The organism is Novosphingobium sp. LASN5T (assembly GCF_003856955.1).
In the GTDB taxonomy this organism is placed as follows: domain Bacteria; phylum Pseudomonadota; class Alphaproteobacteria; order Sphingomonadales; family Sphingomonadaceae; genus Novosphingobium.
Genome location: NZ_RQSI01000022.1, coordinates 1 through 56509, shown reverse-complemented (window position 1 = coordinate 56509; position 56509 = coordinate 1). Strand labels below are relative to the sequence as shown.

Sequence of the window (56509 nt, the reverse complement as noted above, 5' to 3'; positions counted from 1 at the left end):
TTCCACGTCGAGCCGCGCGGTCGATGCGCCCGGCCCCAGCGCCGCGGCGGCATCGCGCAGCCGCTCGGCCACGGTCATGCGTCCATCGCCGCCAGCCGCTTGGCCTGGTCCTCGGCGGTCAGCGCGTCGATCAGCTCGCCCAGCCCCGGCCCTTCGAGAATCTCGGGCAGGCGGTGCAGCGTCAGATTGATGCGGTGGTCGGTCACGCGCCCTTGCGGGAAGTTGTAGGTGCGGATGCGTTCGGAGCGGTCGCCCGATCCCACCATGGCCTTGCGCGCTTCGGCCTCCTCGCCCTGCGCGGCTTCGCGCTGCGCCTCGAACAGGCGGGCGCGCAGGACCTGCATCGCCTTGTCCTTGTTCTTGTGCTGGCTGCGCCCGTCCTGACAGGTGACGACCGTGCCGGTGGGCAGGTGGGTGATGCGCACCGCCGAATCGGTGGTGTTCACATGCTGCCCGCCCGCACCGCTGGCGCGATAGACATCGATCTTGAGATCCTTGTCCTCGATGCGGATGTCTACCTCGTCAGGTTCGGGCAAGACGGCAACGGTTGCGGCGGAAGTATGGATGCGCCCGCCCGATTCGGTAACCGGCACGCGCTGCACGCGGTGGACGCCGCTTTCGAACTTCAGCTTGGCGAAGACGCCGCTGCCGGTAACGTTGGCAACGACTTCCTTGTAGCCGCCCAGATCGTTGGCGTTGACCGAGACGACTTCCACCCGCCAGCCCTGCTCGGCGGCGTACTTTTCGTACATGCGGAACAGGTCTGCGGCGAAAAGCGCGGCCTCGTCCCCGCCGGTGCCGGCGCGGATTTCCAGCATGGCAGGGCGGCTGTCGGCGGCGTCGCGCGGCAGCATGGCGATGGCCAGGCGATGCTCGGCCTCGGGCAGGTCGGCGCGCAGCCGGGCCAGCTCTTCCTCCGCCAGCTCACGCATGTCGGGGTCCGGCTCGTCCAGTGCCGACAGGCTGGCCAGCTCGCCGCGCATCGCGCCGACGGCAGCGGCGGCCCGCGCCACCGGCTCCAGCTCGGCATAGTCACGGCTGGCGGCGATGAACTCCGCGCCTTCCAGCGTCCCCGAAGCCAGCCGCGCCTCCAGCTCCGCGAACCGCGCGCCGATCTGGGCAAGGCGGGTGTCGGAGATGGTCATGCGGGGCGCCTCGCAATCACGGTAGCCACCAGCGTCATCCCGGGCTTGACCCGGGATGACGCTACCCAGCCACAAACCACGCGAATGCAATCGAGACCCCGGGTCAAGCCCGGGGTGACGAAGATATGATTTTCCAACAACTTCATCATTTTGCAGTTGTTGGGAAATCAAAGGCATCGAGCAGCGCTTGAACCCTACCCAGCCCGATGACCCCAGAATTGAGTACCCGATGGCTTCGTCCAGCGACACCATCACGAATATCAAGCGAAACGATTTCGGCCGGATTTAACTTCTTCGCACGGTCAAAGCGTTTGCGAGGGCTTCCTGTCACGAGCAGCTCAGTAGCAAGTCCAGCGCGACGAAAGTGCGCAGCCAGGCTGGCGGCTTCAATGTCCCGATCTCCATTTTCCGATACAACCGCGACCGCGGGCAAATCGGCAGCCATCCCGCCCGCATCCCCCACCAGCATCGCCAGCCGCTCGACGCCCGCCGCCCAGCCGACCGCCGGGGTGTGCGGCCCGCCCAGCGTCTCGATCAGCCCGTCATAGCGGCCGCCGCCCAGCACGGTGCCTTGCGCGCCCAGCCGGTCGGTGACGAATTCGAACGCGGTGTGGCGGTAATAGTCCAGCCCGCGCACCAGCGCCGGCGCGCGCGTCCAGGCGACGCCCGCCGCGTCCAGCCCGGCGGTCACCTTGCCGAAGAAGTCCTGCGCTTCGGCCCCGAGGAACGCGTCGATCTTCGGCGCGTCCGCGACGAAGACCTTGTCGCGCGGGTCCTTGCTGTCGAGGATGCGCAGCGGGTTCCTTTCCAGCCGCTCCTGCGAATCCTCGCTCAGCTCGCCCTTCACGGCGCGGAAGTATTCGATCAGCGCGGCGCGCCACGCCTCGCGGCTTTCCGCATCGCCCAGCGTGTTGAGCTGCAGCGTCACGCCGTCGGCGATGCCCAGTTCCTTCAGCAGCTGGTCCGCCATCACCAGCAGTTCCACGTCGGCCTGCGGTTCGGCCGCGCCGATCACTTCGGCGTCGAGCTGGTGGAACTGGCGGTAGCGGCCCTTCTGCGGCCGTTCGTAGCGGAACAGCGGCCCGTGCGTCGCCACCTTGACCGGGGCATATTGCTGCCAGCCGTTGGTCAGGTAGGCGCGGGCGAGGCCGGCGGTGAATTCCGGGCGCAGCGTCAGCGATTCCCCACCGCGATCCTCGAAGCTGTACATTTCCTTGGACACGACATCGGTCGTCTCGCCCAGCGAGCGGCTGAACACGGCGGTCTTTTCGAACACCGGCATTTCCGCGCGGCGGAAGCGGTACAGCTTGCGCACGCGTTCGAAGGACTCGACCACGAAGGCGAAGGCCTCGGCGTCGGCACCGAAAATGTCCTGCGTGCCGCGAATGGCCTGGGGCGTCTGAATCTGGCTCATGGCCCGCGCGATTAGCCGCATTGTGGTCCCACGAAAAGGGCACTCGGCAATGGTTGCGGACGGAACCGGTTCGCGCCATGAAGGCGCCATGGCAAATTCCTTCAAGGCCCCGGCCCTTCTCGCCGCGCTTCTCGTCACCGCTTCCGCCCTTCCGGCCCATGCCCAGGTCCAGCCGGCCACCAACACGAAGCCGATGGCGGTGCCCATCGTGCGCCAGGTGCCCGATCCCGAGGACAAGCCGTTTCCCGGCACGATCCGGCTCGACATCGACGCCACCGACGTGACGCGCGGAGCCTACCGCGTGACCGAGACGATCCCGGTTCCCCCCGGCGCGACGCGGCTGACGCTGCTCTATCCGCAATGGTTGCCCGGCAACCACGGCCCGCGCGGGCCGCTGTCCGAACTCGCCGACGTGCGCTTCACCGCCGGCGGCAAGGTGCTGACGTGGACGCGCGATCCGGTCGAGGTCTATGCCTTCCATGTCGACGTGCCGGCCGGCACGCCCGCGATCGAGGCGCGGATGGTCCACACCTCGCCCTTGCGCGATTCCGAGGGCCGCGTGACCATGACGCGCGAAATGCTGAACCTGCAGTGGGAGAAGATGTCGCTCTATCCCGCCGGGCACTATGTCCGCCAGATCCGGGTGCAGCCGACCGTGGCTGTGCCCGACGGCTGGACGGTGTTCACCGCGCTTGATGGCAAGAAGCAGACCGGCAACCGCGTGAGCTGGGACGTCACCGATTACGAGACGCTGGTCGATTCCCCGATCTTCGCCGGCCTTCACGCCCAGCGCTTCTTCCTCGGCAATTCGGTCTGGCTCGATGCCATTGCCGACAAGCCCGAGCTGCTGGCGATAAAGCCCGAAAACCTCGCCACCTACCGAGCGCTGGTGGACGAGGGGCTGGCGCTCTACGGCGCGAAGCATTTCGACCACTACGACCTGCTGCTGGCGCTGACCGACCGCATGGGCGGGATCGGGCTGGAGCACCACCGGTCCAGCGAAAACCAGTACGAGCCGCGCACCTGGATCGACTGGGCGGCGAACGACTGGGACCGCAACGTGATCCCGCACGAATTCTCGCACAGCTGGGACGGCAAGTTCCGCCGCCCGGCCAAGCTGTGGACGCCCGATTACCGGCAGCCGATGCAGGACAACCTGCTGTGGGTCTATGAAGGGCAGGACCAGTTCTGGGGCTATGTGCTGGCCGCGCGGTCGGGCGTGCAGACCAAGGATACCGTGCTGGGCATGCTGGCCAACAACGCCGGCCTGTTCACCCAGTATCCGGGCCGCGAATGGCGTTCGGTGGAGGACACCACGCACGATCCCGTCTTCGCCGCGCGCAAGCCCAAGCCGTTCAGTTCGCTGGCCCGCAACGAGGAGTACTACACCGAAGGCGCGCTGGTCTGGCTGGAAGCGGACCAGATCATCCGGCAGGGCACCGCCGGCAAGAAGGGGCTCGACGATTTCGCCAGGGCCTTCTTCGGCATCCGCGATGGCGATTGGGGCGTGGTGCCCTACGAGTTCGAGGACGTGGTTTCCACGCTCAACGGCGTGTTCCCCTATGACTGGGCCAGCTTCCTCAAGACCCGCATCCAGACGCCCGGCCAGCCCGCGCCGCTCGGCGGGATCGAGCGCGGCGGCTACAAGCTGGTGTGGAAGGCCGAACCGAACCCGTTCGACAAGGCCCGCGCGGCGGACAGCAAGGCGCTTTCGCTCTACCATTCGATCGGCGTGACGATCGACAAGGACGGCAAGGTCACCTCCTGCCGCTGGGACAGCGCCGCGTTCAAGGCCGGCGTGGTCAGCGGCGTGCAGATCGTCGCGGTCAACGGCCTGACCTACGATCAGGATACGCTGAAGCAGGCGATCACCGCCGCCAAGACCGACGCCGCCGGCGGCGCCAAGCCGCTGGACCTGACGATCCGGCGCGACGACCGCGTCACCACGGTGTCGATCGATTACCATGACGGGCTGCGCTGGCCCTGGCTGGAACGCGCCGCGCCGGGCACCGCGCCCACCGGGCTGGACATCCTGCTCTCGCCCAAGCGGACGACGCGCTAGCACCATGGTTTCGGGAACGGGAACACGGTGGGCGCTCGGCCAGCGGTTCGCTCCGGCGCGCTTCGTCCTGTTCCTGATCCTGAGCGTGGCGGGCTTCGCCGGCTGGCGCAATCTGTTCGGCGGGCACGGCATGGCCGATTCGCTGGCGATGGGCTTCGATTTCGGCGCCACCGCCTTCCTCGTCTCGCTGTGGCCGCTGCTGCGCGAATGCGATGCCGCCGCAATGCGCCGCCATTCGGAGGAAAACGACGCCAACAGGGTGGTGGTGCTGGCCATCACCACGGTGCTGACGCTGGTGGTGATGGCGGCGATCGCCGCCGAACTGCCCAGCGCCAGCGCGGGCAACCACATAGGGCTGGTCAAGCTGGTCGGCACGCTCGTGCTCACCTGGCTCTTCGCCAACATGGTCTACGCGCTGCACTACGCGCACCTCTACTACGTGCGCGGCGGCGATGACGGGAAGGACACCGGAGGCCTTGATTTTCCAGGCACGGACACGCCGGACTACTTCGATTTCGCCTATTTCGCCTTTACCCTGGGCATGACGTTCCAGACATCGGACACCGCGATCACCAGCCAGGCGATCCGGCGCATCGTCACGCTGCATTCGTTCGCCGCGTTCGTGTTCAACATCGGGGTGATCGCTTTCACCATCAACGCGCTGGGCGGCGGCCATTGAGCCGGCCGATCCGATCGAATTCCTGGCGATAAGTATTGTTGCGGCGCACAACGCGCGACGCTAGAGGCGGCTCCATCGTGTTCGAACCGGCCGCCGTTTCGGGGCCAAACCATAGGCAAACCATGCGCATCGACCTGATTCCGACTGGCGACAACCCGCCCGAGACTCTCAACGTCATCATCGAAGTGCCCACCGGCGGCGAACCCGTGAAGTACGAATTCGACAAGGCTTCCGGCGCGCTGTTCGTCGATCGCATCCTGCACACGCCGATGCGCTATCCGGCGAACTACGGCTTCGTGCCGCACACGCTTTCGCCCGATGGCGATCCGCTGGACGCGCTGGTGATCTCGCGTTCGCCCTTCATCCCCGGCTGCGTCGTGCGCGCCCGTCCCATCGCGGTGCTGAACCTGGAAGACGAAGCCGGCGGCGACGAGAAGCTGGTCTGCGTGCCGGACGACAAGACCTTCCCCTACTACTCCGACGTCGCCGAGAAGGACGACCTGCCCGGCATCGTCATGGAGCAGATCGAGCACTTCTTCACCCACTACAAGGATCTGGAAAAGAAGAAGTGGGTGCGCATCGGCACCTGGGGCGGCGCCGACGACGCCAAGCGCATCACGATCGAGGCGATCGAACGCGCCAAGGCTGCCAAGACCGCCAAGGTCGACTGACCCTTTGCGGACCGACCGGCCGCCTCACTCGGTGGGGCGGCTGGCGTCAAGCAGATCGCGGCCCTGCGCATTGCCCGCGCGCTCGCGATCGACCATCGTTGCGATATGATGCTCGGGCGCCACGCTCTCGGCGCCGGCGGCCTGGACCGGCGGCGCCTCGGCCTTTGGCGCCGCTTCGCCGGCATCCTGCTCCATGCGCACGTGATAGACCGTGTCCGGCAGCGCGAAGCCCTGCTCGCGCAGCGCGCGCCGCACCGCCTCGATCACCAGCGTCCGCGCCTTGCCGAAACCGGTCTGCGTCTGGTCCACCCAGCCGGTGAAGCGCAGGACCTGCGTCGCGCCGTCGATGCTGACCACTTCGGTTGACGGCTCCGGCGCCGGCAGCACGAAATCCTGCCCGCGCATCGCCTCCAGCGCCACCGCGCGCGCCGTCGCCGGATCGGCGGCCGGATCGATCCCCACCTCGAACGCAAAGCGCCGCGTCGGGTTCGTGGTGAAATTGACGATCACCGCCTTGAACACGGTGCTGTTGGGAATGCGCAGGTGGTTGCCATCCAGCGTCATCAGCACGGTGGCGCGGCTGGTCAGGCGCACTACGCGGCCTTCCCAGGAATCGATCTTCACATGATCGTTGGCGCGGAACGGCTGGCGGATCGAGAGCATCAGCGACGAAATGTAGTTATCGATGGTGTCCTTGACGGCAAAGCCCACCGCGATGCCGAACACCCCCGCGCCGCCCAGCACCGCGCCAAGCAGCGCCGTGGCTCCCACGATGTCGAGCGCCAGCACGATCCCCGCCACCACGAACGTGAAACGGATCGCGCTGGCGAGCAGTTCGGCCAGGAACGGATTGGGCGCGACGCGGTGCCACAGGTTCTTGCGGGCAGCGATCGCGTAACCGAGCATCCCGATCAGCACCGCCACCGCGATCGACACGCCGATCAGCGGCAGCGCTGCGACCAGCCCGGCGAACTTGCCGCGCGCGCCGCTCAGCGCCGGGTCGAGATTGCTGTCCACGGCCAGATTGCGGGTCACGCGGTTCTGCACGGTCACCACGCCGGCCACGCGCCCGGCGATCGCCTGCGCCTGGGCGATCGCGTTTTCGTCGGCCACCTGCCCGCTGAGCGTGACGACGCCGGAGGCCACGCGCACGTCGATCCCGTTGAGACTGCCGATCTCGGCGAAGATGCCGCGGATGCGCGCGGCGATCTGCGCGTCGGCATCGGCCGAAACGGTGGAGGCGATCGCGCCGCCGGATGCGGAGGACGACGTGCTGGCGGAGGGCGACGCGCTCTGCGCGGCAACCGGCCCGGCCGGCATCATCGACGCGGCCAGCAGCGACAGGATCAGGAAAGGCAGGCGAAGGTGTGAAACACTAGAAACGGCCATATGCACCCGACAGCGCGCCGCTCGGGCAAAAGTTCCCCGCCGGCCCCGCCCCATGGCCCCGGTGGCCTCAATGCTGGCCTCAATCCCCGGCAATGCTGAGGCCGTCGATGCGCAGCGTCGGCACATCGATGCCGCGATGAATATCGAGATCGTCCGCCGCCACCAGCGCCGCGAACATGTCGATCAGGTTGCCGGCCACGGTGAATTCGGCCACCGCCCCGGCGATCTCGCCATTGACGATGCGGAAGCCCGAAGCGCCCCGGCTGTAGTCGCCGGTCACGCCATTCACCCCCTGCCCGATCAGCTCGGTTACATAGACGCCGTCGGCGATGTCCGCCATCAGCGCCTGCGGCGTGACCGTGCCGGGCTGGAGCACCACATTGCTGGCCGTGACGTGCGGCGGCCCCGAAGCCCCGCGCGACGCATGGCCGGTCGGCTCCGCGCCAAGCTGACGGGCCGAGGCCGAATCCATCAGCCATCCGGTCAGCCGCCCGGCCTCCACCAGCGCGCGCGGCGCGGTCGGCAGGCCTTCGCCGTCGAACGGGCGCGAACGCAACCCGCGCGGCCGCAGCGGATCGTCGAGAATGGTGATGGCGGAGTCGAACAGCTGCGCGCCATCGCGATCCAGCAGAAAACTGGCGCGCCGCGCGATCGCCGCGCCCGATATCGCCCCCAGCAGGTGCCCGACGAGTGATCCCCCGACGCGAGGATCGAACACCACCGGCATCGTTCCGCTCTTGAGCTTGCCGGGGTTGAGCCGCGCCACGGCGCGGTCTCCGGCGCGGCGGCCGATTTCGGCGGGGGGCAGCAGGTCGGCGGCATGGCGGCCGCTGCGCCAGCTGTAATCGCGCTGCATCGCGCCGCCTTCGCCGGCCACGACGGACGCCGACAACCCGTGGCTGGTCGCGGCATAGGCCCCGGAAAAGCCATGGCTGGTAGCGAGCGCGACCACGCCGCGCCCGGCGCTGGCGCCCGCGCCTTCGCTGTTGGTCACGCCCGCAACCGCGCGGGCAGCGTCTTCCGCTTCCTCGGCCGCGGCGCGCAGGTCCTGCGGCGAACGCTCGGCGGCGTCTTCCAGATCGAGGTCCGCGAACGGGCCTTTCGCCAGCCGGTCCCCCGGCGCGAGGCCCGCATACTTGTCCGCGGGCGCCGCCCGCGCCATCGCCACCGCGCGTGTCGCCAGTTCGTCGAGCGCGGCATCGCCGAGGTCGGTCGACCCGATCGAGGCGGAAGCGCCACCGACGAACACGCGCAGGCCGATATGTTCGGACTCCGACCGCTCCACATCCTCCAGCGCGCCGAGCCGGACCTGCACCGATTCGCTGGCGTTGGCGAGATAGATCGCATCGCCCGCCTCCGCGCCGGCGCGCACGGCGCGTTCGATCAGCGCGTGGCAGCGCTCCTGGGCTACGGCGGGGGACAACATGGTTCGGCCTCTCGGATGGGGCGCGGAGGGGGCCGCGCAAGCGATCAGGCCACGGCGTCTAGCCCGCCCGATTCACGACCGCAATCACGGGCTTGCCGGCCGGGCAAGGACGCTCTCTTCAGAACAGCGCGGCGATCAGCTTGAACAGGCCGGTCAACAGGAACGGCAGCCCGATAGCCAGCAACCAGATCGAAACCTGATCCTTGCGGAACGCCACGCGCCGGTCCGGATCGGCGGCCGCGGCATCGCCGATATGCTCCCAGCGCCGTTCGAAGCGGCGGAACATAGGAATGATCGCCCCTACCAGCACCACCAGCGCCAGCATCGGCAATGCGGAAGCGCTGTCCCCCTCGATCGCCTGCATGGTCACGAAAATCTGCAGGCCGGTATAGACCAGCAACGCATAGGCGACCGTGTCGCTCATCCGCTTGCGCCAATCCAGTTGGCCCCGACTGCGCCCGACGGAGAAGGCCTTGCCCATACATCCTTCCTTCTAGGTCCGTTTCCGGGAATAGATCACGCAATCCTGCGTGTTTCAAGGCCAAACGGGCATTTATCGCGCAGGGCATACCGCCGGAAGCGGCGACCATGCACAAATCCTGCCAGTTATGCCGGAAGCTCCCCCAAGTTGCGCGCGAGGGGTTTGATCGCGCGCCAGACCCGGCTATGGCGGGTCAGCGACCGGAAACGGCAGAACCGTAAACAGTTCAGGCGGAACCGCATACAGATGACAGCCCTTGCCGACACCACGCCCGCGGACAGCGGGCATACGCCGGGATCGGCCCCAGGATCGAACGACACCTCGCCTCCCTTGCCGCAGGGCGGACTGGAAGTGGTGTCGATCGCCAAGAGCTACGACAAGCGCGCGGTCCTGACCGATATATCACTGTCCGTTGGCAAGGGCGAAGTGCTGGGCCTGCTCGGGCCGAACGGCGCGGGCAAGACCACGTGCTTCTATTCGATCATGGGGCTGGTCCGCCCGGATTCGGGCCGCATCCTGCTGGATGGCGTGGATATCACCCGCCTGCCGATGTACCGCCGCGCGATCCTGGGCCTGGGCTATCTGCCGCAGGAAACCTCGATCTTCCGGGGCATGACGGTGGAACAGAACATCGCCACCGTGCTGGAACTGATCGAACCGGACAAGGCCACACGCATGGCCGAACTCGATCGCCTGCTGGACGAATTCGGCCTCACGCGGCTGCGCACCAGCCCGGCCATGGCGCTTTCGGGCGGTGAACGGCGCCGGTGCGAAATCGCCCGCGCGCTGGCCGCCAAGCCCTCGATCATCCTGCTCGACGAACCCTTCGCCGGGATCGATCCGCTATCGATCAGCGACATCCGCCATCTGGTCAAGGACCTCAAGCGGCGCGGCATCGGCGTGCTCATCACCGACCACAATGTCCGCGAAACGCTCGACATCGTGGACCGCGCCTGCATCATCTATGGCGGGCAGGTGCTGTTCGCGGGCAGCCCCGAAGCGCTGGTGGCCGATCCCAACGTGCGCCGCCTCTATCTGGGCGAGGGCTTTACGCTCTGATGCGCGGGGCGGGGGAACACTGAACGATGGCGCTGGGTCCGCGCCTCGACATACGGCAAACCCAGTCGCTGGTGATGACGCCGCAGCTCCAGCAGGCGATCAAGCTGCTGGCGCTGTCCAATCTCGAAGTGGAAACCTTCATCGGCGAGGCGCTGGACGCCAACCCCCTGCTCGAGATCGGCGAAGCGGCCGCGCCGCCCGATCCCTTGGACGGTCTGCCCGAGGAAGCCCGGCGTACCCAGCTTGAAACCTCCCCGGTCGACCAGCTCGTCAGCGAGGGCCGGGTGGAAGAGGATCGCCCGCTGGACATCGACGTTACCGCGCTCGATCGGGACCGCGATACCGGCGATCTCCCGGATTACGGCTCGGGAAGCGGGGCGGCCGGCGCGGCGGCGGGCGGCGAAGGCCCCGGCATCGACGAACGCGGCGATTTCGACGAGACGCTGGCGCAGCACCTCCATGCCCAGATCGGCGCGGCGACGTCCGACGCGCAGCTCCTGTTCGTCGCGCGCTGGCTGATCGACCAGATCGACGAGGCCGGCTACCTCACCATCACCCTGGCCGAAGCCGCCGCCGACCTCGGCGTGCCCCCCGCCACGGCGGAAGCGGCGCTGGCGCTGGTGCAATCGCTCGATCCCACGGGCGTCGGCGCGCGGTCGCTGGCCGAATGCCTGGCGCTGCAGGCGCGCGAGGCCGATCGCTACGATCCCTGCATGGCGCGGCTGATCGACAACCTCGACCTTGTCGCGCGCGGGGAGTTTTCCCGGATCAAGCGCATGTGCGGCGTGGACGACGAGGACTTCGCCGACATGCTGGCCGAGCTGCGCGGCTATGATCCCAAGCCCGGCCTGCGCTTCGGCGGCGGCGGTGCGGAAGCCGTGGTGCCGGACATCCTGATCCGCGCGGTGCCACGCAAGGACGGCTCGGTCGATTGGGACATCGCGCTCAACCAGGCCACGCTGCCGCGGCTGATCGTCAACCGCAGCTATTACGTGGAAATGCGCGGCGCCTGCGTCAGCAAGGAAGCGCGCGGCTGGCTGGGGGAAAAGCTGGCCGACGCCAACTGGCTGCTGAAAGCGCTGGACCAGCGGCAGAAGACGATCCTGAAAGTGGCGGCCGAGATCGTGAAGCAGCAGGACGGGTTCTTCCGCCACGGCGTCTCGCACCTGCGCCCGCTGACGCTGCGCGCGGTGGCGGAAGCCATCGCGATGCACGAATCGACCGTCAGCCGCGTGACCTCGAACAAGTACCTGCACTGCGATCGCGGCACGTTCGAGCTGAAGTACTTCTTCACCTCGGGCGTCGCTTCGGCCGACGGCGAAGGCGCGGTATCGGCCGAGGCGGTGAAGGCGGCGATCCGGCAACTGATCGACGCCGAGGATCCCAAGGCGATCCTGTCCGACGATGCGCTGGTAGATCTGCTGAAGCAGCGCGGCTTCGATCTCGCCCGCCGCACGGTCGCCAAGTATCGCGAGGCGATCGGGCTGGGCAGTTCGGTGCAGCGCCGCCGCCAGAAGGCGCTCGCCGGGGTGCGCTGAGCGGCTATTCCGCCGCTGCCATCCCCGCTCCCGCCAATCCGGCGTCCGGGCGCTCGGCCAGCATGTGCTGGATCATCTGCTGGAGATCGGCGTCATAGCGCGCCAGCACCAGCCGGTCCTCGGCCGTATCCCAGTGCGTCACCAGTTCGCGCCCGTTCCACCAGTGCAGCGCATAGGCCGGCGGATCGGCGACGATCAGGTTGCGCTGGTCGGGCACGTCGGGATCGATCGGCCGCAAGTCGAGCGCGACCTGCGGCGCGGTGGACGGGCAGGTGGCCACGATCACATGCTCCCACCGCGTCGCGCTGGCGCGATGGATGTGGCCACAGACCAGCCCTGTCACGTTGTCGCGCCCGCGCAGGCAGGTCGCCAGCCGCTCCACCCAGGGTTCGGCGGCGTCGGTGTTCATCCACGGAATTCCGGCCTCGATCGGGGGATGGTGCTGGACGATCAACGTGGGCTTGACCGTGTCCTCGTCCAGCCGCGCGGCAAGCCATGCCGCGCGCTCTTCGCAGAACGCGCCGCCGTGCCGCCCTTCTTCCAGCGTATCGAGCACGATCAGCCGCAGCGCCGGGCTGTCGATCACGTATTGCAGGTAATCCCCGGCAAACGGCGCTTGGGGAAAGACCTCGCGAAACGTCGCGCGCTCGTCATGGTTGCCCAGCGCGAAGTGGACTGGAAACGGCAGCCCAGACAAAGCCTCGCGCAGCCGTTCGTAGCTTTCCCGGTCGCCACGATCGACCAGATCCCCGGTGGCCAGCAGCAGATCGGGCCGCGGGTCCATTTCCAGCAAGGCCTGGACCGTGCGGTCCAGCCGCAGCCGGTTGAATTCGTCCGGCGTGTCCGGCTCGAACCCCAGGTGAATGTCCGTGATCTGTGCGATCAGCATCGCCCCGCGCCCCCCCAAGCCCGCTTACTTCAGGGATGCCGGCCCCCACTGCCGGGGCCGGTCGGCCACGGCGGTGTGAATCGGATCCTGCTGACGCTTCCTGTCCCGTTGGCCCTTCGGCTGCCACGGAGCCCCGCTATCCATGTGATAGGAATGGCACATCGCGCAGCCGGAATCGACCGGGTCCTTGACCTTGACCGAGGCCAGGTGCGTTCCCCCCTCGCCCACATGGCAGCTGCGGCAGCCGCCCGGGCCGTCCATGCCGGGAACGAGCAGGTCCGAAGCGTCGTTCGATTGCGGTGCGCGGGTGTGGCACGCGACGCAATCGGTCTTGCGGTGATCCTTGTGATCGAACCAGCCGGTGTTGTAGTAGCGCCCGTTCTGCGCCACCGGCTGGATCGCGAAGCCGTCGGTGGCCGCCGTGCCACCGCGCGTCACGGTATGACAGTCAAAGCACATGCCGCCCTTCGAGAAGACCTGCGCGATCGCCTGGTCGGCGCGGGTGGGATAGAACCGCACCGCGCGGGCATAGTCCGCCGCGCTGGCGCGCAGCGCCGCATCGCCGGGCACCCGCCGGGCAAGGCCCGAAAGGTTCGCCGGCCGCGCGGGCGCGGTGCCGCGATAGAACGCGCGCAGGTCCGCCACCACCATCGCCGGTTCGCCATGGCGCAGCGACCGGAACGTGCCGCCCACTTCGTCGAAGTTCAGCGAATGGCAGCTCTGGCAGGCTTCTTCCATCACCACCGGCTTGAACCGCGCGCCGCCCGAATCGGTCTTGTGGCAATCCTGGCAGCCAAGGCCCTCGTTGCCGGCGAAGCGGCCGGGGCGGCGGCGCACCATCTGCGCCACGCCGTTGACCTTCGACAGATGCTGGGCGTGCGTGAACTTGAGACCGTTCGGCTCGCGCAGGGCCGGGCTCCACACCGCGCGCTGCAGCAGCGGCTTCGCACCGTTCATGCCGACGATCACCGTCGGCCTGAACTGCGGGTGCGCCGTCCCGAAATCGGCGGCATCGGCGATCTTCGTGTCGGTCAAGCGCGTCTTCAGCCCATCATGGCAGTCGGTACAGAACTGCTGCCGGGTGGCCGGCATAGCACCGGCCCCCTCGTGTTCGGTGTGACAATCCACACAACGGCCGGCGGGACGGTTGAAAGCGGTCGCCACCGCGCGCTGGAAGGCGGCGAAGCCGTGCGGTTCGCCGCGCGCGCGCACCAGCCGCGCCGCGTCGGGGATATGCTGGTGCGCATCCTGCGTGTGGCAGGTGAGGCAGGCATTGTCGCGCACCGCCACGAACGCCTTGACGTGGCAGGCCTGGCAATCGTTCTCGAGATTCTTGTGCGCCAGGCTGAGATGGCCGGAAGACCATGCCTTGTCGGCGTGGAAGCCCGCGGGGCGGCGATCGTCCTTGTGCAGCGCCAGCGGCTTGTACGTGGCATAGCTCCAGATCGGAAAGGCCAGGAACGCCACCAGGATCAGGATGGCAAAGCTCCAGGCCGACATCCGCTTGCCCGGCAGCAGACCTTTCAGCGTGTAGGCACTGCCGAGATCGACATCCTCGGCCGATTCCGAAACCGCTTCCACCCGCCGCACCGAAAAGACCGGTAATCCGGTGTCCGCGTCGCGCGAAAGCTGGATGCGATGGCCGCCGAAGCCCAGTTCGGCGCCGGTGGCGATGTCCAGTTCCCGCCGGTTGACGCTGCGGCCGTTGACGTCGAACGGCTGGTCGCCGATCGATTCGATCAGCAGCCGCTGGTCATCGATCCGCGTGACTCGCGCATGGCGCGGATCGACGGCGAGGTCCGGCAAGTGGATGCCGCAGGCCGCGTCGCGGCCGATGGTCAGTTCATCGCCGTCCACGCGGGAGCCGCGAACGATCTCCTCGCCGCTGGACTTGAGCGCGATCTGGCGGATCAGGAAGCTCATGGAGGCGCTCACCAGTAGAAGAAGACGCTGACGATATGCGCGGAAAGCGCGGCGAGCAGCGCGAAGGTGACGGGGACGTGGACGTAGAGCCAGGCCTGCAGCCAGGTCTTGAGGCGCAAGTGCTTGCGCAGCCGCCCCAGCATGGCCTCCTTGCGCGTAAGCAGCGCGTCCACCTTGTCCAGCGGATCATCGGCGGTGCGCGCGCGGTAGGCCCGCATCCGGCGCAGTTCCGCCGCCGCCGCGCGCGTGGCATCGCGCGCGTAGCGCCCAGTCACGCGGTTCCAGAAGGAGCCCGCGAAGGGGTTCTCCTCCAGGCTGCTGTTGACCAGCGCCGCCGCCTGCGGATCGAGCGCCTGCGCCGCATCGTGAATCTGCCGGTCGAGCGACCGCAGCGCTTCCACCATCTGCTTCTCGGTGATCGCGCCTTCCTCGTCATAGCGGTTGTCCGACAGCGCGCTGGGCAGCGTGGCATAGACCCAGATGCCGAACAGGCCGGACAGGATCACCAGCATCATCAGCGCCCACGCCAGCGTGTGCACGTTCCAGCCGAAGTGGAAGCCCGAATGCAGCGTGCCCACCACGATCAGGCACAGCCCGAGATAGACATGCGCCGAGGTCCATGCGCGCAGCGACCAGCGGCCCGGCGTGATCGCGCGCTTGCGCACGCCCAGCAGCGTCAGCCACAGGATCAGCAGCGCGCCCAGCGTGCCGAGCGTGTAGCCCAGCCAGCTCGATCCGAAATGCTGCCCCGGCAGCGGCACGAACACGTACAGCGCGATCAGCACCACCGCGAGCAGCGCGGATATCTTGAGCCACCGTCCGTTGCGATAACGCAGGAAGCCTTCGTGCGTGCTGGTCCGGTCGCGGCTGGTGCGCGGACGGCGAACCTTGCCGGCCTTTTCCGGCCCTTGGGCAACGCTTGCCATGGTCAGGCCTCCTCGTTCTCGAGCCGGGCGACGGTCAGGAACTCGTCAGGCGAGACGCGGATCGCCGCGCCGGTGGGGCAGGCCCGCACGCAGCTGGGGCCGCCGTCGATCCCGGCGCACATGTCGCACTTGATCGCCTTCTTGCGGTCGAGCAGTTCGTCCACCGCCGGATCGCCTGTGTACTTGGTGTGCTTCTTCGACCACTTGTACGATGGCTCGCCCGGCCCGGGGCCGCTGCCGAAGAACAGCCACGACCATAGCGAAGGCTTCTTCGGCGGCACCTTCTCCATGCGGATCACCCCATAGGGGCAATTGCGCTGGCAGTTGCCGCAACCGATGCAGGTATCGTTGATCGAGACCTCGCCATCCGGCCCGCGCTGGATCGCGTTGGGCGGGCAATCGGCCATGCAGTGCGGGTGCTCGCAGTGGCGGCAGCTGGTCGGCACGTGCAGGTGGGCAAAGCTGCGCCCCGCCTCGCGGTCCAGCCGCGACAGGCCGTCGTGGCTGTCGGCGCAGGCCTTCTCGCAGTTGTCGCAGCCCACGCACAGCGTCTCGTCGATCAACAGCACGTCAGTCGCCTCGCCCAGCCCCTGGCTGACGAGGAACTTGGCCTGCTCCGAATAGAGATCGACCACGCCCGAGAAGCTGTCCTTGCGCGATTCGATGAAGGCGTTGGTCTTGCGGCGGCCTTCCATGTCCTTGCGCGCGCGCTCCAGCAGCGTCGGCTTCGCCGCCAGCACGCGGGCGAAGGCATCGCCATCGATGCGGATCACTTCGGACTTGATCGCCGCGCGTACCGTAGCGGTGCGCTGGCCGCCATCGATCAGCGCCATCTCGCCGACGTAGGAGCCGGCCGGAAGGTAGGACAGGAACACCGGCTTGCCGCCGACTTCCTTCTCCACGATCATCGATCCCACGCGGATGACGAAGACATCGCGATCCTCGTCGCCCTCGCTGATGATGGGCTTGCCCGCCGGCACCTGTTCGATCCGCGCGGTCTCCACCACTTCGCGGATATCGTCGGGCGTCAGCCCCGATCCGAACATCTGCAGGATCTGCCGCTCGGTGGAAATACGCTCGATCGCCCGCCGCGCGGTCGGCACCTGGCTTTGCAGCTTGAGCGCGGCGTTGCGGCTGATCTCGACGCAGATCGTATCCTCCGCCGCCACGATCGTCGCGCCGCGCCGACGGCCGGAAATGAGGCCGACCTCACCGAAGATCGTGCCTGCGGGAATGGGCACGACCCGCGAAGAATCGTTCGGATCGATGCGGACGTGGACCGATCCCGAAGCGATCGCGAACAGCGAGGACCCCGGATCGTTCTTCTCGAAGATAACCTCGCCCTTGCGATAGGCGCGGGCATCGGAATCGAGCATGAATTCGCGCAGCTGCAGCGTGGTCATGCCTTCGAGGATGGTGATCCGCGTGCGCAGGAACTCCAGCCATTCGGTGACCGACCGGTTGCCCGGCAGATCCCGGAACCGCGCTTCCAGCAGCGGTTCGTCCGCCGGCTTCAGCGTGGTGTTGCCGTTGATGAACTCGATGACGTCATAGCCCTGGTTCATGCAGTGCTTGATCAGCGGATAGCCCGCCAGCGCGCCGATCACGAAAATGCCGGGCGCGGTCGATTCGAACTGCGGCGAAAGCGTGGGAAAGGCCAGCCGGTCGGCGCTGGCGAACGCGATGCCGCAGCCTTCGACGAAGGCGCGCGGCGGGGCGGAACCGATGCGCGCGATGATCCGGTCGCAGCGGATCTTCTCCTCACCGTCGCGCGTGGACAGGGTGATCCAGCCCGGTTCTACCGCCTTGGTCTCGGTTTCGTAGCGGATCGTCAGCCGGCCCGCCGCGTCGTCCTCGACCAGCGCCTTGGCGTTCGGCTCCTTGGCGGTGGGGAAGCTTTCGCGCACATTGGTCGATTTGGGCGCGCGGTTGAGAACGGTGACGACATTGCCCTGCGCCGCATCCTCGACCAGGCCGCGCGCGTTCTCGATCCCCGCGTCGCCCGTGCCGATCACCACGACATGCTCGTCGAGAATCGCATAGGGATCGTCGAGCTGGTAGGTCACGTGCGGCAGGTCCGCGCCGGGGCAGCGCAGCAGGTTGGGGTTGCCCTGCGTGCCGATCGCCAGCACCACGTTTTCGGCCAGCACCGTCTCGCCGCTGGTCAGCTCGATCGCATAGGGCGGGGCATGGCGTTGCAGCTCGGTGGTGGTCGTGGACCCGTCCCGCGCGCGGGAAACGATCTGCTGCACCGAGCCGGGGATCGCTTCGCCCGTGCCGCGAATCGCCTTCACATCGGCGTTGTATTTCACATTCACGCCCAGCTCGGCGGTGCGGCGGTTCCACTTGTCGAGGATGTCCTCCTTCTTGCCGGCGTCGAACTCCTGGTCGGACCGCAGGATCAGCTGCGATGGCGTGGCCATCACGTGCTTGCCCTTCTGGTATTTGTAGATCGTGTCGGAGAGATGGCCCGATTTTTCGAGCAGCACATGGCTCAGCCCGAGCTGTGCCGCACGGCTGGCCGCGCTCATGCCCGCCGGGCCGGAGCCGATGATCGCAACTTTGTAGACTTCGCTCACCGGTGTGCGTCCCCCGCAACACGAAAGCGGACCTCTGCGGGTTCCTGCTTTCCATCAACCGATTTGCGACCCCAATTCGCGCGGACATTAGCGGATGAACCGGGCTTTGCCACCCGCAAATTCGCGGCACCGCATACAAGGGGGGTGGACCGGGGTGGAGTGGGTTTGGGCAAGGACGCGCCGGCCGCTTCCGGGCCGCCGTCGCAAGGGCCGCCGCGCATCGCCTTGCAACATGGTGCGCGAGCGCGATATGCGGTTGCAGCGCAAGAACGCCGCAAGGAGATTTCGATGACCGAGGCCGAGCAGTCTCCTTCCGCAAGTCCCGCCCTCGAAAGCCCGGCTCCGCAGGCCGCGGGCGGGGCGGGCTGGTTGGGCAAGGTGCTGCTGGCGGGCGCTGCGGTCATGGCCATCGCCGCGGCGGGCGTCGCCATCTATCGCGGGCAGAAGCAGGAAGCCGCGGTAGTCGCGCCGGCGACGGCCGATGCCAGCCAGGCGCCTTCGGTCGACGATGTGATCGCCAAGCTGGAGGCCAAGCTGAAGGCCGATCCGGAAAACGCCGAAGGCTGGCGCATGCTGGGCTGGTCCTATTTCCAGACCGAACGCTATGCCGAAGCCGCGACCGCACTGAAGAAGGCGACCCGGCTCGATCCCGATCACGCCGAAACCTTCTCGTTCCTGGGCGAGGCGCTGGTGCTGGCGAGCGACAGCGAGGGGCGGATCCCCCCCGATGCGCAGGCCGCGTTCGACCGCGCGCTGCAACTCGATCCCAAGGATGCACGCGCACGGTATTTCAAGGCGGTGGCGATGGACCTTTCGGGCCAGCACCGCCGCGCGATCGACATGTGGTTCGACCTGCTGGCGGACACCCCGTCCGACGCGCCCTATGCCGACGATATCCGCGACGTGATCCGCAACGTGGGTCAGAAGTACAAGATCGACGTGGACAAGAGGCTGGCCGAAGCGCGCTTCGCGGCGCCGGCCGCCGGCATGGTTACCGATGGTGCGCAAAAGGCGGCCTCCGGCATTCCCGGCCCGACGGGCGATGAAATGAAAGCCGCCGCCGGTCTGCCCAAGGGCCAGCAGGAGGCGATGGTGCGCGGCATGGTCGACGGGCTGGAGGCAAAGCTCGCCCAGAACCCCGGCAATCCCGATGGGTGGATCATGCTGATGCGCAGCCGCATGCAGCTGGGCGAGCCGGGCAAGGCCGGCAAGGCGCTGCAGGACGGCCTGGCCGCGTTCCGCAACGATCAGGCGGCCAGCCGCCGGCTGCGCGAGGCCGCCGCCACTCTGGCCGTTCCCGGCGCCTGACCGCCGCCGGCGGTTTCCGCCATCCGGCCCCATCGTTTCCAGCGCCTGTTGAAAACCCGCGCGACTCGCCGCGATTGCGGCATTTACGCGAAATTAACCTTTAATGTTCATTGGTCCTATGGTTAATGTCGGACAAGAGCGTTTGACGAGGGATTAACGCTGCCATCCTGTTATGGCGAGAAGGGGCGGTTGTATGCGTGTGCTGCTGATCGAGGACGAGCCGACCACGGCCAAGGCCATCGAGCTGATGCTTTCGGCCGAAGGTTTCAACGTCTATTCAACCGATCTCGGGGAAGAAGGCCTCGATCTCGGCAAGCTCTATGATTACGATATCATCCTTCTGGACCTCAACCTGCCGGACATGCACGGTTACGATGTCCTCAAGAAGCTGCGCGTCGCCAAGGTGCAGACGCCGGTTCTCATTCTCTCCGGCATTTCGGAAATGGATTCGAAGGTGCGCAGCTTCGGCTTCGGCGCCGACGACTACGTGACCAAGCCCTTCCACCGCGAGGAACTGATCGCCCGCATCCATGCGGTCGTGCGCCGTTCCAAGGGCCATTCGCAATCGGTCATCCGCACCGGCAAGCTCTCGGTCAACCTCGATGCCAAGACGGTCGAGGTCGATAACGCGCGCGTGCATCTGACCGGCAAGGAATACGCGATGCTCGAGCTGCTCTCGCTGCGCAAGGGCACCACGCTGACCAAGGAAATGTTCCTGAACCACCTTTACGGCGGGATGGACGAACCCGAACTCAAGATCATCGACGTGTTCATCTGCAAGCTGCGCAAGAAGCTGGCGCACGCCTGCGGTGGCGACAACTACATCGAAACCGTCTGGGGCCGCGGCTATGTGCTGCGCGATCCGGACGACAAGCTGGACGTCGAGGCCGCCTGATTTCCCGCCCTCATTTCCCGCAGCGTCTGTTCCTGACGAAAGCGGTCCGCTCCGGGGGGTGCGGGCCGCTTTTCGTTTGCGGGCGCTCCCTCCCCCCTCCCTGCTCCCCCCTCCCCAACGCATCGCCGGTCTGCTAGGCGCGCCGCTTTACCGACCAGCAGGCCCCGTTTCATGACCGCGCACAAGTCCGGCGATCCCACCACGCTAAACCGCCTCTACGGACGCGCCAAGGGCAAGCCCCTGCGCCAGGGCCAGCAGGCGCTGGTCGATACCCTGCTACCGCAGATCGCCGTGCCGACGGACGGCCCGGTCACCGCCGAACGCCTGTTCGGGCACGATCGCCCGCTCCATTTCGAAATCGGCTTCGGCGGCGGCGAGCACATGGCCGCGCGGGCCGACATGCTGCCCGATCACGGCTTCATCGGCGCCGAACCCTTCCTCAACGGCGTGGCGCAGGCGCTGACGCACCTTGACGGCGATGGCGGCCGGCACCCACCCATTCCCAACGTGCGCATCCATCACGGCGATGCGCTGGAGGTGCTGGCGCGCATTCCCGACGGCTCGCTCTCGTTTCTCTACCTGCTCCATCCCGACCCCTGGCCCAAGGCGCGCCATGCCAAGCGGCGGATGATGAACGACGGCCCGCTGCGCCTGTTCGCGGCCAAGCTGAAACCGGGCGGCGAATTCCGCTTCGGCACCGACCACGCCATCTACCTGCGCCATGCCCTGATGGTGATGCGCCGCCATCGCGATGCGTTCGAATGGCTGTGCGAAAAGCCGGCGCAGTTCCAGAACCGCCCCGGCGGCTGGCCGGAAACGCGCTACGAGGCCAAGGCGCGCAACGTCTACGGCCACGAGGTCTGGTATTTCCGCTATCGCCGCCGTCAGGAAGGCTGAGGCGACAGGGTTAACCTCAAAATAACCAAGCATGGCGCATGATCCAGCATGCCGGTCCCCCCGGAGTCGCGGGGACACCAAGGCAGGAGCTGGTTCATGTCGAACGCCGACACCGCTACGCTGATCCTGACCGAGATGCGCGAATTCGCGAGCTTCTCGGCCGCCGAACAACGCTATATCCGGCGCAGTCTGGATGTCGGCCTCGGCCGGCAGGACGCGTTCCGCCTGTGGGCGCGCAGCGGCGAGGAAACCGCCTCGATCCGCGCGCAGTACGTGATCTATCAGGATCTCAAGACACTGCGCACGGTCCTGCCCGAAGGGCCCGGTCCCGACGGCCTCGAAAGCTTCATGGGCAAGCTGATGCGCGTGACCGCGTTCGATCTGGGGCAGGAACGGCTCAGCTGCTTCTCGGCCTATCGCTTCCTCTACGAACGCCTGCTGGGCGCCGAAGTGCGGCCATGGCTGCCGGGTGGGTTCTGCGGCGCCGCGGCGCTGCCGCAGATCCGGCCGGAACGGCGCAAGGGCCTGCTCCAGTCGATCAGCGAAGCCGCCGCCACCGCGCCGGGCTGGTCGCCCCGCGCGCCGAAGTTCTATCCCGAATTCGTCGAACTCGAAGCCGCCTGATAACGGACTGCCTGAAAAACAGCCCCTTTACGCCTTGTAGAGCGCATCGATCCGCGCGCCGTACCGCTCGCGGATCTTGTGCCGCCGGATCTTGAGGCTGGGCGTCATCTCGCCGTTCTCGATGCTGAACGCCTCGTCCGCGAACGTGAACTGGCGGACTTTCTCGATCACCGACAAATCCCGGTTCACCCGGTCCACCGCGTCGCGAATCGCGTTGCGGAAGGCGGGCAGGCCCTGCAACGTCGCCACGTCGAACTTCTCGTCCTGTTCGCGCGCCCATTCCACCGCCCATTCCGCATCGGGCACGATCAGGCCGACCAGATAGGGCCGCTTGTCGCCCGAAACCATCGCCTGCGCGATTTCGGGCTGGAGCGTCAGCATCCCTTCCACCTTCTGCGGAGAGACGTTGTCGCCCTTGTCGTTAACGATCATGTCCTTCTTGCGGTCGGTGATGACGATCCGGCCGTTGGCATCGAGGTGGCCGATATCGCCAGTGTGCAGCCAGCCATCCTGGATCGCCCGCGCGGTTTCCGCCGGGTTGTGCCAGTAGCCGTGCATGACCAATTCGCCGCGCACGAGGATTTCGCCGTCCTCGGCAATGCGGACCTCCACGCCCTTCATCGGCGGGCCGACGGTGTCCATCTTGATGCCCGCCGCGGGGCGGTTGCACGATATCACCGGGCCGGCTTCGGTCTGGCCATAGCCCTGCAGCATGGTCAGGCCCATCGCCTCGAAGAACACCCCGACATCGGGATTGAGCGGCGCCCCGCCCGAAACCATCGCCTTGATGCGGCCGCCGAAGCGCAGGCGGATCTTGGGGCGCAGGCTCTTTTCCAGCAGGAAATCCATCGGCCGGTCCAGCAGCCGGCCGCGGCCCTGCGCCTGGCGTTCGCCGATCGCCAGCGCCCGGCCCATCAGGTAGTTGGCCACGCGGCCCTGCTTTTCCACCTGCTTCATGATGCGCGTGCGCAGCACTTCGAACAGGCGCGGCACCACGACCATCAGCGTGGGACGCACTTCCTCGATATTGCTCGCCAGCTTTTCCAGCCCTTCGGCATAGAAGATCTGCGCGCCCATGCCGATCGGCAGGTACTGGCCACCGGTGTGCTCGTAAGCATGGCTGAGCGGCAGGAACGACAGGAACACTTCCTCGTCCCAGCCGAAATCGTTGGCCAGGATATGCGCCGCGCCATCCACGTTGCACAGGATCGCGCCGTGGTGCTGCACCACCCCGCGCGGCGCGCCGCCGGTGCCGCTGGTATAGATGATGCAGGCAGTGTCCGCGCGCCCGATGCCGGCGATGCGCGCCTCCACCGCCGCGCGGGCCGCCGCCGCGTTCCCCGCCAGCAGCGCGTCCCAGTCGTGGAACGTCAGCGTGCCCGATTGCGCCTGCCGCAGCGGCTCGATGCCGATGACGTGTTCGGCGCAGGGCGCGCGCAGCGCCGCCGCCAGCAGCGGCCGCGCTAGCTTGGCGTTGGAAACGACGATCGCGCGCGCGCCGGAATTCTCCAGGATGTGCAGGTGATCGCGCTCGGTATTGGTGATGTAGGTCGGCACGGTGACCAGCCCGGCGGCCATGATCGCCAGATCGGCCAGGCACCATTCGGGCCGGTTTTCCGACACCAGCGCCACCCGGTCGCCATCCTTCAGGCCCAGCCCGCGCAGGGCCTCCGCCATCAGGCAGACCCGGTCCGCCGCCTCGCGCCAGGTGATCGCCCGCCACGCGCCATCGTGCTTGGCCGAGAGGAACGGCCCATCGCCCCGCGCGCGCGCGCGGTCGAAGAACATTGCGACCAGGTTCGGGAATTGTTCGAAATCGCTGAGCTGCACGTCCGGTCCTCTGCCCCACCCGCGCGCCGGCTTTTGCTCCGCCGTTCGCGCAGGGGAAAGTCCTAAAGAAGCTGCGCCGCCACGGCAACCTTGCGCAAGGCGGACACGCCTATCGGAAAGCGTTCAGGGCGCCACCGCCGCGCCTTCGCTGCGCGGATCGGCCGCGCCACGCCAGCGATCGCCGACGCGTTCGATCGCGTTGGCCTTGAAGGAAGCCTCGCGCGCGATGACCTGCCGGTGACCCAGCGCCATCAGCGCCGGGATCATCGCTTCCTGCGCGGAGCCCTTTTCCACGAACACCACGTCGCCGCCGGGCGCGAAGATCACCGGCAGGGCGATCGCCTCGCGCGCGGGCAGGCCCCAGTCGAGCACGCCGATGATCGCCTTGGCGACCTGGGCCGGGATCGTCGCCCCGCCGGCCGCGCCGATCGCCAGCCGCAGCTGGCCATCGGGGCCGTAGATCAGCGTCGGCGCCATCGAACTGCGCGGCCGCTTGCCCGCTTCCACCCGGTTCGCGGTGGGCACGCCATCGCGATCGGGCACGATGTTGAAGTCGGTCAGCTCGTTGTTGAGATAATAGCCGCCGACCATCAGGCCCGAGCCGAACGGGCTTTCGATCGTGGAGGTATAGCTGGCCGCGTTGCCCCAGCGGTCCACCGCGACGAAATGGGTGGTGCCGTGCTCTTCCTGCGGGCGTGCGGGCGCGAAAGCGGTGCGGACGCCCGGCGGTGTCCCCGCCACGACCGACGGCAGCGTGCCCTTGTCCGAAATCAGCGCGGATCGTGTCGCCAGATAGGCGGGGTCGGTCAGCCCGGCGACCGGCACGCTGACGAAATCGCTGTCCCCCAGGTAGCGGTCGCGATCGGCGTAGGCCAGCCGTTCGGATTCGGCGATCAGGTGCCAAGATACCGGGTTGTCCGGCCCCAGCGCCTTCAGATCGAAGCGTTCGAGCTGCTTGAGAATGGCGTAGACCGTGGTCGCGCCCGAGGACGGCGGCCCCATCCCGCACACGCGGTAGCCACGGTAATCGCCGCACACCGGCGCGCGTCCCTTCGCCTGATAGCCGGCGAGGTCCGCCGTCGTCAGCGGCGCGGGATTGCGCGGCGCGGTGCCGACCTTGGCGGCCACGGTCCCGGCATTGTCGCCCGCATAGAAGCTGTCGGCCCCCTGCGCCGCGATTTTCTCCAGCGTTTCGGCCAGCGCGGGATTGCGGATCACCGTGCCCGCGGGCAGCGGCTGCCCGTCCGCCCCGTAGTAGATGGCGCGTGCCTGCGGATCGAGCGCGCCGGTCCGCGGGAAGCGGCTCAGCATCGCGTAAAGGCGCGGCGTCATGACAAAGCCATCGCGGGCCAGCCGGATCGCCGGCTGGAACAGCGCGCGCCACGCCAGCTTGCCGTGGTGGGCGTGCGCCAGCGCGGCCAGGCGCAGGTTGCCCGGCACGCCCACGCTGCGCCCGCCCGGAATCGCCTCGATGATCGGCAGCGGTTGGCCGTTGACGTAGAACCACTGCGGGCCGGCGGCCTTGGGCGCGGTTTCGCGGCCGTCCACCGTCTCGACCTTGCCCGCCGCATCGCCCAGCACCAGGAAGCCGCCGCCCCCGATGCCCGAGCTTTGCGGTTCGACCACGGTCAGCGCCAGCATCGTGGCGATCGCGGCGTCGGTGGCGGTTCCGCCCAGCCGCAGCATGTCCACACCCGCTTCGGCCGCGCGCGGATCGGCGGCGGACACCAGCCCCTTCTCGCCCACCGGCACGCCATCCGCGGGAGCGGGCGCCGGCGCGGCCTGCGGGGTGGTGGAGGCCATCTGGCCCATCGGGGCGCAGGCGGACGTGAGCAGAAGCGCTGCAAGCAGCGCGCGACCGGGCATTTTCATCGATAGCATGGCCGCAAGGCTATTCGGTCCCGACGGCCTCCGCAATGCTCGTCATGCCTTCTTGCCGTACACGCTTCGCCAGGCCCGTCACGATCGCGCGCGCAAGGCCCGGTCCTTCGTAGACCATCGCGCTGTAGATCTGGACCAGGCTGGCGCCCGCACGGATGCGCTGCCACGCATCGTCGGCGCTGGCGATGCCGCCCACGCCGATCAGCGGAATGGCGCCGCCGCTCGCCTTGCGGAATTCGCGCAGGCGTTCCAGCGCCATCTGCCGCAGCGGCTCGCCCGAAAGCCCGCCCGTTTCTCCGGCATGGACCGATCGCAGCGAAGCGGGCCGCTCGATCGTGGTGTTCGACACGATCAGCGCATCGAGCCGCCTGTCCAGCGCAATGCGGCAGATCGCGTCGACATCGGCCCGCTGGAGATCGGGGGCAAGCTTCAGGAACACCGGCGTTGCCAGCGCGCCGCGCGCCTCGATCACCGCATCCAGCAATTCGGCCAGCGCGCCTTCGTCCTGCAAGGCGCGCAGGCCCGGCGTGTTGGGCGAACTGATGTTGACCGTGAGATAGGTCGCCAGCGGCGCCATCGTCCGTGTCATCGCCGCATAGTCGGCGATGCGGTCGGCCGAATCCTTGTTGGCGCCGATGTTGACGCCCACGATCCCCGGCTTGCCCAGGCGGGCGCGCAACCGCGCGGCCACCGCATCCGCGCCGTTGTTGTTGAAGCCCATGCGGTTGATGACCGCCCGGTCCTCCACCAGCCGGAACAGCCGGGGCTCGGGGTTCCCCGCCTGCGGACGCGGCGTTACCGTGCCGATCTCGGTAAAGCCGAAACCCAGGCGCAGCACCGCGTCGGGCACTTGCGCGTTCTTGTCGAAGCCGGGCGCCATGCCCACCGGGTTGGGAAAGACGATGCCCGCCACGCGCTGCGTCAGCGCGGGCTCGGGCGCCAGCCGCCGCGCCAGCGGCGCGGCGCCAAGCGCCATCAGGGTAAGCCGGTGGGCCTGTTCAGCCGGTACGCGAAACAGCAAGGGGCGCAGCAGTCGATAGAGCATGAAACGGGAAGTCCGCATCCGGATCGGGGAAGAAGTTCCGTCCTATTGCGTCTGCGGTGTCCCAAGCCAAGTGCGATTGCTGCCATCGTGCATCGATATTTCATATAACTAACGGCATTTTTTCAACCTGTTGCGCCGCCGCAACCGTTTTTGTCGAATCCGTACAATTACCGACTCGGCCAATCCCATAGACAAACCGCGCGACCCGAAGGGCTCGGTGCAGTGATGTATCGGGTTCTCGACTTTACGGCGGCCGATGCCCTTCGGGGTTCGGCCGCCTTTTTTTCGCTCTTCCCGGACAAGCACCGCACTGATTTGCAACCGCCACCTCCGCGCCTTGCGCTTGTGGAGAGCCGCGCCTAGATAACCGGAACGATTCGGTCTGATTTGCAGCCCGCGTTCCCGGAGACTCCCAGGCGATGCGTCTTTCCAGCATGGCGGACTATGCCGTGGTCACGATGACCGCCGCCGCACGCCATTGCGGCGGGGCGCGGATCAGCGCGCAGCAACTGGCCGAGGAAACCGGCCTGCCCGCCCCTACCGTGCAGAAGCTGGTCAGCAAGCTTTCGGCCGCCGGCCTGCTGAAGTCGGTGCGCGGCGCGCGCGGCGGGCTGAAGCTGGCCCGCCCCGCGGCCGCGATCACGCTGGCCGATATCATCGAGGCGGTGGAAGGCCCGATCGCGCTGGCCCCGTGCAGCACGCCGGTCCGCCAGGACTGCACCTGCTCGCTCGAGAAGGATTGTACCGTCCGCCCGCACTGGCCCGTCGTCGACGCGGCGCTGCGCGGCGCGCTGTCGGCCGTCCCCCTTACCCAGTTTGCCCGCCCGATCGCGGCGGAGGCTACCGCATGACCGAAGAAACCCAGGTACAGGACACCCCAGAAAGGGACCAGGCTGCGCGCGACGCGGCGAAGAAGCTCGAAACCTACGAGTGGGGCTTCACGTCCGACATCGAGCAGGAATTCGCGCCCAAGGGCCTGTCCGAAGAGACCGTCCGCTTCATCTCCGCCAAGAAGCAGGAGCCGGAATGGATGCTCGAATGGCGGCTGCGCGCCTATCGCCACTGGCTGACGATGGAGACGCCGGACTGGGCAAAGCTCAACGTGCCGCCGATCGACTATCAGGACGCCTATTACTACGCCGCGCCCAAGAAGAAGGATGGGCCGAAATCGCTGGACGAGGTCGATCCCGAAATCCTGCGCGTCTATGAAAAGCTGGGCATTCCGCTGGAGGAGCAGAAAGTGCTCGCCGGCGTGGAAGGTGCGCGCAAGATCGCGGTCGACGCGGTGTTCGACAGCGTTTCGGTCGCCACCACATTCCGCAAGGAGCTGGAAGAGGCCGGCGTGATCTTCCGCTCGATCAGCGAGGCGATCCGCGAATACCCCGATCTGGTCAAGCGCTGGCTGGGCAAGGTCGTGCCGATGCACGACAACTACTTCGCCGCGCTCAACTGCGCGGTCTTTTCCGACGGCACCTTCGTCTACATCCCCGAAGGCGTGCGCTGCCCGATGGAGCTGTCCACCTATTTCCGCATCAACGCGGAGAATACCGGCCAGTTCGAACGCACGCTGATCGTGGCGGACAAGGGCGCCTACGTCTCGTACCTCGAAGGCTGCACCGCGCCCCAGCGCGACGAGAACCAGCTGCACGCCGCGGTGGTCGAACTGGTCGCTCTCGACGATGCCGAGATCAAGTATTCGACCGTGCAAAACTGGTATCCCGGCGATGCCCAGGGCAAGGGCGGCATCTACAACTTCGTGACCAAGCGCGCGCTGTGCCAGGGCGCTCGGTCCAAGGTTTCGTGGACGCAGGTGGAAACAGGCTCGGCGATCACGTGGAAGTACCCGTCCTGCGTGCTGAACGGCGAGGATTCGGTGGGCGAGTTCTACTCGGTTGCCGTCACCAACAATTACCAGCAGGCCGATACCGGCACCAAGATGATCCACAACGGCAAGGGATCGCGCTCGACCATCGTGTCGAAGGGCATTTCCGCCGGCCGGTCGAACAACACTTATCGCGGCCTGGTGCGCGTGGCCCCGCAGGCCGATGGCGTGCGCAACTTCACCCAGTGCGATTCGCTGCTGCTCGGCGGTGAATGCGGCGCGCATACCGTGCCCTATATCGAGGTGCGCAACCCCGGCGCGACGATCGAGCACGAGGCGACCACCAGCAAGATCAGCGACGACCAGCTGTTCTACGCGATGCAGCGCGGGCTGGACCAGGAAAGCGCCGTGGCGCTGATCGTCAACGGCTTCGCGCGCGAGGTGCTGCAGCAACTGCCGATGGAATTCGCGGTGGAAGCGCAGAAGCTGCTGGGGATTTCGCTTGAGGGGAGCGTGGGTTGACCTGGACTCTCCGCGATCAGGCGAAACACCAGAACCTCCCTCCCCTTCAGGGGAGGGGCCGGGGGTGGGGTCTCTCCGCCACGCGCGTCGAAGAGATTGCGCGTTTCGCCGCCGAAATGCGCCGCGAGCCGACCGAGCCGGAAAAGCGCCTGTGGCATGTCCTCTCCCGCTCGCAACTGGACGGCTACAAGTTCCGCCGCCAGGCGCAGGTCGGTCCCTTCATCACCGATTTCCTGTGCCCGCAAAAGGCACTCGCAATCGAGGTCGATGGCGAAACGCACGATATCGAGACGGACCGCCGCCGCGATACCGCCTTGCGCAAACTGGGTTTCGGTGTGCTGCATGTCGCTAACGCGGACGTGATGCGCAACATTGACGGGGTTCGCCAGGCGATCCTTGGCGCGCTTGAGGCAGCGCCGGACCGCTGGGACAGACCCCACCCCAACCCCTCCCCTGAAGGGGAGGGGCTTCAAGCCCCGAAGGAACATTCGCGATGAGCGATACCGACGACGCCCCGCGCAAAACGCTGCGCCTGCGCGCCGATACCGAAGCCCCCAAGCTCCAGAAAAAGGGGCGTGGCTGGAACATCGCCGAATCGCGGCTTGATACGCTGCATGACGCCGCGCGCGAGATGCGCCGGTCGCCCACCCCGGCGCAGGCCGCGCTGGCGGCGGAGCTGGCCAAGGCCGACCTCGGGCGGTACCGCTTCAAGCGCTATGCGGTGATCGGATCGGCCATCGTCGATTTCGCCTGCCAGCCGCTCAAGCTGGTGGTCGCGCTCGACGAAGGCACGAACCCGCCCGAGATCGAGCGCCGGCGCGACCGCAGCCTGGGCGAAGTGGGCATCAAGGTGATCCGCTATCCCGCCGCCGACGTGCTGGCCGATCCCGAAGGGGCCGCCCGCGCCGTGCTCGCCGAAATGAAGGCCCGCTGGCACGAACAGCGCGCCTCGTCCCGCCCGAACCAGAACCGTCACCGGCAAGGCGCCGCGCGCGGATACCAGAGATAAGCATGCTCCAGATCGATAACCTTTCCAACGAAATCGCCGGCAAGGCCATTCTCAAGGGCTTGTCGCTGACCGTGAACGCGGGCGAAATCCACGCGATCATGGGGCCAAACGGTGCGGGCAAGTCCACGCTGGCCTATACGCTGGGCGGACGACCCGGCTACGAGGTCACCGGCGGCTCGGTCGCGTTCGAAGGCGCCGACCTGCTGGCCATGGAGCCGCACGAGCGCGCCGCGGCGGGGCTGTTCCTGGGCTTCCAGTATCCGGTCGAGATTCCCGGCGTGTCCAACGTCCAGTTCCTGCGCGAGGCGCTGAACGCGCAGCGCAAGGGCCGGGGCGAAGCGCCGCTTTCGGGCGGGGAATTCCTGAAGCTCGCCAAGGAAAAGGCCGGCCTGCTGCGCATGGACATGGATATGCTAAAGCGCCCGGTGAACGTCGGCTTTTCGGGCGGCGAGAAGAAGCGCGCCGAGATGGTGCAGATGGGGATTCTCGATCCCCGGCTGGCGATTCTGGACGAAACCGATTCGGGCCTCGACATCGACGCCCTGCGCATCTGCGGCGAAGGCATCAACGCGATCATGCGCAAGCCGGACAAGGCGGTGCTGCTGATCACGCATTACCAGCGCCTGCTCGATTACGTGAAGCCGGACTTCGTGCACGTGCTGGCCGGTGGCCGCATCGTGAAGTCGGGCGGCCCCGAACTGGCGCTCGAACTCGAACAGCATGGTTACGAGGCGGTGGCGGCGTGAACGCGGCCGCCCTGCCCCTGCCCACCCGCAAGGACGAGGGCTATCGCTACGCCGATCTGGCCGCGCTGGAAACGGTGTGGCCGGCGGCGGTGCAAGTCGTCCGCGTGCCCGCCGGGGAAAGCGCCGCCCTGTCGCTCATCGCCGACGGCAACGGCCCCGAAGCCCATGAAATCGCGATCACGCTGGAAGACGGCGCGGTGTTCGACCTGCGCCTGCTCAACGCCGGCGCTGCCTATGGCCGCATCGGCGTGACGGTCACGCTGGGCAAGGGAGCGGACTTCACGCTGGGCGCGGCGCAGTTGGGCGGCGGCGCGCAGACGCTCGAAGTGGTGACCGAAGTGACACACGCCGAACCCGATGCGCAGAGCCGCCAGATCGTGCGTTCAGTGCTGGGCGGCCATGCCACCGGCACCTATCTCGGCCGTGTCGCCGTGGCGCGCGGCGCGATTGGCACCGATGCCGAGCAATCGGTCCGCGCCATGCTGCTCGACCGGACGGCGACCGCCAACGCGCGGCCGGAACTCGAAATCTTCGCCGACGACGTGAAATGCGCGCACGGCTGCGCGGTGGGCGAGCTTGACGCGCAGGGCCTGTTCTACCTGCAATCGCGCGGGCTTCCCCCGGCGGACGCGAAGAAGCTGATGCTGCAGGCGTTCATCGCCGAAGCCTTCGTCGGCGCGGCCGACGAGGACGCGCTGACGCAAGCCGCGCTCAAGGCGCTGGAGGGGCTGCTGTGACGACGGCAGCGCTCACCCAGGATCAGCCCACCCATGGCCCCTCCCGCATGCGGGAGGGGGACATCTGGCCCGGCCTGCGCAATCCCGATGGCAGCCGCTGGCACTATCTCGATACCGCCGCCACCGCGCAGAAGCCGCAAGAGGTGATCGACGCGGTGACGCGCGCGATCGGCGCGGACTACGCCACCGTCCACCGCGGGGTCTATACCCGTTCGGCCGACATGACGCTGGCGTTCGAAGCCGCGCGGCGCAAGGTCGCCGGCCTGCTGGGCGGGGACGAGGGCGAGATCGTGTTCACCCGGGGCGCAACCGAGGCGATCAACCTGGTCGCGCAGACCTGGGGGCAGGCCAATCTCAAGGCCGGGGATCGCATCCTGCTGTCGGTGCTGGAGCACCATTCCAACATCGTGCCCTGGCAATTGCTGCGCGAACGGACTGGGGTGGAAATCGACGTCTGCCCGCTGACGCCGGACGGGCGCATCGATCTGGAAGCGGCCGAACGCATCCTCACCCCCGCGCACAAGCTCGTGGCGTTCGCGCATGTGTCCAACGTGCTCGGTTCGATGCTTCCCGTGGAACAGGCGGTGAAGCTGGCCCATGCCGTCGGCGCCAAGATCCTGCTCGATGGCTGCCAGGCCGTCGCCCGCCTTGCCGTGGACGTGAAGGCGCTCGGCTGCGATTTCTATGTCTGCTCGGCGCACAAGCTCTATGGGCCGACGGGCATCGGCGCGCTGTGGGCCAGGGCCGACATCCTCGATGCCATGCCGCCCTGGCAGGGCGGTGGCTCGATGATCGACCGGGTGACCTTCGCGAAAACGACCTATGCCCCCGCGCCGCAACGCTTCGAGGCGGGCACGCCCGCGATCGTCGAGGCGATCGGCTTCGGCGCGGCGGTGGATTTCGTGCAAGGCATCGGGCTGGACGCGATCCACGCCCACGAAGCCGCGCTGGTGGCGCGGGCGCGTGGCGAACTCTCGCGGCTCAATTCGGTCCGCCTGTTCGGCCCCGAGGACAGCGCCGGCATCGTCAGCTTCGCGCTGGAAGGCGTGCACCCGCACGACCTTGGCACGATCCTCGACGAGGAAGGCGTGGCGATCCGCGCCGGGCACCATTGCGCGCAGCCGCTGATGGACCATCTTGGCGTTCCCGCCACGGCCCGCGCCAGCTTCGGCATCTACAGCGATGACAGCGATATCGCCGCGCTGGTGCGCGGCATCGAACGGACGATGAGGATTTTCGGATGACGAACGGTGAGGAACCCAGGTTCACCGTGGAAGAAGTCGAAGACGTGGCCGCGCCGCGCCGCGCCCGCGTGGAAGACATTCCCGAACCGCCTGAAACGCCGGCCGAGAAGCTGGAGCGCAAGCGCGACTATCTCGAAGGCTTCCTGGCGGAAAAGCCGCAGGGGGTGAGCGCGGGCGAGCCGGGCGGCGAAACCTACGAAGCGGTGATCGACTCGCTGCGCGAAATCTTCGACCCCGAAATCCCGGTCAACATCTATGACTTGGGGCTGATCTACGGCGTGGACGTGACCGCCGATGGCCATGCCACCGTGACGATGACGCTGACCACGCCGCATTGCCCGGTCGCCGAATCGATGCCGGGCGAAGTGGAACTGCGCGTGGGCGCGGTGCCGGGCGTGCGCGAGGCCGAGGTGAACCTCGTCTGGGACCCGCCGTGGGACCCGCAGAAGATGAGCGACGAAGCCAAGCTCGAACTGGGCATGCTGTGATGGCCACGGCGGTGACCACGCTTGCAGACGGCCTGACGGTGACGCGCGCCGACTATGGCCACGCGGCCGACGCCGATGCCGTGGTCACGCTGCTCGATGCCTATGCGCGCGATCCGATGGGTGGCGGCGCGCCGCTGGCCGACGACGTTAAGGCGCGGCTGGTCGATGGCCTCGCCGGCCATCCCGGCGCCTTTTCGCTGATCGCGCGGATCGATGGCCAGCCCGTGGGTCTCAGCAACTGCTTCACCGGCTATTCCACCTTCGCGGCGCGCCCGCTGGTCAACATTCACGACATGGTCGTGCTGCCCGGCCATCGCGGCCACGGCATCGCCCGCGCCATGTTCGCCGCCATCGAGGACGAGGCGCGCGCGATCGGTGCGTGCAAGGTCACGCTCGAAGTGCTGAGCGGCAACGAACGCGCCAAGGCGGTCTATGCCGCGCTTGGCTATGGTGACTACACGCTCGATCCCCAGGCCGGACACGCCCTGTTCTGGCAGAAGAGGCTGACATGACGACAACCACCACCACCCGCCGCCCCCGGCCCGCCGCCGTCCTGCTGACGCCGTCGGCCGAAGCGCGGATCGCCACGCTGATGCAGGCGGCGCCCGAAGGCGCGATCGGGGTGAAGCTTTCCACCCCGCGCCGGGGCTGCTCCGGCCTTGCCTATTCGGTGGACTACGTGAACGAGGCCAGCGGCTTCGACGAACGGATCGAAACGCCCGGCGGCACCTTCTTCATCGATGGCGCGTCGGTGCTCTACCTCGTCGGCAGCACGATGGACTGGGTGGAAGACGATTTCCAGGCCGGGTTCGTGTTCCAGAACCCCAATGCCAAGGGCACGTGCGGCTGCGGCGAGAGCTTCACGATCTGATCCTTTTCGCGGAGCCGGTGCTGCCGGTTCCGGTCATTACCACCAGCGCCACAGGCCGGCGGGAATGCCCGACAGCCACAGGTGCAGCCAGGTCACCCCGATCCACGCGGCAAGGCCTGCCAGCCAGAACCAGCCCAGATCGGCCAGCCGCCCCACATGCGGCCAGTACGCGGTGCGGCCGCACCAGGCGCGCCAGGCATCGGCGTGCAGCGCCAGCTTCTTGCGATCCTGCATATGCGCGCCGACCAGCGCCAGCACCGCGATCGCCCCCGCCAGCACGATAACCCGCGCGCTGGGCGCCACGATCACGTGGGCCACGGCCCACAGGGCAAAGCCCATCATCATCGGATGGCGCGTTACGCGGAACACGCCGCGCGCCTCGCGGGTCGCCAAGCCTGCCATCGACGCCTCGGGCATGGCCGGGTTGCCGATGAGCGAGGCCAGCAGCAGCGCCATCGCCAGCACGGTCAGCACGCTGGCCACCAGCCACGGCGCGTCGGCCCATCCGTTCCACAGCAGCGGCCCCGGCGTCGCGGCGCGAAAGGCCACGATCACCCAGCCCAGCGTGGCGAAAGCGACCAGCGAATAGACCCCGGCAAAGTCCCGTTCCCCCAGCGCCCCGACCAGCGGCGCGCGCAAGGGGTGCGACAGGAGGAAATGGGTGCCGACAAACGCTGTCGACGCCGCCACGAGCATCACGACCGAAGCATCCATGTTCGTTCTCCCTCCCGCGCGGCGCGGTCCGCCGCGTCTATTGATAGGCCTTGGGCAAGCTCCCTTCCTGCGGGTGCCGATAGCGGTCGCGCAGCCGCGTCTGGTGATTGACCAGCGATTGGGCCACACCGTCCACGTAAACCGCGACCACGCCGGACGTAACCTCCAGCGGATCGCCATCCCACACCACCACGTCCGCCGCCCGGCCGGGCTTCAGGCTGCCGAAGTGATCGCCTTCCCCGATGATCTCGGCCGGGACCGAGGTGATCGCCGCCAGCGCCTCGCCCCAGGTCAGCCCGGTGGCGCCCGGCACGCGCGCCACGCCCACGAGGTTGCCGGCATATTGCGGCGCATAGCGCGGCTGCTCGCCATCGTAGAAATTGCCGATGGCGACCTTCACCCCCGCCTTCTTCATCCGCCCGATGTTCGATTGGGTGGCGGCCAGCGTCTCGAACCGGCCGGGCAGGTCGGTCAGCGCGGTGGCGATCACCGGCACCTGCGCGGCGGCCAGTTCGCCCGCCACGCGCCAGCCTTCGGACGCGCCGACCACGACCAGGCGCAGCGCCGGAAATTCCCGCTTCAGCGCCAGCGTGGCGCGCATGTCGGCGGCGCGATCGACATGCACGTAAAGCGGCTGCCGCCCGGTGACGACGGGCACCAGCGCCGCCGCATCGAAGCGCGTCAGCAGCGTGTCGGTCGCCTGCCCCTGCACGGACGAAACCATGCGTGGATCGCCGCCCGCCACGCCGGGGGCGGACAGCCCGGCGCGCCGGTCCAGCTCGCGCGCCTCGCGCAGCGCGTTGCGCAGCAGCGCCTGCGCCGCCACGCGGCTGCCGCCGGCCAGGCTGGCCCCGCGTTCGCCCAGTTCGACATACTGGAACGCCCGCGCGCGCGTCACCGGATCGGCGGTCGCGGCCAGATCGATCACCGCGCCCTGGCCCGCGAAGATCGCGTTGCCGGCCACCGGCGCCACCGCCGCGCGCGTCACCCCGCCCGTGCGCGATACCGCCACCGGCGGTGCATCGGGGTCGATCGCTACCGAGACATCGAGCGCGGCGTTGAACACCGCCTTGTCGGCATCGTCGTCGTTGCTTTCCGAAACCGCGCCGACGTCGACCAGCCCCAGATCGGTCACCGCGATCACCAGCCCCGGCGTGACCCACTTGCCGCCGGCGTCGATCACCCGCACGCCCGCGGGCACCGCCACGCCGGCGCCCGCCGCCACGATCTTGCCGCCGCGGGCCACGACCACGCCGTTCTCGATCGGCGCGCTTCCGTCGCCCACCGCGACCCGGGCGTTGACGATCGCCCAATCCGCCGATGTCTGCATCCGGGCCTGCGTCTGGGCCAATGCCGGCATGGCCACTGTCGCGGCCAGCAGCGCCACCGCGCCGCGCCTGATCCTGCGCGCGATCATTTCACGTCTCCCTCGCCGGGCAGGCCCAGTTCGAAATCGGACACCGGCCGGCGCTTGGGATCGAGCGCGTCGTACAGCAGCGCCCCATCCACCCAGACCTTTTCCGGCCGTGCATAGACCGACAGCGGATTGCCGTTCCACAGCACCACGTCACCCATCTTGCCGGAGGCCAGGCTACCGGTCTTCGCGTCGATGCCCAGCGCCTTGGCGGGGTTCAGCGTGAACCAGCGGACCACCTGTTCGTCGGGAATTGCGATGCCGATCCGCCGGCCATCGCCCTGCGCCTTGGCCGCTTCCTGATTCAGCCGCTGGATGCCGTAATCGTCGTCCGAATGGATGATCACGCAGACGCCGGCATCCTGCAGCAGCGCGGCGTTTTCGGGAATGCCGTCGAACGCTTCCATCTTGAAGCCCCACCAGTCCGCCCAGACCGCCGCGCAGATATCGTTCTGCTTCAGCAGATCGCCGATCTTGTAAGCTTCCACCGCGTGGTGGAACGCGCTGACCTTGTAGCCGAACTCCCGGGCCATATCGATCACGAAGGCCATCTCGTCCGCGCGGTAGCAATGGTTCTGCACCAGGATCTTGCCGGCCAGCACGTCGGCCAGCGTCTCCATGCCGAGATCGCGCTCCTCCAGCTTGCCGGCATCGCGCTTGCGCTTGTATTCGGCGGCCTTGATCCACGTCTGCCGATCGACCGCGAAGTTGCCCATGCGCGTCGAGGGCATTTGCCCTTTCGCGCCATAGACCCGCTTGGGGTTCTCGCCGCAGGCCATCTTCATGCCATAGGGAGCATCGGGAAACTTCATGCCCTGCACCGTGCGCGAGGGCACGTTCTTGAGCACGACCGAACGCCCGCCGATCAGGTTGGCCGATCCCGGCAGGATCTGCAGCGTGGTGACGCCGCCGTTGGCCAGCGCGCGCGAAAAGCCGGGGTCCTGCGGCCAGACGCTGTGTTCGGCCCAGACCTGCGGCGTGGTCGGGCTGGTCATCTCGTTGCCGTCCTGGTGGGCATCGACCCCGGGGCTGGGATAGACGCCCAGGTGGCTGTGAATGTCGATTACGCCCGGCGTCACGAACTTGCCCGTACCATCGATCCGGCGATAGGTGGCCGGCACCGCCAGCGCGGCATCGCCGACCGCCTGGACCTTGCCGTCGGCGACCAGCACGGTGCCGTTGTCGATCCGCCCGCCGGCACCGTCGAACACCGTCGCGCCGACGATGGCGACCGGCTCGCCCGGATAGGCGCGATAGGTGGAGGGGTAGGGATTTTCATTCCAGGCGGGCGCGGTCTTCTCGTCCTTCGATTTCGCCAGCCCGGCGCTCGTGGCCAAGGGCAACGCCAGCGCCAGCGCCAGGCCTGCCAGGGCGTGCCCCGCCGTTCTTCCCATTCGCCGCATCATGCGTTTCCCCACCGTTTTCCCCACTGTCCCTTATTGCACCCCGTGCATCAGTCGCTTGAGCGGCACGGCCAGCAGCAGCAGGACCACGCCGATGACAGCCGAAACTTCGCCGATGGTCTGGAACACACCGACATAGGTCTCAAGGCTGACCTTGAGATTGGTCACCTCGCCGCCCACCGTCTCGACACTGGCGAACTGCGCGACAACACCCGCAACATACTGCGCGACCGCGATGGAAAGATACCAGGTTCCCATCATCATGCCCACGATACGCGCGATCGAAAGCTTGGTGACCATCGATAGGCCCACTGGCGAAATGCACAGTTCCGCCATCGAATGGATCAGGTAGAGCCCGGCGAGCCACCACAGCCCGACCTTGAAGTTGCCATCGGCAAACTGCGCGCCCCAGACCAGGAACAGAAAACCCAGGCCCACGCCGATCAGCGCTATGCCGAACTTGACCGGGATGCCCGGTTCCAGTCCGCGCCGGGAAAGGGCTCCCCACATCATCGAGAACAGCGGCGCGAGCGCCACGATGAAGAAGGCATTGAAGAACTGCGTCTGCCCGGCGGTGATCGAAAACAGGCCGAATACGCTCATGTCAGTGTTGCGATCGGCAAACAACGTGAGCGAGGAGCCCGCCTGCTCGAACAGCGTCCAGAACACCGTGTTGAAAGTGATGAGCACCATGGCCGCAACCATCATCTGGAACTCGCGCGCATCGCCGTTGCGCCACGACCAGAACAGGATGCCGGGCACGGCGACGAGGAACGTGCCGAACATGATTTTGCCCATGATCGGCAGGCTGGCGATATAGCCCAGCAGGCCGGCGCTTTCGGGCGGCTTCACATAGGCCATGAGATTGGCGAACAGCAGATATGCCAGCGGCACCGCCGCCAGCGCGCCGATATAGACCAGGGCATCGCGCGACGGGTCGGCGTCCGCCGGCCGTTCGCCGAAGCCATCGAGCTTGCCGCCATCGAACTGGAACAGCAGCCACGCTACTCCCATGCCGGCCGCGGCAAGCGCAAAGCCCGCCCACCAGCCCAGCCCACCCCATGAGCCCATGCCGACGGCCAGCAGCGGGCACAGGATCTGCGAGAACAGCGAGCCGAGGTTGATGCCCATGTAGAAGATGGTGAAGCCGGCATCTCGCCGCAGGTCGCCCTGCGCATAGAGTTCCCCCACGATGGTGGCGATATTGGGCTTGAAGAAGCCATTGCCGACCGTGACAAGCGCTAGACCGAGGATCAGGAAGAAGGTGAAGAGCGCGGAGCGTTCGCCGCCCGGTTCGAACTTGCCGGGAGCGATGCGGCGTGCCTCGCTGCCGTCGGCGCGCAACAGCGAGATCGACTTGTCTTCGTTGCCCTTGATCTGCAGCGCCGCGCCCTGATCGCTGACATACTGCTTGCGGGCATCGCCGGTCCCGGAAACCGCTACTTCATAGCGCTGCCCATCGATCAGTGCGAAGGGCTTCGCCGCGCCGCCGCTGCTGGAGAGGCACAGCACGACATAACCCAGGCTCATCAGGATCGCGCCGAACTTGACCGAGCGCTTGGAGCCGAGAAAGCGGTCGGCCATCAAGCCGCCGATCAACGGGGTGAGATAGACCAGCGCGGTGAAGCCGCCATAGATGCCGGTCGTCGTGGTATCACTGAACAGGAAATGCTGCGCGAGATAGAGCGTCAGCAGCGCGCGCATGCCGTAGTAGCCGAACCGCTCCATCGCCTCGGTCGTGAACAGGCGGGCGAGCTGGCGGGGATGGCCGAACCAGCTGGCATCCGCCGTACCGGAAACGGGCGGCGCCGCATCGTGTGAAACTGTCATCGGGGCAATGCTCTCCACAAACCGTCGGGACGCCGGCCGCGGCGCGGCGCCGGCGTCGTCCATGGCGCGCAAACTAGCGTCAAATGCCGGCAAGAGAAGAAACTAATCGCACGCGAAACCAGTTCGACACGATCATGCGGCGCGCAACCGGCCGCCTCCGCACACGCCGCGCGCGAACCGGTGATGCGCGACATAATATTGCGCTGGAAAAGTGCACAGAACGCCCGCCGCATACCGTTTGCGTGCCAAGCTGTATTATGCCACTAGATCACCATGAGCATGGCCAGCCGCCCCGTCTACCTCAAGTTGCGCGACCAGATCGCCGCCGCCATTATCGAAGGCCGCTACCCGGATGGGGCCATGCTGCCGTCCGTCCGCGCGTTTGCCGCCGAGCAGGGCGCCAACCCGCTGACAGTGGCCAAGGCCTACCAGCAGTTCCAGGACGAAGGGCTCGTTCATGTGCAGCGCGGGATCGGCATGTTCGTCGCTCCGGGCGCGGCGCGAATCCTGCTCGAAAGCGAACGGCAGGCCTTCCTGAGCGACGAATGGCCCCACATCGCCAGCCGAATCCGGCGGTTGGGGCTGGATGCGGACGCTTTATTGCATGAAAACGCCCCTGAATCGGTCAAATAGCACCATTTCGCAACGGTTCCCTCACAATCGATAGATTGTGCAGCAACGCGCTGTCTGGCAAAATCCCCGACCACGTCATCGATGGGGGTCGATATGACGCGGGAAAGCGGTTTCGCTTTCTTCTTGGGGATGCCGTCAGGCATCGGCGGAGGGTAGGTATGATCAGGTCTGAATTGCTGCAGGAACTGGGGCGGGAAAGCCCCGGTCTGCGTGCCGAGGAAATCGAGCGGGTCGTCGATGTGTTCTTCGACGAGATCGCCAAGCGCCTTGCCGAAGGCGGCCGGGTGGAACTGCGCGGTTTCGGCGCCTTTTCCACGCGGGAACGCGAAGCCCGCAAGGGCCGCAATCCGCGCACCGGCGAAGCGGTGGACGTGCCGGACAAGCGCGTGCCCTATTTCAAGCCCGGCAAGGAAATGCGCCAGCGCCTTAACGCGGACTGACCCGGCCGGACCGGATGAAGCATGGTCCGGCGCGCGATCCAGCGGCGCCGGACCGGCTTCCAGCAAACCCGCTCCTCCCGAACATAATCGGCGGACTGCATTGCGGCGGTGGTGCCGTTGTGCCAATCGCTCCATCACCCATTCGGCGGACGTGGCGGAATGGTAGACGCAGGGGACTTAAAATCCCTTGGGCATAGCCCGTGCGGGTTCGAGTCCCGCTGTCCGCACCATTTCCGAGATATTTCATCCGCCTAGGTAATTGTGCTGATGAAATAATCTGGGATCGAACGGCGTCATGGTAACCGCCCGGAAAGACTTTGCACGCTATTGAACTCGTCGGTCAGGGCGCCTGTGCGCCCGGCGCGAATACCAACAGATAGCGTACAAGGGGACAGGGCTTGGCCCAGGAACACGATCTGCCGACGCCTCCGCGTCAGGACATGCAGACCCTGCCTGTCGGCGCCGAACTGCGCGCCGCCCCCCGCTTCACGCTGCTGATCCGTGCCGCCAAGCTGATCGCCGATGGCCGCGAATTCCTGTGCATCATCCGCGACGCTTCGGCCACCGGCCTCAAGGTTCGCCTGTTCACGCCGCTGCCCGAGCACAAATCGCTGATGGTCGAACTGGGCAGTGGCGAACGCTATCCGATCGAAGTGGTATGGGCCGCCGACGACCACGTTGGCGTGCGCTTTGTGGAAACCATCGACGTCGAGCGGCTGCTCCACGAGAACCAGGGCAACCACGCCAAGCGGCAGGTGCGGCTGCGCATCGCGCTTGAGGGTCTGCTCTATTCGGGCGGGGAAACAGTCCCGGTTTCGTTCGACAACATCTCGCAGCAGGGCGCGCGCATCGAAAGCGAGAAGTGGCTGCTCATCAACGAGCTGGTGCGGATCGAAACAAGCGCGCTGCCGCCGATCTACGCCAAGGTCCGCTGGCGCAATCACCCGCATTACGGCCTGCTGTTCGAGCAGACCTTCAAGCTCGATGAACTGGCGCGCATTTCCGCCACGCTGCAGCCGGCCCCGGACGCGCAGCAGGCGCCGGACAGCGGCGATTCGGCCAGCCGCGCGGGCTGAGAAATTCGCGCGGTGAACCCTCCCGTTTCGGAGGGGTCGTTAACCACCCCTTAGCCAATTTCCTTCATTTCCTGTGGCAGAGAAACCGCGTGGACGGGGAAATATGATGGTTAACGTAGGGTGCCCTTCGGTTGGTTCCAGCCAGCAATACGATGTCGATGTCGCGATCATCGGTGCCGGACCCGCCGGACTCACCGCCGGATATCTTCTTTCCAAGCAGGGCTACAGCGTGGCCGTGATCGAAAAGGACACGCGCTACGTCGGCGGCATCAGCCGCACCGTCGAACACGACGGCTATCGCTTCGACATTGGCGGGCACCGCTTCTTCTCGAAAAGCAAGCAGGTCGTCGACCTGTGGAACGAGATCCTGCCCGACGATTTCATCCAGCGCCCGCGCATGAGCCGCATCTACTACGAGGGCAAGTTCTACAGCTATCCGCTGCGTGCGTTCGAGGCGCTGTGGAACCTCGGCATCGTGCGCTCCACGCTGTGCATGGCCAGCTTCGCCAAGGCCAAGGCCTTCCCGAAAAAGATGGTCAAAAGCTTCGAGGACTGGACCACCAACCAGTTCGGCTGGAAGCTCTATTCGATCTTCTTCAAGACCTATACCGAGAAGGTCTGGGGCATGCCCTGTGACGAGATGAGCGCCGACTGGGCCGCCCAGCGCATCAAGGGCCTGTCGCTGGGCGCCGCGGTGCTTGATGGCCTCAAGCGCAGCCTGGGGCTGAACAAGCGGCCGAATGACGGCATGCAGACCAAGACCCTGCTGGAAACGTTCCGCTATCCGCGCCTCGGCCCCGGCATGATGTGGGAAGCCGCGCGCGACAAGGTGATCGCCGCCGGCAGCCATGTGCTGATGGGCCACGCGATGAAGCAGCTGGCCAGCGATGGCCAGGGTGGCTGGCGCCTTTCCGCCACCCGCATCGACGCCGATGGCACGGTGCAGGGCGAAACGCTGATCCGCGCCCGCCATGCGATCAGTTCCGCGCCGATGCGCGAACTGGCCACGCGCCTGCATCCGCTGCCTGCCACCACGCTGGAAGCCAACCGGCTGCGCTATCGCGATTTCCTCACCGTCGCCCTGAAGATCCGTTCGGAAGACCTGTTCCCCGACAACTGGATCTACATCCACGACAGCAAGGTGAAGGTCGGCCGCATCCAGAACTTCCGTTCGTGGTCGCCCGAGATGGTGCCGGACGAATCGGTCGCCTGCGTCGGCCTCGAATACTTCTGCTTCGAAGGCGACGACCTCTGGGCCGCGTCGGACGAGGCGCTGATCGCACTGGCGACGAAGGAAATGGCCATTCTTGGCCTTGTCCGCCCCGAACAGGTCATCGGCGGCGTGGTGGTGCGCCAGGAAAAGGCCTATCCGGTCTATGACGACGAATATGCCGCCAATGTCGCCGCGATGCGGGCCGAACTGGAAGCGGCCTATCCCACGCTGCACCTTGTGGGCCGCAACGGGATGCACCGTTACAACAACCAGGATCACGCGATGATGACCGCGATGCTCACGGTCGAAAACATCATCGCCGAACGCCGTGTCTATGACATCTGGTGCGTGAACGAGGACGCCGAATACCACGAGGCAGGCGACGAAGGCGAACAGCAGGCGCTGCCCGCCGGCCGCGCGCCGCTCAGCGAGGATCAGGCCGCCGCGCTCGCTTCGGTGCGCGATGTGCCGGAACGCATCCCCGCCACCGCGGAAGCACCCGTCTCGGGCAAGCCCGGCCGCCGCGCCGCCTGATCGCCCCGTCCTGACCGCCCCGTCCTGTTCGCCGCGCCCGCCTGAAGGATCGCCATCGATGACCGAGGTCGTGCTTCCGCTGTTCCATCGCCTGCGGCAGGCCACGCTGGTGCGTTACCTGCTGGCCAGCATCGGCGCGCTGGCGGTGGATATGGGATGTTTCCTGGCCCTGCTCGAAGCCGGCCTTCCCGCCATTGCGGCTTCGGCCATCGGCTATACCTTCGGCATCGCGGCCCACTGGCTGCTGTCCAGCCGCAAGGTTTTCGCGGACCAGGTGGCGATGGCTGGTCCCGCCCGCACGCGTCAAAAGGCCATGTTCGTCGTTTCCGCCCTGATCGGGCTGGGGCTGACGACGGTGATCGTCGGCGCGTTCACGGCGGTCGGGATCGATCCGCGCGTCGCCAAGGTTACCGCCATCATCGCCAGCTTCGCCACCACGTGGCTCCTGCGCAAGCGGGTCGTCTTCCGGTGAACGGACCGGGTTTCAAAGCCGCCATCCCCGGCCGGGGCCTGTTACCGACCACGGGCGCGATCCGTGGCGGGACGACGGCCGGCGGCATATCCGGCTTCGGCTGGCCCACCGTGGTCCGCGCCGTGCTTGTATGGCTCGTGCTGTGCGTCATCCTGTTCACCGCCACGCGCACCGCGATCGCCACGATGCGCTTCGCCGATCCGGACGATGCGCTGCGGCTGCTGGAAGTGCGCGATCTGCTGGGCGGGCAAAACTGGTTCGACGTCCACCAGTATCGCGTCGCCGCGCCCGAAGGCGTGCCGATGCACTGGTCGCGGCTGGTCGATATACCGATTGCCGGCCTGATCCTGCTGCTGCGCCCGCTGGTGGGTGCCGCTGGAGCAGAGACGGTCGCACTGGTCGCCGTGCCGTTGCTGACGCTGCTCTGCGCGCTGCTGCTGATCGCGCGCCTCGCCGTGCGGCTGTTCGATCAGGAAGTGGCCGGCATCGCCTGCCTGGTCGGCGCGATCGCGAGCCCCGTGCTGTTCCAGTTCATGCCGATGCGCATTGATCACCACGGCTGGCAGATCGTGCTGGCGCTGGCGGCCTTCAACGGCCTGACCGCGCGCGATGCGCGGCGCGGGGGCACGGTGATCGGCCTCGCGCTGGCGGCGCAACTGGCGATCTCGATCGAAGGGTTGCCAGTCGCCGCGCTGTTCCTGGGCGTGTGCGCGCTGCGCGGCCTGCGCAATCCCGGCGAACGCCACGCCTGGCTGGCCCATGCCGCCACCGCGCTGGCGCTCGGCTCGATCGCCCTGTTCCTGGGCACGCGCGGCCTGCTCGACCCGATCAACCATTGCGATGCGATATCGCCGGTGCATCTCGCGGTGTTTGTCTGGGGCGCCATCGGCGCCAACGCGCTGCGCCTGGCCGCGCCGCGCCCGCTGGTGCTGCAGATCGGCGCGCTGGCGGTGATCGGCGCGGGCGCGCTCGGCCTGTTGCTGCTGGTCGCCCCGCAATGCGGCACCGGCGCGTTCGCGGAAATGGACCCTGTCGTCCGTAAATACTGGTACAGCGCGGTCAAGGAAGGCCTGCCGGTGTGGAACATGCCGCCGCTGAACGCGGTGACGATGATCTTCACCCCGCTGTTCGGCCTGCTCGCGACGGCGTGGTACTGGCGCCGCGCCTCCTCCGCGCCGGAACGGCTGCTGTGGCTCGATCTCCTGCTCGTGCTGCTGGGCGCCTATGGCGTGGGCCTGCTGGTCGCGCGCGCTTCGGGCACCGCCTGCGTCTTTGCCGCCGTGCCGGTCGCCGCGCTGGTGCGCGATGGCATCACGGCCTTGCGTACACGCGGCGTTTCCGCGCGCATCGCGGGCTATGCCGCGGCCGCCGTGGTGCTGCTGCCCGCGCTGCCCGTGTTCCTGTGGAACGCGTGGAGCCCCGCCAGCCACGACAAGCCGGACACCGCCTTCCACGTCACCCGCTGCCAATATGCGCAGGCTGCCAGGGCGCTCGACAGGCTGCCCCCGACCGACCTGTTCGCGCCGCTCGACATTGGTCCCAATCTGCTGGTCTATTCACACCACCGCGTGATCGCCACCGGCCACCACCGCGGATCGGCGGCCATGCGCGACGTGATCGATGCCTTTATCGGCACGCCCGAACAGGCGCACGCGATCGTCCGCCGCCGCCACGCGACGATGGTCGTGCTCTGTCCCGACATCAACGAGCCGCAGTATTACGCCGACGCCGCCCCGGACGGGCTCGCCGCGCGCCTGCTGAAGGGCAAGCCGCCCGCGTGGCTGCAACCGATCGATCCCGCGCCGGGTTCGCACCTGCGGTTCTGGCGCGTGGTGGATTGATCAGAGGACGGCGCGCGGACGGTGGCTTGAAAGAAGACGCCGGCCCGGTTTAGCCGCCGCCATCCAGCCGCTGTTGCGTCTGCGACCGATCGATCAGCATCTTGTCGGACCGGCGCTGGGCTTCCCATTCGCTCTTCCGCATGCAGATACGCTTGGCTCTTATGCGCGAGCCCAGTTCCGGAACCTTCTGACACACCATCGGGTCCGTATCCGCGTCCGCGTTGGCTGGTGTGGCCGCGGCGGCTTGTGCGGTCATCGTCAGAACTGTCCCGGCAATGATGGTAAACAGCATTTCACACCCGTTCAAAATCCATCGTACCCGGCGCGGGCAGCGATGAAGTGCTATGCCCCGATGATGTCACCTTTTTATGTCGAATGCCACCGTTAGCCGGTCGCCGGTGAGAAAGGGGCGTGTCGAATGCCACATCTGTGACGGAAACAGCACAAGTCGGCCCGGCACCGGCTTTATCACCTTGATGGGCGCAAGACCCAGCTTCAGAGATGCGGGAGCCTCGCCGAGAACAAGGCAGCCATCGTCCTCGGGCAAGGCTTCCGGCAGCGAGACGTAGAACACGCCGCTGATCCAGCCTTGCGGATGATGGTGGCTTTCATGGAACCCGGCGTCGCGCAAGCGGACGGACCAGCTGCCGGCGAAGCGGGGGTCATGTTCGCGTGATTGCGCCAGAACGGGATGGCGGGGATCGGATGCCCCCAGCCCCCGCACGTGATCGGCGACCGCGGCGCGCACCCTTTCCCGCAAGGCCGAGATCCCGGAATCGATCCGCGCGAACAGGGGGCCGTCCGTCTGGGTGCCCTTGCGCACGGACTGGTTCATGAAGCGCCCCGCCCGCGCGTGCAGCATTTCCAGTTCGCGCTTCAGCGAATGCATCGCGGCGGCATCGCACGGCAGGTCGTGCACCGTTATCAGGCCCGGCTGGCCTTCGAGCCATTCCGCCCTCGCATCGCCTGCCAGACGCCACGCGAGCGACGCGTAGGGCCAGAAGGCCTCCGCACCGGCCTTGTCCAGCCATGGTTCGATTTCCGCGCAGGCTTGCCCAACCTGCCCTGTCCGCAAGAGATGACGCGTGCGCCAGATGGCATGATCGGGTTCCGTGCCCTGCCCCAGCCGGTCGAATACGGCCGCGGCGGAGCCGTGGTCACCCAGATCGTCCAGCAGCGCCGCCCGGCGCAACAGCAAGGCGGGTGTGGCAGCACACCGGCCCAGCGCCCGATCGACCGCGCCAAGCCCCTCCGCATATCGTTCCGCGTCGGAAAGCAGGTCGATGGCAAGCACGTGCAATACTTCCGCCCGCGGGTGAACGGTCAGCGCGCGGTCGATGCTGGCCAGGGCCGAATCCGCCCGGCCGACAAGCATGGCCAGCTGGGCGAACTGGCGGTGCCCGTCCACCCAGCCGGCATTGCCCGAAAGCAAGGTGCCAAGCTCGTCGAGCGCCCGGTCGCCGTCCCCTTCCGCCAGACGCGCCGACGCGAGGCCCAGGCGCAGGTCCGGATCGGAGGGCGCAAGCGCAATCGCCTGCTCGAACAGGCGCACGGCAGGCACCCCCGCTTCCAGCGAAACATGCGCGAGCGCGTGCGCCAGCCGCGCGTCCGAGGGCGCGATGCGGCGGGCGGCCTGCAGCGCTTCCAGCGCCTCCTCGCGCCGATCGAGTTCCCGTCGCAGCAAGCCCAGGAAATGCAAAACGCGGGCATCGCGCGGATGTTCGCGCGCATAGGCTGCCAGCACAGGCTCCACCTGCGCCTCCTGCCGGTTGTCGAGCGCGCGCGATGCCAGCGCCAGAAGATCATCGGCCTCGTGCCTTGAACCGCCGCCCATCGCCTCAACCCTCACAGATCGGAGCGCCGCGGAGCATCGACCACCTCCGTCGCGATCACGGCACTGACAGCACTTTGCTCCAGCTCGGTTAAACCGGGATGCCAGACGTCGAAGATCAGCACGACGCGCAGCCGATCCGACGGATTCATCGCTTCATGCTCGATCGTGTCGTCGAAGACGAAGGCTTCGCCTTCGCGCCAGAACCGCGTTTCCGCACCCACGCGGAACCAGCAACCGTCCGGCACGACCAGCGGCAGATGGCAGACGAGGCGCGCATTGTTCACGCCCACATGCGGGGGAATGGCCGTGTTGGGCGCCAGCAACGAAAACATCGCGTTGGGAGAAGCGCCGGCGATGTCCGGCTGCGGCAGGCGCCCCAGCAGTTCCATCGTCACGGGGCATTGGCCGGCGTTTTGCGCGACAGCCTGTCCCTGGCGCAACAGGTGGATGGCCGTCCAGTCCCTGTTCCGGTTCAGGGGCCGCCATTGCGCCAGCGCTTCATGGTCCTGATACTGGATGTAAGGCAGCAGTTCGGACCGTTCCGATGCCATCGCCGTCCGCATTTCCTCGCGGATTGCGTCCGTTGCCGCTTCCAGATCCGAAAGCCACGGAAAATGTTCGCGCGGATGAAACTCCCGTTCCACAAGCCCGGGATAGTGGAAATGGGTCGGTTCGCTGTGGAACACCTTCGTCTTGTGCAGGATGTTGTCGCGAAACCGGTTCATCCGCCAAAGGGTATCGCCGTCGGCGGCGGTCTCCTGCGCCCGGATGGCGTTGCGCATCATGTCTTCGCGCTGCCTTAGCCATGCGTCGCGGACCTTTTCCCCGGCCGTGACGACCGGCGTCAGAGTCGCTCCCAGATCGCCGGAGGGGCGCTGGGCCAAGGCTTCGTCCCAGGCCTGCCCGCAGTGGTCATCGCCCATTTGCTCCAGCAGGCTGGCGCGCAGGACCAGCGCCAGGAAATCCAGGGGCGCGAGCGCCAGCGCCTGTTGGACGGCATCCAGCGCACGGCGCGGCTGACGCATGGCCCGGCGCAGACCGGCCAGTTGCAGCCAATGCGCTGGTGCCCCCCCGCCACCGGACAACGCTTGTTCCAGCACGCCGGCCCCGCCAGGCAGATCGCCCTGCCGGACAAGCGCATCGGCTTGCGCCAGAAGCCCGGGGTCCGGCGCAGCAGGCATCATGCGGATGCCGTCTCCGCCGAGGCCGGCCATTCGGGAACGCGCCCGTCGTCCAGCGAATAGCCGAACCGGTCGACCCACGGCCGGATCGTATCGAAGATCGGCGCCAGATGCCGCTCGTAACGCTTCCAGCGACCCGCTGAGCGCTGGTACACCGGTTCGACCACTTGCGCATAACTGGCGGTCGACACCATGCCCCGCGCGCGCGCGGCCTCGCGGTGGTCGAGCCCCTCTTCCGGCCAGGCCAGGCCCAGCCAGTCGAACAGCGGACGCAGTTCGCGCGCCGTATCCTCTACCAGCCGTTCGTAGACCACCGTCCGCACAGGCAGGTCGAACAGCGCAAGCGTTCTCTCCCAGTGCGAGAAGGTGAGGTCATAGAGGCTGGCGGCATCCCGCAGATCGAGAAAGCTCGACATCGCGTTGTTGGTTCGGAAGTTCGTGAGGAAGCAGCTCAACAGCACATCACACGGGTGGCGCATTGCAAGCACGAACCGCGCCTCGGGAAAAAGCCGGTGGATCGCCGCCGCCTGATTGGTATGGAGCGGCTGCTTGTCGACGATGACCATGCCCGGCGTCAGCCTGGTATGCGCGGCAACGCGTTCGAAGTAGCGCGCGCGCCGCCGCCAGTACCGCGGCGTCCGCCTGCGCCATACCGGCAAGCCCGCCCAGTTCCTGCTCGATTTCCACAATGAAGGGCTGCTCTTCCAGCACCACTGTCGTGGGGTCGGTCATCAGCATCGTATCAAGCAGCGTGGTGCCGGAACGCGGGAATCCGCCAAGGAAGATCGGCGCGGGATAATCACCGGGCTCGGGATCGAACGGCTTCCAGGTGCGGACCCAATCCGCCGTCAGGATCGCCGTGTTGGCGGCAACGCCGCCGCGGTATTTCGCCGCACGGCCGGTGGGGTCGCTGGGATCGTCGCGCCAGAAGGCGTTCATTGCCTCGAACGCCTCGAACGCCTCGTCATAACGGCCCAGGCGGTCCAGCATCAGCCCGCGCAAATGCTCGCGCCAGGCGCCGGAAACGACATCGCCGGCACGCTCCAGCGCAACCAGCGCATCGTCGTTGCGGCCCGCGCGCTTCAGGCGCAGCGCGTCGATGAAATCGATGGGCGGACCGTCGATCCCCACCGCGATCGCGCGCGCGCGCAGCGGTTCCAGATCGGCCTCGCGATTGACGCGCTCGTATACCGAGGCAAGCCCTACATAAGCCGGCGCATGTCCGTTATCGATCGCTATGGACGTTTCGTAGGCGCGTTCCGCATCCTCGTAGAGATTGATCCGGGCGGCCTCCAGCCCGAATTCGCTTTGCAGCGCCGCATCCTGCGGCGCACGACCGGCGGCATCGCGCAAGGCCTCGAACGCGGCGGTGTCATATCCGGCGCGCCGATAGAGGCCGTGCAGCGCCAGCAGCGGCGCGGGATCCTCAGGCACCGCCAGCGCGGCATCCCGCAACAGGGTTTCAGCCTCGTTGACCTCGCCCACCTCCATCAACGAATTGCCCAGGTTTACCCGTATCGGCTGGGAATCCGGCGCAAGAGCCAGCGCCTTTTTCAACGCCGCCGTCGCCGCGTGATGATCACCGACGTCGGACAGCGCATTGCCCAGGTTGTTCCAGGTGCTCCAGTCTTCGGGTTGTTCGGCGACGACGATCCTGTACAGCTCGATCGCACGCGGCGCATCGCCGGCTTCCTGGGCAAGCGCGCCACCCAGACGCGCAAGCCGCAGCGAGCGATCGGCCCGCGCGGATTGAGCATCGCACAACTGCAGCGTTTCCGCGGCCCGGCCGGTACGGAAAAGGCATTCCGCAAGGTTCGCGCGTGCCGCGATATCATCCGGCCGCGCGCGCAACGCTGCGGTCAGATAGTCCGCCGCACGTGCATATTGGCCACGGTGCATTTCGACGGCGCCGGCCAATCCCGCCAGAACCGGGTCTCCCGCATGGGCAACCCACGCGGATGCCGCCAGCGTAGCCGCGGCATCGAGGCGCCCCGCCCGCGCGTGCGCCGCGATCTGCTGCAATGTCTGGGGCGAAGCGGAAACTGCCATCAATCAAATCCTGCCGTCTTCAGGACACGCTGTCCATAAACGTAAAAAAGGTGGCGGCTTCCCGATGGAAGCCGCCACCCTCATCATTCGGATCGGAAACCGATCAGAAGTCCAGCGTGATGCCGGTGTAGATGTAGCGTCCGAGCGAGTCGTACACGCCCGGATAGGTGTTGCCGTTGCAGTACGTACCGCTGCAGGCGCTGGCGCCGAACGCACCCGAGCCCGAGGTAACCAGCGGCGGCTCCTTGTCGAACAGGTTCGTCGCACCCAGGCGCCACGTGTAGTGGTTGCCGATACGGGCGGTGAGCGACAGATCGAAGTAGCTCTGCGAACCGATATGCGAGTTGAAGTTGTAGTAGTTGCTGTTCAACGACGCGCTCGGGTTCTTGTACTCGACGTCGACGCCGCCGTAGAAGCGCCACTGGCCCGACAGCGTGATGCCGTTCGGCATCGCCCAGGTGAGGCGCGCCTTGTGGCGCCACTTGGGCTGCGGCACGCCGCAGGTCGGTCCGTAGTAGCCCGCGCAATCATACAGCGCGGTGAGCCCGTTATCGACCTTGTAGCTCGTCAGCGCGGTGCCCACGAGGCTGGCCGAAACGCGGCCCATCTTGCCCACTTCAAGCGCGTAGTTGAAGTTGAAGTCCCAGCCCTTGGTCTGAACGCCACCGATGTTGGTCGGCAGGTTCTGGACGAAGCCGTCCGAGGTCAGCCACAGCGAACCCGCGGCGTTGCGGTGGATAAGGCCGCAAGCAAACGCGTTCACGTCGTTGACGCACGAAGCCAGGATGGCGTCCGAACCGAAGCCCTGGATCGCGCCCTTCACCTTGATGTCATAGTAATCGACGCTCAGCGAAAGGTTGCGCACCCAGTGCGGCTGAATGACCACACCGGCCGTCTTCGTGGTGGCGATTTCCGGACGCAGGTTCGGGTTGCCGCCGATGAAGCCGTTGTACTGCGCCGCCGGGTTGGCGGTGACGCGCTGGCCAACGCGCAGGCCCTGCAGAAGGCAACCCACGTCGGCAGCGGTCAGCACCTTGCCCGCGCAAGGATCGGTCACGCCGTCAAGCGCCACGATCTGCGGACCGAACAGCTCCTGGATGTTCGGAGCGCGAACCGCGCGGTTGTAGGCGCCACGGAAGCGAATGTCCGAAATCGGCGCGAAGTCGACACCAAACTTGTAGGTGTTGGTGTTGTACTTGTTCCCGTTCGACACCGAGTAGTGCGAATAACGGTAACCGGCGCTCAGGCTCAGGTTGTAGAAGAAGCTGTCCTGAACCAGCGGAACTTCCGCTTCGGTGAAGAACTCGGACACCTTGTAGGAACCCGAAACCGGCAGCGTCGGCGCGCCCTGCCCGGTGAGATCGCCGGTGCTGAAGGCGTTGTCGGTCTTCAGATCCAGCGATTCCTTGCGGTATTCGGCACCGAGAACGATGCTCACACCCTGCGAAGCCCACGGCGCCTTGATGTTGTACTTGCCAAGATCGCCCGAGATATAGCCGCTGGCAACCTGTTCGGACGTGTAGCCCGACTGGAAGCCGGTGGAGCTGACGTAGTTGATCGACGCGGCCGAAGGCGTGCCCGAGAACACGTTGTAGGGGACGCAGTTCGGATCGGCGCCAGTCTGCGCCGCACGGCAGACCGCCGTACCGCCAGGCCCGGCAACCGCGTCAAGCGCGCTGACGAGACGCGAGGTCGAGAACTCGTTGCTGTAGACCTGCGTATAGTTGGTGCGACCGTACTGGTAGTACACGTCATAGGACCACGCTTCGCCAAGATCGCCCTTGGTGCCGATGACGCCACGGAACGACGTGTGGGTCAGGTCGTTGATGCGCGGACCGCCTTCGACGTTACGACGCAGAAGCTGGAAGAATCCCTTGTTGTAGGTCGCGCCCGTGGTCGGATCGATATAGTTGACCGCTCCGGGAGGCGTGGTGCCGTACACCGACTGATAGCTGGTCGCGGTCAGCGGATAGGTGCCGTCGTTGCCAACGATCAGGTTGTCCTGCGCGCAGATGACCGAACGCTGCTGCGCGCTCATCAGCGGGTTGTCGCAGTTGATCGTCAGGGTGTTGCCGAAATCGCCCGACGGCGCGATCTGCGCCACGGTGCGGTCGTTCATGAACATGAATTCCATGTACGGATGAATCGACTGGTTGATTTCGTAGTCGGCGAAGACGCCGGCCGTGTAACGCTCGTCAGGGCGCTGGAAGTAGTTCAGCGGCGCGAAGTTGTACCGGTTGGCAGCGCCCGGCGTGACCGTGCCGTTGCCCAGCGACGCCAGGGTCGAGGTGAGGCCGCCGCCCGGGTCGGCGAAAAGAATCGCGTTGTTCGAGGTTGCCGAACCGCCGCACTGCAGGGGCGCAGCCGGGTTCAGAGCACCCGAGCTCAGGCGCGCACCGGTGTTCTGAATGGTGCAGGCGCTGTAGTCACGGTTGGCCTGGAGAACGGGGTTGACCTTGCGGTAGCCGAAGTAGGCCGTCATGTGGCCCTGATCGTCACCGAACTTGGTGCCGAAGGAAACCGTCGCGTCGAATTGCTGGCCATCGGCCGCATTGCCCTTGGGATCAGGGAAGTTGCGGGCGCCCAGCAGCGGCGAGATCAGCTGGTTGCCGTTGCTGTGCTGGTAGAGGCCGTAGTTCGTGTCGACGCGGAAGCCTTCGAAATCCGTATCGATGATGAAGTTGACGACGCCCGAAACCGCATCGGCACCGTAGGTGGAAGAAGCACCGCCGGTCAGCACGTCGACGCGCTTCACCAGCGACGACGGAATGTTGTTAAGGTCGGCGGCCGAGCTGCGCGCGTTCGGATCGCCCGGCATGAGGCGGCGGCCGTTCACCAGCACCAGGGTGCGCGACGGCCCGAGGCCGCGAAGGTCGACCGTGGCGGTGCCGGTGGCGCCGTTCGAGAGAGTCGACGACTGCGAAGCGAACACCTGCGGCAGCGAGTTCAGCAGGTCTTCGGTCTTGGTCGTGCCAAGCGCCTTGAATTCATCCTGCGAAACCGCCGTGATCGGCGCGACGGAGGTGAGGTTGGGCGAAGCAATGCGCGAACCGGTGACGACGATCGGCTGGGCAGCCGCCGTATCATCCGCTCCGGCTTGCGGAGTGCCAGCTGCGGCGTCCTGCGCCAGCGCCGGCGCGGCCACAAGCGCAAGGCTCAAGGCGGTCGGCGCAACGCCGGCCTTCAGCATCGAAAATGTTTTCATTCGGTTCAGCCCCTTAAACAAGGTTGACGGAACGTCGATCACGTCCGTCGCGTTTCAAAGCCGGTACCCCGAGCGTATCCCCACAGTGATCGCCCAAATTCACGGCCAGATGGTGCATGCGTGGCGCAACAGGCATGGCGAAGTAAAGCCAAGTGGCCGTTCAGTGTTTCAAATCTGTACCCGATGTAACCATTCTGCAACACCCCCTCACAGCATATATTGTTATATATCAGTATCTTATGATAATATGATTGCACAACGCAGCCGTGCGCTTCACGGTGGGCGCTCCACGGATCGGGGTTTGCAATCCATGCCGCTTTCATCAAGGCTCGCCCTGGCAGCGGCCACGGTCGCGCTTTTCGCTTGTCCGATTTCGCCCGTCACGGCCCGCGACGGAAAGCCCTCCGAAAGCGCGAAACCGGCAGCTTTCCAGCAATTGATGGACTGCCGCACGATAGAGGACAGCGCGAACAGGCTCGCCTGCTTCGACCGGCAGGTCGCGATTCTGCAGCAGGCGGAACAGACCAAGGAAATCGTGGTCGCCGACAAGAACGCGATCCAGGAGGCCAAGCGAGGCCTTTTCGGTTTCACGGCGCCTGTGGGGCGGTTGTTCGGACTTGGTGGCAGCGCTGATTCGCCTGAAGACGAACTCAAGCGCATCGATACGGAAGTCTCTTCGGTCAGCTATGGGCGCGGTGGCGTTCTCAGAATCGCCTTCGTCGAGGGCGGAGCCTGGGAACAGACCGACACCCGCAACTTCGCCATTTCCCCCCGCGCCGGTCAGAAAGCCTACATTCTGAAAGGTGCGCTCGGCAGCTTCTTTGTCAGCGTGAATGGCCAGCCGGGTATCCGGATGCGCCGGGTCCAGTAGTCCCCGAGGATCAGCGCGCGCCGTCCCCCGCCACGAACAGCAGCGGATCGAGCCGGCGGTCCTTCCACTTGATGCTCCAGTGAAGGTGCGGCCCCGTGGCGCGGCCGGTCATGCCGACGAGGCCCAGCACCTGTCCCTGACGCACCACGTCGCCCTGTTTCACCAGCAGACGAGCGCTGTGGAGGAAGGCGCTGTTGAGGCCCATGCCGTGATCGATCATCAGCAGGTTGCCTTCCAGCGTGAAAGGCGCCTGCGCCGCCAGGATCACCACGCCATCGGCCGGGGCGACGAAGGGCACGCCGCCGCCCGGCGCGATGTCCAATCCGGAATGGTAGGCGCCCGGTTCTCCGCGATAGATACGCTGCGAGCCGAACCGCCCGGAAATACGCCCGCGCACCGGCCAGACGAAATCCTGCGTCCAGCCCTGCGCCCCGGTATCCACCGCGCGCGCGGCGTTGATCTGCGCCAGTTCCAGCGGCCGGCGACGCTCGAACTCGGCGCTGGGCGCGGCGCCGGGCCGCTTGCCCACCGCGACATGCTCGATCTGCCAGGCGCGCGGCGCGATTGCCAGAGGCGCGGAAACCTGCCGGCCATCCGCCAGCGTCGCCGAAAGAACAGCGGATGCGCCGGCATCGCGATCGAACGCCGCCAGAAAGCGGCCGTCCGGCGAGAAGGCCAGCGGCTGCCCGTCCAGCGTGAGCGCGCGCGTTCCACGTGGAACGCTACCGCGCAGCCACCCGCCCTGCGTCAGTTCGCCGGCCAGCGTGAAGCCGTTGAGCATGAGACTGTTCGCGGCGGACCTGGCCGGTCCGACCGAAGCCGGAGGAGGAACGGCGGAAGTCGCGGGGAGGAGGGATGCGCGATCCTGCGCGTCGGCACCCCCGCAGACCGCAAGCGCGCCCAGCGTACCCACACCAGCCAGCGCGCGCAGCCGCGCGATTGCCCGCGCCATTACCCGCAAACGCCGCATTGGATGCGCCGCCTCAGCCCTCGCCCAGCAAGCGGCGCGTGGCGATTTCGGGCGTGGCATAGGCTTCCTGGCGCTCGACGCTCCAGTAGCGCAGCACGTCGAGCGGGATCTGTTCGCCGCTGACGGCGCAGACCACATGATCGCCGGCCGAAAGCTGGCGGAAACCGTTGGGCAGGAAGTGCAGGCGCGCGGCGCGTCCGGAAGGTGACATCAGCATGGCCACGATCCTACCCCCATGCCGCCGTCAAAGCAATTTGGGCTGGTTGCCCGTGTCGGTGGCCGGGCGCGCCCGTGCGGCAGCCCGTCCGGCGGGAGGGGACTGCGGCGCCGGAGACGGCGGAGCGGCAGGCCCGTCGCCCGTCGCCACATCCAGCGCGCCGTCCACGAATTGCAAGCGCAGCACGGGCTCGCCCGCCGCCGCCGCGCGCGTCTTGACGAGGTGGCCGGCCGCGTCCGTCACCAGCACATAGCCACGGCGCAGCGGCGCCTTCGGGTCCAGTTGCAGCCGCAGCCGCTCCAGCGCGTCGACACGGCCGCGCGCCACCTCGATCCGCTGCAGCAGGCGTTCCGGCGCGAAGCGGAGCACGGCCAGCCGTTCGCGCTCGCGATCGAGCCGGCGGGTGAGCAACGCGGGGCGCAAGGCCCCGGCGTGGCGAGCAAGCGCGGCCCCCGCCAGTTCGGTGCGGTGCCCCAGCGCGCGGCGCAGGCGCTCGCCCAGATCGTCGAGCC

General features: G+C 67.1%; 52 protein-coding genes and 1 tRNA gene (1 of these 53 cut by a window edge). 27 read left to right on the top strand and 26 right to left on the bottom strand.

From position 1 onward, the window contains the following. The 3 genes from prmC to hisS all read right to left on the bottom strand — a co-directional run. A protein-coding gene (gene prmC, locus EH199_RS15020; protein ID WP_124810112.1) for a peptide chain release factor N(5)-glutamine methyltransferase crosses the window boundary here: on the bottom strand, nucleotides 1-78 show its 5' end (the start). The gene continues 786 nt to the left of window position 1, outside the view; the window shows 78 of its 864 coding nt (coding positions 1-78); its start codon is at nucleotides 76-78; its stop codon lies beyond the left edge, outside the window. Next, on the bottom strand, nucleotides 75-1145 hold the full coding sequence (prfA, locus tag EH199_RS15015; RefSeq protein ID WP_124810111.1) for a peptide chain release factor 1: 1071 nt from the start codon (nucleotides 1143-1145) through the stop codon (nucleotides 75-77). The genes prmC and prfA overlap by 4 nt, the downstream gene beginning before the upstream one ends. 145 nt (nucleotides 1146-1290) lie before the next feature. Continuing rightward, the gene (gene hisS / locus EH199_RS15010; RefSeq protein ID WP_124810110.1) at nucleotides 1291-2559 is read right to left on the bottom strand and encodes a histidine--tRNA ligase; all 1269 of its coding nucleotides are present in this window, start codon (nucleotides 2557-2559) and stop codon (nucleotides 1291-1293) included. 88 nt (nucleotides 2560-2647) lie between these two features. On the opposite strand from hisS, the gene EH199_RS15005 reads away from it, so the two are divergent. From EH199_RS15005 to ppa, 3 genes are all read left to right on the top strand, one after another. After that, the gene (locus EH199_RS15005; RefSeq protein ID WP_190287284.1) at nucleotides 2648-4621 is read left to right on the top strand and encodes a M61 family metallopeptidase; all 1974 of its coding nucleotides are present in this window, start codon (nucleotides 2648-2650) and stop codon (nucleotides 4619-4621) included. A 4-nt stretch (nucleotides 4622-4625) separates the two neighbouring features. Beyond that, the gene (locus EH199_RS15000; RefSeq protein WP_124810108.1) at nucleotides 4626-5300 is read left to right on the top strand and encodes a DUF1345 domain-containing protein; all 675 of its coding nucleotides are present in this window, start codon (nucleotides 4626-4628) and stop codon (nucleotides 5298-5300) included. Between the two features lie 122 nt (nucleotides 5301-5422). Continuing rightward, the gene (ppa, locus tag EH199_RS14995; RefSeq protein ID WP_124810107.1) at nucleotides 5423-5971 is read left to right on the top strand and encodes an inorganic diphosphatase; all 549 of its coding nucleotides are present in this window, start codon (nucleotides 5423-5425) and stop codon (nucleotides 5969-5971) included. A 24-nt stretch (nucleotides 5972-5995) separates the two neighbouring features. Here ppa and EH199_RS14990 read toward each other — a convergent pair whose 3' ends face one another. The 3 genes from EH199_RS14990 to EH199_RS14980 form a co-directional block, all read right to left on the bottom strand. After that, nucleotides 5996-7360, bottom strand: a complete 1365-nt coding sequence (locus EH199_RS14990; RefSeq protein ID WP_124810106.1) for a mechanosensitive ion channel family protein — start codon at nucleotides 7358-7360, stop codon at nucleotides 5996-5998. Between the two features lie 79 nt (nucleotides 7361-7439). Then, nucleotides 7440-8786: a TldD/PmbA family protein gene (locus EH199_RS14985; RefSeq protein ID WP_124810105.1), complete on the bottom strand. Its 1347-nt coding sequence runs from the start codon at nucleotides 8784-8786 to the stop codon at nucleotides 7440-7442. 118 nt (nucleotides 8787-8904) lie between these two features. Beyond that, the gene (locus EH199_RS14980; protein WP_124810104.1) at nucleotides 8905-9267 is read right to left on the bottom strand and encodes a hypothetical protein; all 363 of its coding nucleotides are present in this window, start codon (nucleotides 9265-9267) and stop codon (nucleotides 8905-8907) included. A 246-nt stretch (nucleotides 9268-9513) separates the two neighbouring features. Here EH199_RS14980 and lptB point away from each other — a divergent pair, with 246 nt between their 5' ends. Both lptB and rpoN read left to right on the top strand, forming a co-directional pair. After that, entirely contained in the window at nucleotides 9514-10326 is an 813-nt protein-coding gene (gene lptB / locus EH199_RS14975; RefSeq protein ID WP_124810103.1) for an LPS export ABC transporter ATP-binding protein, read from the top strand. A 26-nt stretch (nucleotides 10327-10352) separates the two neighbouring features. Then, nucleotides 10353-11864, top strand: a complete 1512-nt coding sequence (gene rpoN, locus EH199_RS14970; protein WP_124810102.1) for an RNA polymerase factor sigma-54 — start codon at nucleotides 10353-10355, stop codon at nucleotides 11862-11864. A 4-nt stretch (nucleotides 11865-11868) separates the two neighbouring features. Here the strand turns inward: rpoN and EH199_RS14965 are convergent, their stop codons facing one another. From EH199_RS14965 to EH199_RS14950, 4 genes are read right to left on the bottom strand one after another with little or no spacing between them, the layout of a single operon-like run. Then, the gene (locus EH199_RS14965) at nucleotides 11869-12753 is read right to left on the bottom strand and encodes a phosphodiesterase (RefSeq protein WP_124810101.1); all 885 of its coding nucleotides are present in this window, start codon (nucleotides 12751-12753) and stop codon (nucleotides 11869-11871) included. A 24-nt stretch (nucleotides 12754-12777) separates the two neighbouring features. Continuing rightward, nucleotides 12778-14676, bottom strand: coding sequence for a cytochrome c3 family protein (locus EH199_RS14960; RefSeq protein ID WP_124810100.1), 1899 nt, complete (start codon nucleotides 14674-14676; stop codon nucleotides 12778-12780). An 8-nt stretch (nucleotides 14677-14684) separates the two neighbouring features. Continuing rightward, nucleotides 14685-15602: a hypothetical protein gene (locus EH199_RS14955; RefSeq protein WP_124810099.1), complete on the bottom strand. Its 918-nt coding sequence runs from the start codon at nucleotides 15600-15602 to the stop codon at nucleotides 14685-14687. 2 nt (nucleotides 15603-15604) lie between these two features. After that, complete coding sequence (locus EH199_RS14950) at nucleotides 15605-18181, bottom strand: cyclic nucleotide-binding domain-containing protein (protein WP_124810098.1); 2577 nt, start codon at nucleotides 18179-18181, stop codon at nucleotides 15605-15607. A gap of 288 nt (nucleotides 18182-18469) precedes the next feature. Between EH199_RS14950 and EH199_RS14945 the strand changes: the two genes are divergently transcribed. From EH199_RS14945 to EH199_RS14930, 4 genes are all read left to right on the top strand, one after another. Then, a complete protein-coding gene (locus EH199_RS14945; RefSeq protein WP_223806702.1) occupies nucleotides 18470-19489 on the top strand; it encodes a tetratricopeptide repeat protein in 1020 nt (339 codons plus the stop codon). A gap of 193 nt (nucleotides 19490-19682) precedes the next feature. Then, nucleotides 19683-20384 (top strand): response regulator transcription factor CtrA, encoded by a 702-nt coding sequence (gene ctrA / locus EH199_RS14940; RefSeq protein WP_124810097.1) that lies wholly within the window; start codon nucleotides 19683-19685, stop codon nucleotides 20382-20384. A gap of 171 nt (nucleotides 20385-20555) precedes the next feature. Next, entirely contained in the window at nucleotides 20556-21281 is a 726-nt protein-coding gene (locus EH199_RS14935; RefSeq protein WP_124810096.1) for a tRNA (guanosine(46)-N(7))-methyltransferase TrmB, read from the top strand. A 96-nt stretch (nucleotides 21282-21377) separates the two neighbouring features. Next, on the top strand, nucleotides 21378-21905 hold the full coding sequence (locus EH199_RS14930) for a hypothetical protein (protein WP_124810095.1): 528 nt from the start codon (nucleotides 21378-21380) through the stop codon (nucleotides 21903-21905). A 27-nt stretch (nucleotides 21906-21932) separates the two neighbouring features. On the opposite strand, the gene EH199_RS14925 is transcribed toward EH199_RS14930, so the two are convergent. From EH199_RS14925 to EH199_RS14915, 3 genes are all read right to left on the bottom strand, one after another. Then, nucleotides 21933-23693, bottom strand: coding sequence for a long-chain fatty acid--CoA ligase (locus EH199_RS14925; RefSeq protein ID WP_124810131.1), 1761 nt, complete (start codon nucleotides 23691-23693; stop codon nucleotides 21933-21935). A 165-nt stretch (nucleotides 23694-23858) separates the two neighbouring features. After that, nucleotides 23859-25607 (bottom strand): gamma-glutamyltransferase, encoded by a 1749-nt coding sequence (gene ggt / locus EH199_RS14920; RefSeq protein WP_124810094.1) that lies wholly within the window; start codon nucleotides 25605-25607, stop codon nucleotides 23859-23861. A gap of 19 nt (nucleotides 25608-25626) precedes the next feature. Beyond that, nucleotides 25627-26661 (bottom strand): quinone-dependent dihydroorotate dehydrogenase, encoded by a 1035-nt coding sequence (locus tag EH199_RS14915; RefSeq protein ID WP_124810093.1) that lies wholly within the window; start codon nucleotides 26659-26661, stop codon nucleotides 25627-25629. Nucleotides 26662-27080: 419 nt separating this feature from the next. Between EH199_RS14915 and EH199_RS14910 the strand changes: the two genes are divergently transcribed. Genes EH199_RS14910 through EH199_RS14865 form a run of 10 tightly spaced genes read left to right on the top strand, consistent with a single transcriptional unit; the run spans nucleotide 27081 to nucleotide 34100 of the window. Further along, nucleotides 27081-27512: an SUF system Fe-S cluster assembly regulator gene (locus EH199_RS14910; protein ID WP_124810092.1), complete on the top strand. Its 432-nt coding sequence runs from the start codon at nucleotides 27081-27083 to the stop codon at nucleotides 27510-27512. Beyond that, nucleotides 27509-29005 (top strand): Fe-S cluster assembly protein SufB, encoded by a 1497-nt coding sequence (gene sufB, locus EH199_RS14905; protein ID WP_124810091.1) that lies wholly within the window; start codon nucleotides 27509-27511, stop codon nucleotides 29003-29005. Before EH199_RS14910 ends, sufB begins: the two co-directional genes overlap by 4 nt. Then, nucleotides 29002-29502: an endonuclease domain-containing protein gene (locus EH199_RS14900; protein WP_124810090.1), complete on the top strand. Its 501-nt coding sequence runs from the start codon at nucleotides 29002-29004 to the stop codon at nucleotides 29500-29502. Before sufB ends, EH199_RS14900 begins: the two co-directional genes overlap by 4 nt. Continuing rightward, entirely contained in the window at nucleotides 29499-30014 is a 516-nt protein-coding gene (locus tag EH199_RS14895; RefSeq protein ID WP_124810089.1) for a DUF559 domain-containing protein, read from the top strand. Before EH199_RS14900 ends, EH199_RS14895 begins: the two co-directional genes overlap by 4 nt. Before the next feature lie 2 nt (nucleotides 30015-30016). Then, nucleotides 30017-30760 (top strand): Fe-S cluster assembly ATPase SufC, encoded by a 744-nt coding sequence (gene sufC, locus EH199_RS14890; RefSeq protein WP_124810088.1) that lies wholly within the window; start codon nucleotides 30017-30019, stop codon nucleotides 30758-30760. Continuing rightward, nucleotides 30757-31497: a SufD family Fe-S cluster assembly protein gene (locus EH199_RS14885; RefSeq protein ID WP_190287283.1), complete on the top strand. Its 741-nt coding sequence runs from the start codon at nucleotides 30757-30759 to the stop codon at nucleotides 31495-31497. The genes sufC and EH199_RS14885 overlap by 4 nt, the downstream gene beginning before the upstream one ends. A 47-nt stretch (nucleotides 31498-31544) precedes the next feature. Next, the gene (locus EH199_RS14880; RefSeq protein WP_124810129.1) at nucleotides 31545-32741 is read left to right on the top strand and encodes a cysteine desulfurase; all 1197 of its coding nucleotides are present in this window, start codon (nucleotides 31545-31547) and stop codon (nucleotides 32739-32741) included. Beyond that, nucleotides 32738-33229, top strand: a complete 492-nt coding sequence (locus EH199_RS14875; RefSeq protein ID WP_124810087.1) for an SUF system Fe-S cluster assembly protein — start codon at nucleotides 32738-32740, stop codon at nucleotides 33227-33229. Before EH199_RS14880 ends, EH199_RS14875 begins: the two co-directional genes overlap by 4 nt. Then, complete coding sequence (locus EH199_RS14870) at nucleotides 33229-33741, top strand: GNAT family N-acetyltransferase (protein ID WP_124810086.1); 513 nt, start codon at nucleotides 33229-33231, stop codon at nucleotides 33739-33741. The genes EH199_RS14875 and EH199_RS14870 overlap by 1 nt, the downstream gene beginning before the upstream one ends. Beyond that, complete coding sequence (locus EH199_RS14865) at nucleotides 33738-34100, top strand: iron-sulfur cluster assembly accessory protein (RefSeq protein ID WP_124810085.1); 363 nt, start codon at nucleotides 33738-33740, stop codon at nucleotides 34098-34100. Before EH199_RS14870 ends, EH199_RS14865 begins: the two co-directional genes overlap by 4 nt. Nucleotides 34101-34136: 36 nt before the next feature. On the opposite strand, the gene EH199_RS14860 is transcribed toward EH199_RS14865, so the two are convergent. Genes EH199_RS14860 through EH199_RS14845 form a run of 4 tightly spaced genes read right to left on the bottom strand, consistent with a single transcriptional unit; the run spans nucleotide 34137 to nucleotide 39461 of the window. Next, complete coding sequence (locus EH199_RS14860; protein ID WP_124810084.1) at nucleotides 34137-34814, bottom strand: NnrU family protein; 678 nt, start codon at nucleotides 34812-34814, stop codon at nucleotides 34137-34139. A gap of 37 nt (nucleotides 34815-34851) precedes the next feature. Further along, complete coding sequence (locus tag EH199_RS14855) at nucleotides 34852-36231, bottom strand: amidohydrolase family protein (protein WP_124810083.1); 1380 nt, start codon at nucleotides 36229-36231, stop codon at nucleotides 34852-34854. Then, on the bottom strand, nucleotides 36228-37622 hold the full coding sequence (locus EH199_RS14850; protein WP_223806701.1) for an amidohydrolase: 1395 nt from the start codon (nucleotides 37620-37622) through the stop codon (nucleotides 36228-36230). Before EH199_RS14850 ends, EH199_RS14855 begins: the two co-directional genes overlap by 4 nt. Nucleotides 37623-37664: 42 nt before the next feature. Then, a complete protein-coding gene (locus EH199_RS14845; RefSeq protein WP_124810081.1) occupies nucleotides 37665-39461 on the bottom strand; it encodes a peptide MFS transporter in 1797 nt (598 codons plus the stop codon). 273 nt (nucleotides 39462-39734) lie between these two features. Here EH199_RS14845 and EH199_RS14840 point away from each other — a divergent pair, with 273 nt between their 5' ends. The 7 genes from EH199_RS14840 (at nucleotide 39735) to EH199_RS14810 (ending at nucleotide 45670) form a co-directional block, all read left to right on the top strand. After that, a complete protein-coding gene (locus tag EH199_RS14840; RefSeq protein ID WP_124810080.1) occupies nucleotides 39735-40094 on the top strand; it encodes a GntR family transcriptional regulator in 360 nt (119 codons plus the stop codon). 158 nt (nucleotides 40095-40252) lie between these two features. After that, complete coding sequence (locus EH199_RS14835) at nucleotides 40253-40534, top strand: integration host factor subunit beta (RefSeq protein WP_124810079.1); 282 nt, start codon at nucleotides 40253-40255, stop codon at nucleotides 40532-40534. A 145-nt stretch (nucleotides 40535-40679) separates the two neighbouring features. Then, a tRNA-Leu gene (locus EH199_RS14830) sits at nucleotides 40680-40764 on the top strand. A gap of 168 nt (nucleotides 40765-40932) precedes the next feature. Further along, on the top strand, nucleotides 40933-41610 hold the full coding sequence (locus EH199_RS14825) for a PilZ domain-containing protein (RefSeq protein ID WP_223806700.1): 678 nt from the start codon (nucleotides 40933-40935) through the stop codon (nucleotides 41608-41610). A gap of 103 nt (nucleotides 41611-41713) precedes the next feature. Further along, nucleotides 41714-43357, top strand: coding sequence for an NAD(P)/FAD-dependent oxidoreductase (locus EH199_RS14820; protein WP_124810078.1), 1644 nt, complete (start codon nucleotides 41714-41716; stop codon nucleotides 43355-43357). A 58-nt stretch (nucleotides 43358-43415) separates the two neighbouring features. Next, complete coding sequence (locus EH199_RS14815) at nucleotides 43416-43829, top strand: GtrA family protein (protein WP_124810077.1); 414 nt, start codon at nucleotides 43416-43418, stop codon at nucleotides 43827-43829. Next, the gene (locus tag EH199_RS14810; protein WP_223806699.1) at nucleotides 43826-45670 is read left to right on the top strand and encodes a hypothetical protein; all 1845 of its coding nucleotides are present in this window, start codon (nucleotides 43826-43828) and stop codon (nucleotides 45668-45670) included. Before EH199_RS14815 ends, EH199_RS14810 begins: the two co-directional genes overlap by 4 nt. Before the next feature lie 49 nt (nucleotides 45671-45719). On the opposite strand, the gene EH199_RS14805 is transcribed toward EH199_RS14810, so the two are convergent. The 6 genes from EH199_RS14805 to EH199_RS14780 form a co-directional block, all read right to left on the bottom strand. Beyond that, a complete protein-coding gene (locus EH199_RS14805) occupies nucleotides 45720-45962 on the bottom strand; it encodes a hypothetical protein (RefSeq protein ID WP_124810076.1) in 243 nt (80 codons plus the stop codon). A gap of 66 nt (nucleotides 45963-46028) precedes the next feature. Then, nucleotides 46029-47504 carry a tetratricopeptide repeat protein gene (locus tag EH199_RS14800; RefSeq protein WP_124810075.1) on the bottom strand — a complete coding sequence of 492 codons (1476 nt, stop codon included), beginning with the start codon at nucleotides 47502-47504 and terminating at the stop codon, nucleotides 46029-46031. 11 nt (nucleotides 47505-47515) lie between these two features. Beyond that, nucleotides 47516-48718: an aspartyl/asparaginyl beta-hydroxylase domain-containing protein gene (locus EH199_RS14795; RefSeq protein WP_124810074.1), complete on the bottom strand. Its 1203-nt coding sequence runs from the start codon at nucleotides 48716-48718 to the stop codon at nucleotides 47516-47518. After that, a complete protein-coding gene (locus EH199_RS24985; RefSeq protein ID WP_124810073.1) occupies nucleotides 48685-49251 on the bottom strand; it encodes a sulfotransferase in 567 nt (188 codons plus the stop codon). Before EH199_RS24985 ends, EH199_RS14795 begins: the two co-directional genes overlap by 34 nt. Next, nucleotides 49148-50734, bottom strand: a complete 1587-nt coding sequence (locus tag EH199_RS14785; RefSeq protein ID WP_124810072.1) for a tetratricopeptide repeat protein — start codon at nucleotides 50732-50734, stop codon at nucleotides 49148-49150. The genes EH199_RS24985 and EH199_RS14785 overlap by 104 nt, the downstream gene beginning before the upstream one ends. Before the next feature lie 103 nt (nucleotides 50735-50837). Then, nucleotides 50838-53939: a TonB-dependent receptor domain-containing protein gene (locus EH199_RS14780; RefSeq protein ID WP_124810071.1), complete on the bottom strand. Its 3102-nt coding sequence runs from the start codon at nucleotides 53937-53939 to the stop codon at nucleotides 50838-50840. Between the two features lie 301 nt (nucleotides 53940-54240). Here EH199_RS14780 and EH199_RS14775 point away from each other — a divergent pair, with 301 nt between their 5' ends. Further along, nucleotides 54241-54810, top strand: a complete 570-nt coding sequence (locus EH199_RS14775) for a hypothetical protein (RefSeq protein ID WP_124810070.1) — start codon at nucleotides 54241-54243, stop codon at nucleotides 54808-54810. Between the two features lie 10 nt (nucleotides 54811-54820). Here EH199_RS14775 and EH199_RS14770 read toward each other — a convergent pair whose 3' ends face one another. From EH199_RS14770 to EH199_RS14760, 3 genes are all read right to left on the bottom strand, one after another. Next, a complete protein-coding gene (locus EH199_RS14770; protein WP_223806698.1) occupies nucleotides 54821-55780 on the bottom strand; it encodes a M23 family metallopeptidase in 960 nt (319 codons plus the stop codon). Between the two features lie 13 nt (nucleotides 55781-55793). Next, nucleotides 55794-55997 (bottom strand): DUF2093 domain-containing protein, encoded by a 204-nt coding sequence (locus EH199_RS14765; protein ID WP_124810069.1) that lies wholly within the window; start codon nucleotides 55995-55997, stop codon nucleotides 55794-55796. A gap of 27 nt (nucleotides 55998-56024) precedes the next feature. After that, a partial coding sequence (locus EH199_RS14760) for an exodeoxyribonuclease VII large subunit (protein ID WP_305036971.1) occupies nucleotides 56025-56509 on the bottom strand: 485 nt, incomplete at its 5' end.

Excerpts from the sequence above, each read along its gene's own strand:
- rpoN (WP_124810102.1), top strand. The coding sequence starts at position 10,353 with ATGGCGCTGGGTCCGCGCCTCGACATACGGCAAACCCAGTCGCTGGTG.
- EH199_RS14895 (WP_124810089.1), top strand. The coding sequence starts at position 29,499 with ATGAGCGATACCGACGACGCCCCGCGCAAAACGCTGCGCCTGCGCGCC.
- sufB (WP_124810091.1), top strand. The coding sequence starts at position 27,509 with ATGACCGAAGAAACCCAGGTACAGGACACCCCAGAAAGGGACCAGGCT.
- ctrA (WP_124810097.1), top strand. The coding sequence starts at position 19,683 with ATGCGTGTGCTGCTGATCGAGGACGAGCCGACCACGGCCAAGGCCATC.
- EH199_RS14850 (WP_223806701.1), bottom strand. The coding sequence starts at position 37,622 with ATGGGAAGAACGGCGGGGCACGCCCTGGCAGGCCTGGCGCTGGCGCTG.
- EH199_RS14865 (WP_124810085.1), top strand. The coding sequence starts at position 33,738 with ATGACGACAACCACCACCACCCGCCGCCCCCGGCCCGCCGCCGTCCTG.
- EH199_RS14990 (WP_124810106.1), bottom strand. The coding sequence starts at position 7,360 with ATGGCCGTTTCTAGTGTTTCACACCTTCGCCTGCCTTTCCTGATCCTG.
- lptB (WP_124810103.1), top strand. The coding sequence starts at position 9,514 with ATGACAGCCCTTGCCGACACCACGCCCGCGGACAGCGGGCATACGCCG.
- sufC (WP_124810088.1), top strand. The coding sequence starts at position 30,017 with ATGCTCCAGATCGATAACCTTTCCAACGAAATCGCCGGCAAGGCCATT.
- EH199_RS14855 (WP_124810083.1), bottom strand. The coding sequence starts at position 36,231 with ATGATCGCGCGCAGGATCAGGCGCGGCGCGGTGGCGCTGCTGGCCGCG.
- EH199_RS14765 (WP_124810069.1), bottom strand. The coding sequence starts at position 55,997 with ATGCTGATGTCACCTTCCGGACGCGCCGCGCGCCTGCACTTCCTGCCC.
- EH199_RS14925 (WP_124810131.1), bottom strand. The coding sequence starts at position 23,693 with ATGTTCTTCGACCGCGCGCGCGCGCGGGGCGATGGGCCGTTCCTCTCG.
- EH199_RS14795 (WP_124810074.1), bottom strand. The coding sequence starts at position 48,718 with ATGGCCGGCCTCGGCGGAGACGGCATCCGCATGATGCCTGCTGCGCCG.
- EH199_RS14805 (WP_124810076.1), bottom strand. The coding sequence starts at position 45,962 with ATGCTGTTTACCATCATTGCCGGGACAGTTCTGACGATGACCGCACAA.
- EH199_RS24985 (WP_124810073.1), bottom strand. The coding sequence starts at position 49,251 with ATGGTCATCGTCGACAAGCAGCCGCTCCATACCAATCAGGCGGCGGCG.
- EH199_RS14860 (WP_124810084.1), bottom strand. The coding sequence starts at position 34,814 with ATGGATGCTTCGGTCGTGATGCTCGTGGCGGCGTCGACAGCGTTTGTC.
- EH199_RS14800 (WP_124810075.1), bottom strand. The coding sequence starts at position 47,504 with ATGGGCGGCGGTTCAAGGCACGAGGCCGATGATCTTCTGGCGCTGGCA.
- EH199_RS14870 (WP_124810086.1), top strand. The coding sequence starts at position 33,229 with ATGGCCACGGCGGTGACCACGCTTGCAGACGGCCTGACGGTGACGCGC.
- EH199_RS14935 (WP_124810096.1), top strand. The coding sequence starts at position 20,556 with ATGACCGCGCACAAGTCCGGCGATCCCACCACGCTAAACCGCCTCTAC.
- EH199_RS15005 (WP_190287284.1), top strand. The coding sequence starts at position 2,648 with ATGGCAAATTCCTTCAAGGCCCCGGCCCTTCTCGCCGCGCTTCTCGTC.
- EH199_RS14985 (WP_124810105.1), bottom strand. The coding sequence starts at position 8,786 with ATGTTGTCCCCCGCCGTAGCCCAGGAGCGCTGCCACGCGCTGATCGAA.
- EH199_RS15000 (WP_124810108.1), top strand. The coding sequence starts at position 4,626 with ATGGTTTCGGGAACGGGAACACGGTGGGCGCTCGGCCAGCGGTTCGCT.
- prfA (WP_124810111.1), bottom strand. The coding sequence starts at position 1,145 with ATGACCATCTCCGACACCCGCCTTGCCCAGATCGGCGCGCGGTTCGCG.
- EH199_RS14945 (WP_223806702.1), top strand. The coding sequence starts at position 18,470 with ATGACCGAGGCCGAGCAGTCTCCTTCCGCAAGTCCCGCCCTCGAAAGC.
- ppa (WP_124810107.1), top strand. The coding sequence starts at position 5,423 with ATGCGCATCGACCTGATTCCGACTGGCGACAACCCGCCCGAGACTCTC.
- EH199_RS14815 (WP_124810077.1), top strand. The coding sequence starts at position 43,416 with ATGACCGAGGTCGTGCTTCCGCTGTTCCATCGCCTGCGGCAGGCCACG.
- EH199_RS14980 (WP_124810104.1), bottom strand. The coding sequence starts at position 9,267 with ATGGGCAAGGCCTTCTCCGTCGGGCGCAGTCGGGGCCAACTGGATTGG.
- EH199_RS14845 (WP_124810081.1), bottom strand. The coding sequence starts at position 39,461 with ATGACAGTTTCACACGATGCGGCGCCGCCCGTTTCCGGTACGGCGGAT.
- EH199_RS14785 (WP_124810072.1), bottom strand. The coding sequence starts at position 50,734 with ATGGCAGTTTCCGCTTCGCCCCAGACATTGCAGCAGATCGCGGCGCAC.
- EH199_RS14955 (WP_124810099.1), bottom strand. The coding sequence starts at position 15,602 with ATGGCAAGCGTTGCCCAAGGGCCGGAAAAGGCCGGCAAGGTTCGCCGT.
- hisS (WP_124810110.1), bottom strand. The coding sequence starts at position 2,559 with ATGAGCCAGATTCAGACGCCCCAGGCCATTCGCGGCACGCAGGACATT.
- EH199_RS14820 (WP_124810078.1), top strand. The coding sequence starts at position 41,714 with ATGATGGTTAACGTAGGGTGCCCTTCGGTTGGTTCCAGCCAGCAATAC.
- EH199_RS14915 (WP_124810093.1), bottom strand. The coding sequence starts at position 26,661 with ATGCTCTATCGACTGCTGCGCCCCTTGCTGTTTCGCGTACCGGCTGAA.
- ggt (WP_124810094.1), bottom strand. The coding sequence starts at position 25,607 with ATGAAAATGCCCGGTCGCGCGCTGCTTGCAGCGCTTCTGCTCACGTCC.
- EH199_RS14930 (WP_124810095.1), top strand. The coding sequence starts at position 21,378 with ATGTCGAACGCCGACACCGCTACGCTGATCCTGACCGAGATGCGCGAA.
- EH199_RS14960 (WP_124810100.1), bottom strand. The coding sequence starts at position 14,676 with ATGAGCTTCCTGATCCGCCAGATCGCGCTCAAGTCCAGCGGCGAGGAG.
- EH199_RS14880 (WP_124810129.1), top strand. The coding sequence starts at position 31,545 with ATGCGGGAGGGGGACATCTGGCCCGGCCTGCGCAATCCCGATGGCAGC.
- EH199_RS14835 (WP_124810079.1), top strand. The coding sequence starts at position 40,253 with ATGATCAGGTCTGAATTGCTGCAGGAACTGGGGCGGGAAAGCCCCGGT.
- EH199_RS14910 (WP_124810092.1), top strand. The coding sequence starts at position 27,081 with ATGCGTCTTTCCAGCATGGCGGACTATGCCGTGGTCACGATGACCGCC.
- EH199_RS14965 (WP_124810101.1), bottom strand. The coding sequence starts at position 12,753 with ATGCTGATCGCACAGATCACGGACATTCACCTGGGGTTCGAGCCGGAC.
- EH199_RS14780 (WP_124810071.1), bottom strand. The coding sequence starts at position 53,939 with ATGAAAACATTTTCGATGCTGAAGGCCGGCGTTGCGCCGACCGCCTTG.
- EH199_RS14840 (WP_124810080.1), top strand. The coding sequence starts at position 39,735 with ATGAGCATGGCCAGCCGCCCCGTCTACCTCAAGTTGCGCGACCAGATC.
- EH199_RS14875 (WP_124810087.1), top strand. The coding sequence starts at position 32,738 with ATGACGAACGGTGAGGAACCCAGGTTCACCGTGGAAGAAGTCGAAGAC.
- EH199_RS14770 (WP_223806698.1), bottom strand. The coding sequence starts at position 55,780 with ATGCGGCGTTTGCGGGTAATGGCGCGGGCAATCGCGCGGCTGCGCGCG.